The organism is Pseudomonas sp. SDO5271_S396 (assembly GCF_054071795.1).
Genome location: NZ_JBSVWB010000003.1, coordinates 113,247 through 170,136, shown reverse-complemented (window position 1 = coordinate 170,136; position 56,890 = coordinate 113,247). Strand labels below are relative to the sequence as shown.

General features: G+C 61.4%; 49 protein-coding genes (2 of these 49 only partly in view). 28 read left to right on the top strand and 21 right to left on the bottom strand.

Annotated elements, in window-relative coordinates:
• Positions 1-115: the 5' portion of a spermidine synthase gene (locus ACW9IN_RS03900; protein ID WP_076950258.1), read on the bottom strand. The gene continues 572 nt to the left of window position 1, outside the view; the window shows 115 of its 687 coding nt (coding positions 1-115); its start codon is at positions 113-115; its stop codon lies beyond the left edge, outside the window.
• A 78-nt stretch (positions 116-193) separates the two neighbouring features.
• Between ACW9IN_RS03900 and ACW9IN_RS03895 the strand changes: the two genes are divergently transcribed.
• Positions 194-472: a hypothetical protein gene (locus ACW9IN_RS03895; protein WP_457364632.1), complete on the top strand. Its 279-nt coding sequence runs from the start codon at positions 194-196 to the stop codon at positions 470-472.
• Here ACW9IN_RS03895 and ACW9IN_RS03890 read toward each other — a convergent pair.
• Together ACW9IN_RS03890 and ACW9IN_RS03885 are read right to left on the bottom strand one after the other, a co-directional pair.
• Positions 469-942 (bottom strand): cyclic nucleotide-binding domain-containing protein, encoded by a 474-nt coding sequence (locus tag ACW9IN_RS03890; RefSeq protein WP_457364631.1) that lies wholly within the window; start codon positions 940-942, stop codon positions 469-471. The two genes, ACW9IN_RS03895 and ACW9IN_RS03890, sit on opposite strands and share 4 nt — an antisense overlap.
• A gap of 69 nt (positions 943-1,011) precedes the next feature.
• Positions 1,012-3,054 carry a S9 family peptidase gene (locus ACW9IN_RS03885; protein WP_457364630.1) on the bottom strand — a complete coding sequence of 681 codons (2,043 nt, stop codon included), beginning with the start codon at positions 3,052-3,054 and terminating at the stop codon, positions 1,012-1,014.
• 24 nt (positions 3,055-3,078) lie between these two features.
• Between ACW9IN_RS03885 and ACW9IN_RS03880 the strand changes: the two genes are divergently transcribed.
• Genes ACW9IN_RS03880 through ACW9IN_RS03870 form a run of 3 tightly spaced genes read left to right on the top strand, consistent with a single transcriptional unit; the run spans position 3,079 to position 4,976 of the window.
• Complete coding sequence (locus ACW9IN_RS03880) at positions 3,079-3,615, top strand: MFS transporter (RefSeq protein WP_457364629.1); 537 nt, start codon at positions 3,079-3,081, stop codon at positions 3,613-3,615.
• A 30-nt stretch (positions 3,616-3,645) separates the two neighbouring features.
• Positions 3,646-4,422 (top strand): class II glutamine amidotransferase, encoded by a 777-nt coding sequence (locus ACW9IN_RS03875; protein ID WP_457364628.1) that lies wholly within the window; start codon positions 3,646-3,648, stop codon positions 4,420-4,422.
• Between the two features lie 11 nt (positions 4,423-4,433).
• Positions 4,434-4,976 carry a DUF2937 family protein gene (locus ACW9IN_RS03870; RefSeq protein ID WP_457364627.1) on the top strand — a complete coding sequence of 181 codons (543 nt, stop codon included), beginning with the start codon at positions 4,434-4,436 and terminating at the stop codon, positions 4,974-4,976.
• Between the two features lie 48 nt (positions 4,977-5,024).
• Here ACW9IN_RS03870 and ACW9IN_RS03865 read toward each other — a convergent pair whose 3' ends face one another.
• Positions 5,025-5,945, bottom strand: coding sequence for a LysR family transcriptional regulator (locus tag ACW9IN_RS03865; protein ID WP_457364626.1), 921 nt, complete (start codon positions 5,943-5,945; stop codon positions 5,025-5,027).
• 175 nt (positions 5,946-6,120) lie between these two features.
• On the opposite strand from ACW9IN_RS03865, the gene ACW9IN_RS03860 reads away from it, so the two are divergent.
• From ACW9IN_RS03860 to ACW9IN_RS03850, 3 genes are read left to right on the top strand one after another with little or no spacing between them, the layout of a single operon-like run.
• Positions 6,121-6,861 (top strand): 5-oxoprolinase subunit PxpA, encoded by a 741-nt coding sequence (locus ACW9IN_RS03860; RefSeq protein WP_457364625.1) that lies wholly within the window; start codon positions 6,121-6,123, stop codon positions 6,859-6,861.
• Positions 6,858-7,562: a 5-oxoprolinase subunit PxpB gene (gene pxpB, locus ACW9IN_RS03855; RefSeq protein ID WP_457364624.1), complete on the top strand. Its 705-nt coding sequence runs from the start codon at positions 6,858-6,860 to the stop codon at positions 7,560-7,562. Before ACW9IN_RS03860 ends, pxpB begins: the two co-directional genes overlap by 4 nt.
• Complete coding sequence (locus ACW9IN_RS03850; protein ID WP_457364623.1) at positions 7,559-8,473, top strand: 5-oxoprolinase subunit C family protein; 915 nt, start codon at positions 7,559-7,561, stop codon at positions 8,471-8,473. Before pxpB ends, ACW9IN_RS03850 begins: the two co-directional genes overlap by 4 nt.
• 121 nt (positions 8,474-8,594) lie before the next feature.
• On the opposite strand, the gene ACW9IN_RS03845 is transcribed toward ACW9IN_RS03850, so the two are convergent.
• The 3 genes from ACW9IN_RS03845 to ACW9IN_RS03835 form a co-directional block, all read right to left on the bottom strand.
• Positions 8,595-9,773, bottom strand: coding sequence for a vWA domain-containing protein (locus tag ACW9IN_RS03845; RefSeq protein WP_457364622.1), 1,179 nt, complete (start codon positions 9,771-9,773; stop codon positions 8,595-8,597).
• Complete coding sequence (locus ACW9IN_RS03840; RefSeq protein ID WP_058411046.1) at positions 9,773-10,618, bottom strand: AAA family ATPase; 846 nt, start codon at positions 10,616-10,618, stop codon at positions 9,773-9,775. The genes ACW9IN_RS03845 and ACW9IN_RS03840 overlap by 1 nt, the downstream gene beginning before the upstream one ends.
• A gap of 237 nt (positions 10,619-10,855) precedes the next feature.
• Positions 10,856-11,932 (bottom strand): DUF748 domain-containing protein, encoded by a 1,077-nt coding sequence (locus tag ACW9IN_RS03835; protein WP_457364621.1) that lies wholly within the window; start codon positions 11,930-11,932, stop codon positions 10,856-10,858.
• A 127-nt stretch (positions 11,933-12,059) separates the two neighbouring features.
• Between ACW9IN_RS03835 and cysK the strand changes: the two genes are divergently transcribed.
• Entirely contained in the window at positions 12,060-13,034 is a 975-nt protein-coding gene (gene cysK / locus ACW9IN_RS03830) for a cysteine synthase A (RefSeq protein WP_457364620.1), read from the top strand.
• A 124-nt stretch (positions 13,035-13,158) separates the two neighbouring features.
• Positions 13,159-14,097 (top strand): aspartyl/asparaginyl beta-hydroxylase domain-containing protein, encoded by a 939-nt coding sequence (locus ACW9IN_RS03825; RefSeq protein ID WP_457364619.1) that lies wholly within the window; start codon positions 13,159-13,161, stop codon positions 14,095-14,097.
• A 121-nt stretch (positions 14,098-14,218) separates the two neighbouring features.
• On the opposite strand, the gene acnA is transcribed toward ACW9IN_RS03825, so the two are convergent.
• Positions 14,219-16,960, bottom strand: a complete 2,742-nt coding sequence (gene acnA / locus ACW9IN_RS03820; RefSeq protein WP_457364618.1) for an aconitate hydratase AcnA — start codon at positions 16,958-16,960, stop codon at positions 14,219-14,221.
• Positions 16,961-17,156: 196 nt separating this feature from the next.
• On the opposite strand from acnA, the gene rlmM reads away from it, so the two are divergent.
• Complete coding sequence (gene rlmM / locus ACW9IN_RS03815; RefSeq protein WP_457364617.1) at positions 17,157-18,233, top strand: 23S rRNA (cytidine(2498)-2'-O)-methyltransferase RlmM; 1,077 nt, start codon at positions 17,157-17,159, stop codon at positions 18,231-18,233.
• Positions 18,234-18,377: 144 nt separating this feature from the next.
• Entirely contained in the window at positions 18,378-18,629 is a 252-nt protein-coding gene (tusA, locus tag ACW9IN_RS03810; RefSeq protein WP_457364616.1) for a sulfurtransferase TusA, read from the top strand.
• On the opposite strand, the gene ACW9IN_RS03805 is transcribed toward tusA, so the two are convergent.
• Positions 18,626-20,020, bottom strand: a complete 1,395-nt coding sequence (locus ACW9IN_RS03805) for an MATE family efflux transporter (RefSeq protein WP_457364615.1) — start codon at positions 20,018-20,020, stop codon at positions 18,626-18,628. The genes tusA and ACW9IN_RS03805 overlap by 4 nt on opposite strands.
• A gap of 142 nt (positions 20,021-20,162) precedes the next feature.
• Between ACW9IN_RS03805 and pdxB the strand changes: the two genes are divergently transcribed.
• Positions 20,163-21,308, top strand: coding sequence for a 4-phosphoerythronate dehydrogenase PdxB (gene pdxB / locus ACW9IN_RS03800; RefSeq protein ID WP_457364614.1), 1,146 nt, complete (start codon positions 20,163-20,165; stop codon positions 21,306-21,308).
• 211 nt (positions 21,309-21,519) lie between these two features.
• On the opposite strand, the gene ACW9IN_RS03795 is transcribed toward pdxB, so the two are convergent.
• Positions 21,520-21,693: a PA1571 family protein gene (locus ACW9IN_RS03795; RefSeq protein ID WP_457364613.1), complete on the bottom strand. Its 174-nt coding sequence runs from the start codon at positions 21,691-21,693 to the stop codon at positions 21,520-21,522.
• Between the two features lie 246 nt (positions 21,694-21,939).
• Between ACW9IN_RS03795 and ACW9IN_RS03790 the strand changes: the two genes are divergently transcribed.
• Positions 21,940-23,718, top strand: coding sequence for an ABC transporter transmembrane domain-containing protein (locus ACW9IN_RS03790; RefSeq protein WP_457364612.1), 1,779 nt, complete (start codon positions 21,940-21,942; stop codon positions 23,716-23,718).
• An 8-nt stretch (positions 23,719-23,726) separates the two neighbouring features.
• Here ACW9IN_RS03790 and ACW9IN_RS03785 read toward each other — a convergent pair whose 3' ends face one another.
• Complete coding sequence (locus ACW9IN_RS03785; RefSeq protein ID WP_457364611.1) at positions 23,727-25,655, bottom strand: transglycosylase SLT domain-containing protein; 1,929 nt, start codon at positions 25,653-25,655, stop codon at positions 23,727-23,729.
• Between the two features lie 213 nt (positions 25,656-25,868).
• On the opposite strand from ACW9IN_RS03785, the gene ACW9IN_RS03780 reads away from it, so the two are divergent.
• Positions 25,869-27,788: an ATP-binding cassette domain-containing protein gene (locus ACW9IN_RS03780; RefSeq protein WP_457364610.1), complete on the top strand. Its 1,920-nt coding sequence runs from the start codon at positions 25,869-25,871 to the stop codon at positions 27,786-27,788.
• Between the two features lie 185 nt (positions 27,789-27,973).
• On the opposite strand, the gene ACW9IN_RS03775 is transcribed toward ACW9IN_RS03780, so the two are convergent.
• Positions 27,974-28,414, bottom strand: a complete 441-nt coding sequence (locus tag ACW9IN_RS03775; protein ID WP_457364609.1) for a universal stress protein — start codon at positions 28,412-28,414, stop codon at positions 27,974-27,976.
• A 105-nt stretch (positions 28,415-28,519) separates the two neighbouring features.
• On the opposite strand from ACW9IN_RS03775, the gene ACW9IN_RS03770 reads away from it, so the two are divergent.
• The 7 genes from ACW9IN_RS03770 (at position 28,520) to ACW9IN_RS03740 (ending at position 36,882) form a co-directional block, all read left to right on the top strand.
• Complete coding sequence (locus ACW9IN_RS03770) at positions 28,520-28,957, top strand: hypothetical protein (RefSeq protein WP_457364608.1); 438 nt, start codon at positions 28,520-28,522, stop codon at positions 28,955-28,957.
• 488 nt (positions 28,958-29,445) lie between these two features.
• On the top strand, positions 29,446-31,593 hold the full coding sequence (gene fadB / locus ACW9IN_RS03765) for a fatty acid oxidation complex subunit alpha FadB (protein WP_457364607.1): 2,148 nt from the start codon (positions 29,446-29,448) through the stop codon (positions 31,591-31,593).
• A gap of 29 nt (positions 31,594-31,622) precedes the next feature.
• A complete protein-coding gene (gene fadA / locus ACW9IN_RS03760; protein WP_457364606.1) occupies positions 31,623-32,798 on the top strand; it encodes an acetyl-CoA C-acyltransferase FadA in 1,176 nt (391 codons plus the stop codon).
• A 97-nt stretch (positions 32,799-32,895) separates the two neighbouring features.
• On the top strand, positions 32,896-33,132 hold the full coding sequence (locus ACW9IN_RS03755; RefSeq protein ID WP_457364605.1) for a DUF1653 domain-containing protein: 237 nt from the start codon (positions 32,896-32,898) through the stop codon (positions 33,130-33,132).
• 114 nt (positions 33,133-33,246) lie between these two features.
• Positions 33,247-35,868: a type I DNA topoisomerase gene (topA, locus tag ACW9IN_RS03750; protein ID WP_457364604.1), complete on the top strand. Its 2,622-nt coding sequence runs from the start codon at positions 33,247-33,249 to the stop codon at positions 35,866-35,868.
• A 126-nt stretch (positions 35,869-35,994) separates the two neighbouring features.
• Complete coding sequence (locus tag ACW9IN_RS03745; RefSeq protein WP_457364603.1) at positions 35,995-36,516, top strand: DUF6586 family protein; 522 nt, start codon at positions 35,995-35,997, stop codon at positions 36,514-36,516.
• A 132-nt stretch (positions 36,517-36,648) separates the two neighbouring features.
• Positions 36,649-36,882 carry a hypothetical protein gene (locus ACW9IN_RS03740; protein ID WP_017254451.1) on the top strand — a complete coding sequence of 78 codons (234 nt, stop codon included), beginning with the start codon at positions 36,649-36,651 and terminating at the stop codon, positions 36,880-36,882.
• Between the two features lie 53 nt (positions 36,883-36,935).
• Here the strand turns inward: ACW9IN_RS03740 and sulA are convergent, their stop codons facing one another.
• On the bottom strand, positions 36,936-37,409 hold the full coding sequence (gene sulA, locus ACW9IN_RS03735; RefSeq protein WP_457364602.1) for an SOS-induced cell division inhibitor SulA: 474 nt from the start codon (positions 37,407-37,409) through the stop codon (positions 36,936-36,938).
• Between the two features lie 10 nt (positions 37,410-37,419).
• Positions 37,420-38,028 carry a transcriptional repressor LexA gene (gene lexA, locus ACW9IN_RS03730; protein ID WP_003172575.1) on the bottom strand — a complete coding sequence of 203 codons (609 nt, stop codon included), beginning with the start codon at positions 38,026-38,028 and terminating at the stop codon, positions 37,420-37,422.
• Between the two features lie 263 nt (positions 38,029-38,291).
• Here lexA and psrA point away from each other — a divergent pair, with 263 nt between their 5' ends.
• Both psrA and nagZ read left to right on the top strand, forming a co-directional pair.
• Positions 38,292-38,999, top strand: coding sequence for a transcriptional regulator PsrA (gene psrA, locus ACW9IN_RS03725; RefSeq protein WP_457364601.1), 708 nt, complete (start codon positions 38,292-38,294; stop codon positions 38,997-38,999).
• 141 nt (positions 39,000-39,140) lie between these two features.
• Positions 39,141-40,151, top strand: a complete 1,011-nt coding sequence (nagZ, locus tag ACW9IN_RS03720; RefSeq protein WP_457364600.1) for a beta-N-acetylhexosaminidase — start codon at positions 39,141-39,143, stop codon at positions 40,149-40,151.
• A gap of 17 nt (positions 40,152-40,168) precedes the next feature.
• Here nagZ and ACW9IN_RS03715 read toward each other — a convergent pair whose 3' ends face one another.
• Genes ACW9IN_RS03715 through mfd form a run of 3 tightly spaced genes read right to left on the bottom strand, consistent with a single transcriptional unit; the run spans position 40,169 to position 46,915 of the window.
• Positions 40,169-42,874: a DEAD/DEAH box helicase gene (locus tag ACW9IN_RS03715; protein WP_457364599.1), complete on the bottom strand. Its 2,706-nt coding sequence runs from the start codon at positions 42,872-42,874 to the stop codon at positions 40,169-40,171.
• Positions 42,875-42,883: 9 nt separating this feature from the next.
• Complete coding sequence (locus ACW9IN_RS03710) at positions 42,884-43,453, bottom strand: CsiV family protein (protein ID WP_457364598.1); 570 nt, start codon at positions 43,451-43,453, stop codon at positions 42,884-42,886.
• A 12-nt stretch (positions 43,454-43,465) separates the two neighbouring features.
• Positions 43,466-46,915, bottom strand: a complete 3,450-nt coding sequence (mfd, locus tag ACW9IN_RS03705) for a transcription-repair coupling factor (RefSeq protein WP_457364597.1) — start codon at positions 46,913-46,915, stop codon at positions 43,466-43,468.
• A gap of 340 nt (positions 46,916-47,255) precedes the next feature.
• On the opposite strand from mfd, the gene ACW9IN_RS03700 reads away from it, so the two are divergent.
• Positions 47,256-48,719 carry a glyceraldehyde-3-phosphate dehydrogenase gene (locus ACW9IN_RS03700; protein ID WP_457364596.1) on the top strand — a complete coding sequence of 488 codons (1,464 nt, stop codon included), beginning with the start codon at positions 47,256-47,258 and terminating at the stop codon, positions 48,717-48,719.
• 270 nt (positions 48,720-48,989) lie between these two features.
• Positions 48,990-50,384, top strand: coding sequence for a Si-specific NAD(P)(+) transhydrogenase (sthA, locus tag ACW9IN_RS03695; protein WP_457364595.1), 1,395 nt, complete (start codon positions 48,990-48,992; stop codon positions 50,382-50,384).
• A gap of 42 nt (positions 50,385-50,426) precedes the next feature.
• Here sthA and ACW9IN_RS03690 read toward each other — a convergent pair whose 3' ends face one another.
• Both ACW9IN_RS03690 and ACW9IN_RS03685 read right to left on the bottom strand, forming a co-directional pair.
• Positions 50,427-51,149 carry a glycerophosphodiester phosphodiesterase gene (locus ACW9IN_RS03690; protein ID WP_457364594.1) on the bottom strand — a complete coding sequence of 241 codons (723 nt, stop codon included), beginning with the start codon at positions 51,147-51,149 and terminating at the stop codon, positions 50,427-50,429.
• 44 nt (positions 51,150-51,193) lie between these two features.
• Positions 51,194-51,778, bottom strand: coding sequence for a PilZ domain-containing protein (locus tag ACW9IN_RS03685; RefSeq protein WP_457364593.1), 585 nt, complete (start codon positions 51,776-51,778; stop codon positions 51,194-51,196).
• 94 nt (positions 51,779-51,872) lie between these two features.
• Here ACW9IN_RS03685 and ACW9IN_RS03680 point away from each other — a divergent pair, with 94 nt between their 5' ends.
• From ACW9IN_RS03680 to ACW9IN_RS03670, 3 genes are read left to right on the top strand one after another with little or no spacing between them, the layout of a single operon-like run.
• Complete coding sequence (locus tag ACW9IN_RS03680) at positions 51,873-53,123, top strand: lipoprotein-releasing ABC transporter permease subunit (protein ID WP_457364592.1); 1,251 nt, start codon at positions 51,873-51,875, stop codon at positions 53,121-53,123.
• A 7-nt stretch (positions 53,124-53,130) separates the two neighbouring features.
• A complete protein-coding gene (gene lolD, locus ACW9IN_RS03675; RefSeq protein ID WP_457364591.1) occupies positions 53,131-53,814 on the top strand; it encodes a lipoprotein-releasing ABC transporter ATP-binding protein LolD in 684 nt (227 codons plus the stop codon).
• Between the two features lie 58 nt (positions 53,815-53,872).
• Positions 53,873-55,117, top strand: coding sequence for a lipoprotein-releasing ABC transporter permease subunit (locus ACW9IN_RS03670; RefSeq protein WP_457364590.1), 1,245 nt, complete (start codon positions 53,873-53,875; stop codon positions 55,115-55,117).
• A gap of 56 nt (positions 55,118-55,173) precedes the next feature.
• On the opposite strand, the gene ACW9IN_RS03665 is transcribed toward ACW9IN_RS03670, so the two are convergent.
• Positions 55,174-56,523, bottom strand: coding sequence for a heavy metal sensor histidine kinase (locus ACW9IN_RS03665; protein ID WP_457364589.1), 1,350 nt, complete (start codon positions 56,521-56,523; stop codon positions 55,174-55,176).
• Positions 56,520-56,890, bottom strand: the 3' portion of a protein-coding gene (locus tag ACW9IN_RS03660; RefSeq protein ID WP_457364588.1) for a heavy metal response regulator transcription factor. Its footprint extends 310 nt past the window's final position; 371 of the gene's 681 nt are visible here — the last part of the coding sequence; its start codon lies off the right edge, out of view; its stop codon occupies positions 56,520-56,522. Before ACW9IN_RS03660 ends, ACW9IN_RS03665 begins: the two co-directional genes overlap by 4 nt.

Genomic DNA, 56,890 nt, shown 5'->3' with positions numbered 1-56,890 from the left:
GGCCGCCGTCACCGCCCTGGATCTTGATGACAAAGTCTTCGCCGTATTCGAACAGGCACAAGGCACCGCCGTTGTCGGGGATCGGGGTGGTGTCCAGCAGAACGAAACGTTTCATGGAAATCTCATTGGGAAGGGCATTCTTGCGCGGTTGGGAGTAGCCTTGTGACATTCCGGTCAGGCCATGGAGCCATCGATGAAGTGCAGCATTCTAACGGTCATTGTGTTGAGCGCGCTCGCCTTGGGTGCGGCGCATGCTCAGGAGTTGCAAACCGTACCGGTTGCGCCAGCACCGACGCCCGGCGCGCCGGGCACCCCAACACCGACGTTGTACCCACAAGTCACCCCGCCGGCGTTGCCCAAGACCAACGGTTCACCGCCCCTGGCGCCTATCGTGCTGCCGACCCCGCCGAAGGATCAGACGGTGCCCGGCCTGCTGCAAAGTGACAGCAAGCCGAAGGCCCCCGGCGGTTAGAACTGTTGCGAAAGCAATTGCCCATCGGCCATGCGCAGGCGTTTGGACAGGGCAATGGCGATGGCGCGGATGATCTTGGCGGCGACCCGGGGCGCTTCGTTGAGCATTTTTTCCAGGGAGTCTTTGCCCAGGTTCAACAGCACACAGTCACTGGCCGCCACGCAGGTGGCGGAGCGCCGCTCGCCGTCGAGCACGGCCATTTCACCAAAGGCGCGACCGCTGCGCAGGGTGGCGATGGTCACGCGCTGGCCGTCATGGTTGGCTTTCTGCACCGCCACCTGGCCACTGTGGATGATGCACATGAAGGTGCCGCCATCGCCTTCGAGGAAAATCACCTGGTCACGGGCGATGGTGCTGATGTTGAAGTAGCCGGCGGCCACGTGAAAGTCTTCCGGCAACAGCGGGTCGAACAGGCCGCAGTCCATCAGCATGTCGCGGATTTCGCTATTCAATAAGGTCGGTTGTGGCATGGCTGCAATCTGGGTTGGTCAATCGGGCAGGGCGGTCCTGTGTTCAGACAGGCCCGCCGTGCGAAGTTCCTAAATCAGCCCCAGTGCCTTGAAAACAAATCCATATTCGAGCGCTACGTCACGTAATCCCTGGTAACGGCCGCTCATCCCGCCGTGACCGGCACCCAGCTCGGTCTTGAGCAGCAACAGGTTGTCGGAGGTCGCGGTGTCTCGCAATTTGGCCACCCACTTGGCTGCCTCCCAGTACTGCACGCGGCTGTCGTTGTAGCCGGCGATCACCAGCAAGGCCGGGTACGCCTGGGCGCTGACGTTTTCGTAGGGGGCGTAGGCCTTGATGCGTTCATACACCTCGGGCTCTTCGGGATTGCCCCATTCATCGTATTCGGTGATGGTCAGCGGCAGCTCCGGGTCGAGCATGGTGTTGAGCACGTCGACGAACGGTACTTCGGCAATCGCCGCCTGGAACAGCTCGGGGCGCTGGTTGAGCACCGCGCCGATCAACAGGCCGCCGGCGCTGCCGCCGCTGATCACCAGTTGTCGGGAGGTGGTCAGGCCCTCGGCGATCAGGTGTTCGGCGCAGGCAATGAAGTCGCTGAAGGTGTTCTGCTTGTGTTCCTGCTTGCCGTTGCGGTACCAGGCCTCGCCCAGCTCACCGCCGCCGCGCACGTGGGCGATGGCAAAGGCTACGCCACGCTCGAGCAGGCTCAGGCGTGCATGGGAAAACCACGGGTCGAGGCTGGAGCCGTAGGCGCCGTAGCCATACAGGTACAACGGCGTTGGCTTGCCCAACTGATCGCGCTTGATCACCAGGCTGATCGGCACCCGGGTGCCGTCGGCCGAGGTGGCCCACAGGCGTTGGCTCACGTAGTCGTCGGCGTTGAACACGCCGAGCACCGGGGTTTCCTTGAGTACCTGCTGTGCGCCATTGGCCAGTTCCAGCTGGCGCACCTGGGCTGGGCGGTTCAGCGCTTCATAGCGCAGGCGGATGCGGTCGCTGGCAAATTCGAGGCTGTTCTGTACGTAGAGGCTATAAGCGGCGTCCGGCAGTTCCACGCGATAGGCCGGCAAACCCTCGGGGCGCACTTCTATCACCGGCAGGCCGCCGATGCGCAAGCTCAGGGTCATGGCACCGGCGTTGAGGCTGACGCCGTCGAGCATCACCTCATCGCTGTGGGGAATCAGGTTCTGCCACTCGGCCTCGGTGGGCACGTCGCCAATGTCGGTCGCCACGAACAACGCGTAATTGATGCCGTCGCGATTGCTGCGGATGAACCAGGTCCACGCGCCGTTCAGTTGGCCGTGGTCGACATCGTATTCGTGGTCTTCGACCCGTGGCGCCAGGCAGGTGAAGTCCAGGTGGGGCTGGTCGGCGTCCAGAGCCCAGATTTCGCTGGTGGTCTTGCTGCCGAGCGAGAGCAGCAACTGGCGTTCGGAGCTGGAGCGGTAGCAATGCAGGAAGAAGCGCCCGTCCGGTTCGTGGAAGACTTCCTGCGCTGCCGTGCCGTCCAGGCGATAGCGATACAGCTTGTGCGGGCGATGGGTGTCGTCCAGCTCGCCGAAGAACAGCGTGAGGCTGTCATTGGCCCAGGTCATGCTGCCGTCGCAGTCCTGGAACTCCAGTTCACTGACCTTGCCGCTGGCCAATTCCTTCACGTACAGGGTGTAGATCTCGTCACCGCTGGTATCCAGGCTGTAGGCCAGGCGCTGGTGATCGGGGCTGATACTGAATGCGCCCAGGGAGAAAAAGCCGCCATTGGCCAGCACGTTGGGGTCCAGCAGCAGTTCTTCGCTGCTGTCGTCGACCTGGTTGCTGTCATCCGCGGGGCGGCGGCAGCGGTAGTGACGGGCGTATTCGTCACCGGCGGTGGTACGGGTGTAATAGAGGTACGGGCCCCAGGGGGAGGGCAGCGACAGGTCGGTTTCGAGAATGCGGCCCTTGATCTCTTCGAACAGGCTTTCGCGCAGCGCCTGCTGGTCGGCAAGTCGGGCTTCCTGCCAGGCGTTTTCGGCCTTGAGGTAATCGAGCACCTCGGCGCTGTCACGTTCTTGCAGCCAGGCGTACGGATCTGTGCCTTGGGCCTTGCGGGCAATCGGAGCGGTCGATACAGGCATGGATTATTCTCTATCTGGCGGACGGTGGCAGGCATTGCAGCCGCGACACGCAAAAGCCGTTATCATAGCCGCCTGTTTGCCTACCTTGCCATGGACACCATGACCGAGAACGACTATCTGACTGCTTGGGGCCTTTACGCCTTTGCCGCTTTGGGCTGCCTGTTGGTGTGGTGGCGCATGACTCGCTGGATCTGGCGCTGGCTGCGCGAGCCGCTGCAATTGCTGATGGCGGTGTTGCTGTTCAGTCCGACCATCGTCGACCCGGTCAAGACCCAGTTCGCGCCGGCCGTGGCCATCACCGCCCTGGACCTGCTGCTCAAGGTCGGCAACAACGCCTGGCGAGCGATTTCCGATCTGTTCATGTACACGATCATCGCGTTCGGTGTTTACCTCGTCATCGTGCTGATCCGCTGGCCCATCGAGCGTGCCGCCAAGGCCCGCCGTGAGCGCAAGGCCGCCGCCGACGCCGCCCTGGCCGCTGCCGAGCCCGAGGATGAGGACGACGTGCCGTTTCGTCGTCCCGCGCCCGTGAGTGGCATGCGCGTAGAGCCGCGCCTTTAACGTTGTCCGCCCTGCTGCGAGAGCCCCGGCATGTGTGAATTATTGGGCATGAGTGCCAACGTCCCGACCGATATCGTGTTCAGTTTCACCGGCCTGATGCAGCGCGGCGGGCGTACCGGCCCGCACCGCGACGGTTGGGGCATCGCCTTCTACGAAGGCCGTGGCCTGCGCCTGTTCCAGGACCCTGCGGCCAGCAGCGAATCGGAAGTGGCGGCGCTGGTGCAGCGTTATCCCATCAAGAGTGAAGTGGTGATCGGCCATATCCGCCAGGCCAACGTGGGCAAGGTGTGCCTGTCCAATACCCACCCGTTCGTGCGCGAACTGTGGGGGCGCAACTGGTGCTTCGCGCACAACGGCCAGTTGGCCGACTTCCAGCCCCGCGCCACGTTTTACCGCCCGGTGGGCGACACCGACAGCGAAGCGGCCTTCTGCGATTTGCTCAACCGCGTGCGCGAAGCCTTCCCGGAACCGGTGGACATCGAAAAAGTGCTGCCGGACCTGATCGCCGCGTGCAGCGAATATCGCAGCAAAGGCGTATTCAACTGTCTGCTCAGCGACGGTGACTGGCTGTTCTGCTATTGCTCGACCAAGCTGGCACAGATCACCCGGCGCGCACCGTTTGGCCCCGCGCGCTTGAAGGATGTCGACGTGATCGTCGATTTTCAGGCCGAAACCACGCCCAATGACGTGGTGACGGTGATCGCCACCGAACCCTTGACCGACAACGAAAACTGGACCCGCTACGAGCCGGGCCAATGGAGCCTGTGGCGACGCGGTGAATGCGTCAGCCAGGGCATCACCGAGTAAGGATATCGACCATGTTGCTCAGCTATCTGCGGTTGGTGCTGTTTGCCATTGGCCTGTTGGTCGGTGTGCAAGTGCCGGGGTTCATCAATGATTACGCCAAGCGCGTCGAAGCGCATCTGATCGAGGCCCAGACCGGCTTGCGTGGTTTCGAGAGCACGGCGCAGCAGTTCTTCAATGGCGACTTGAAAGCGTTGGTGGCGCATTACCGCGCCAGCGATGACCCGGTGTTCCGCAGCGATGCCAACAGCCTGGGCACCTTGCTTGACCGCCAGGTGGCGCTGGACAAGCAATTCCAGGCGATGCAAGGCCCGTGGTACATCCGCGCGCTGCAAGTGGCGGTGGCCGCCGACCCGGATATTCGCCAGGAAACCTGGAACGGCTACAGCTACCAGATCCTGCTGACCCCCGAGGCCATGGGCTGGGGCCTGGGCGGGGCGATGCTGTTGTCCTTCGGGCTGGAATGCCTGTTCCGGCTGATCGACTGGGTGGTGCTGGGCGGCAAGCGCATGCGCCAGAGCCGGCCGATCGAAGAGCGGGACCTGAAGGGGCTCTGAAGGCCAACCCGGTCTAATGTGGGAGCTGGCAAGCCAGCTCCCACAGGTTTAATCGGGTTTTGTCAGGACCATCCGCTCTTCACCGACCTCTTCGGCATACCGCGCCACGACCTTCTGGCACAGCGCCACAATCTCTTCCACCAACTCCACCCCTACACGCCATGACACCACCACCTGCAAGTTCGGCGGGCGTTGTGTCATCGGCAGCATCGTCAGTTCTCCGCGTGCCAGCTCCTCCATGACCAGCACCGGTGGCAGTGCGCCGATACCGAAGCCGTCGCGCAGCAAACGGGTGATCGCCGACACCGAGTTCACACAGTTCATGCGCGGCGCCGCCACGCCGTTGGCCTGCATCAGGCTGATCACGTCCTGGTGCGGATGGGAGTTTTTCGAGTAGGTGATGATGCGCTCCTGCGCCAGGTCGGCGAGGGTGGCGTAGTCGCGGTGGTAGATCGACTGGCTGGCGACGATCCAGGCCATGGGGTGGCTGGCCAGTTCCAGGCTGCGTACGGTTTCGAGGCGCAGCAGGTCGGTTTGCAGGATCAGGTCCAGAAAGCCTTTTTGCAGCTGATCGCTGAGGTTCAACGCGGTATCGGCGACCAATTCGATTTCCACCAACGGGAAATGATCCATCAGTTCCGCCACCAACGGACTGAGCCAAGTGTGGATCACCGTGTCCATGGCACCGATCCGGATCCGTCCGACCTTGCTGCTGGTGGTCTCCAGGGACTGCTTCAGGCCCTGCAGGGTCAGCATCATCTGCTCGGCGTAGTCGAGCACCTTCACGCCTTCCGGGGTCAGGCTCACGCCCCGCGAGTCGCGCAGTAACAGCTTCACGCCCAATTCGCTTTCCAGCACCGCAATGCGGCTGGAAATCGAGGCCTGGGTGGTGAACAGCTTCTCGGCGGTCAGACGAAAACTCTTGAGCCTGGCCACCCAGACGAAGGTTTCTAGGAACTTCAGATTCATGGGATCAACTTTTCTTATGCATGGATCGGTTTTTATTAGTTGGACGCCGCGCCGGGCAAACGCCAAAAATCGAACCATTCCACGATAAGCGTCGTTGGGGTGTCAGGACAAGTTGCGAGTTCTGCGTAAAAAATCCCACACTGCAGAAAATAAAATGCCTACAGGAGCAATCACCGTGAGCCGTCTGCTTTTGAACTGCGACATTGGCGAGAGCTTTGGCAACTGGACCCTGGGTCTGGATGCCGAGGTCATGCCGTTCATTGATTGCGCCAACGTGGCTTGTGGCTTCCATGCCGGTGACCCGAGCATCATGCGCAAGACCGTCAGCCTGGCGCTCAAGCATGGCGTACAAGTGGGCGCGCATCCGGCGTACCAGGATCTGCAAGGTTTCGGCCGACGCTCCATGGCCTATACGCCGCAGGAAATCCAGGACCTGCTGCATTACCAGATCGGCGCCCTTGACGGCATTTGCCGGGCGCAGGGCGCGCGCGTCAGCTACGTCAAACCCCACGGTGCGATGTACAACGACATGATGGCCAATCCTGCGCAGCTGCGTGCCGTGGTCCAGGCGGTGGCGGCCTACGGCGACCTGCCGCTGATGTTGCTGGCCACCCGTGACAACAGCGCCGCCCAGGCCCTGGGCGACGAATACGGTGTGACCCTGTGGTTCGAAGCCTTCGCCGACCGCGCCTACGACAGCAAGGGCCATCTGGTTTCACGCCAGTTGCCCGGTGCCGTGCACCACGATGCCGAGACTATCGTGCAGCAAGCCCTGACCCTTTCCCAAGGCAATGCCCTGACCGCCAGCGACGGCAGTGCCTTGCTTTTGCAAGCCAACACCCTGTGCGTGCATGGCGACAACGCCAGTTCGATCGCCGCGGTACAGCGTATCCGCGAGGCGTTGAAGCCAGCATGAAACCGCGGATAGAAGTGGTGGCCATCGATTGCCTGATGGTGCGTCTGTTTGATGTGATCGCCGAAGCCAACATGCCCTGGATGCTCGCCGCCACGCGGCGGCTGCGCGAAGGGTTTGGCGCGACGCTGGTGGACCTGGTGCCGTCCTATACCACCTTGATGGTGCATTACAACCTCACTGAACTGAGCCCGGCCCGGGCGCGTGAACTGATCGATCAGGCCCTGACCGATCTGCAACCCGAAGCCCAGGGCAGTGGCCAGTGCCATGTGTTGCCGGTGTGGTATGACCTCAGCGTCGGTCCCGAACTGACGCTGCTCAGCCAGCGCAGCGGCCTGAGTGTGGAAGAGGTGATCCGGCGCCACAGCGCCCATGAATATCAGGTGTTCGCCCTGGGTTTCGCTCCTGGTTTTGCCTTTATGGGCCTGGTGGATGAGCAGCTCGCCACGCCACGCCTGAACACCCCGCGCAAACGCGTGGCGGCCGGCAGTGTCGGCATCGCAGAGCGGCAAACCGCTGCTTATCCGGTGGTGTCGCCGGGTGGCTGGAACCTGATCGGTCGCACTCCCGCCCGGTTGTTCGACCGCGAGCGTGACGGCTACAGCCTGATGCAACCTGGCGACACCGTACGTTTCGAAGCGGTGAGCCACGCCGAATTCATCAACCTGGGTGGCGATGACACGCCGTTGGAGGCGCAGGCATGAGCCGCTTGATCATCGAGGCCAGCACGCCGCTGTGCCTGTTGCAGGACGCTGGTCGTTTTGGCGTGCGCCACCTGGGCGTCACCCAGGGCGGGGCGCTGGATTGGGTGTCGATGTCCTGGGCCAACTGGCTGCTGGGCAATGCGCTGGATGCGCCGGTGGTGGAAATCACCCTGGGCGGGTTCACCGTGCAGGCCGAGGAGTATTGCCTGCTGGCATTGGCCGGTGCCGACTTGGGTGCCTATATCGACGAGCGCGCCATCAGCCCCGGGCGCAGTTTCATCCTGCAAAAGGGCGAGCGGCTGCGTTTTACCCAGCCATTCAGCGGCGCACGGGCTTATCTGGCGGCGCCGGGCGGGTTCGATGCACCGGCGGTGCTCGGCAGTTGCGCCACCGTCATCCGTGAAGAAATGGGCGGTGTGGACGGTTTTGGCAAGGCGTTGGCCGAAGGCGGGCGCCTGGCGTATTCCGGAGTGGGCGGTGCGATGAAGGTGCTCGATGCGCCGGGCTTGTCGGCCAAGGCGCCCCTGGAGGTGATCGTCGGCGCGCAGATCGGCCAGTTCAGTGGGCAAAGCCTGTTCGATGCGTTCAACACAGAATGGGCCCTGGACAGCCGCGCCGACCGCATGGGCATGCGTTTGCTGGGCACGCCCTTGCAGTATCAGGGGGCGTCGCTGATTTCCGAAGGCATCCCGCTGGGAGCGATCCAGGTGCCGCCGGACGGGCAGCCGATCGTGTTGCTCAATGATCGGCAGACCATCGGCGGCTACCCGCGCTTGGGGGCGTTGACACCGTTGTCGCTGGCAAGGCTGGCGCAGTGCCTGCCGGGGGAGAAGGTGCGGTTGGCGCCGGTGGTGCAGGAGACGGCGCACCGGCAGCACCTCGATTTCCTGCAACGATTTTTGAACCGCTAAAAGCATCGCAGGCAAGCCAGCTCCCACAAGGGAGTGCATTTCAGCCTTGAAATACATTCCCTTGTGGGAGCTGGCTTGTCGGGTCGCCGCATCGCTGCGATAGCGTCAGTGAGCACACCGCCTATTTGGAAAGAAAGCGCATGCCTTCTTCCAGCCCGCGTAATGTGAGCGGATACATCTGGTCCTCGATCAGCTCCCGCACGATCCCCGTCGACGCTGTGTAACCCCAGGTATCTTTCGGGTACGGGTTTATCCAGATCAGCTTCTTGTACTTGGCCATGAAGCGCTGCATCCACACATAGCCCGGCTCTTCGTTCCAGTGTTCGACGCTGCCGCCGGCCTGGGTGATTTCATATGGCGCCATGGATGCATCGCCGATAAAGATCACTTTGTAGTCCGCGCCGTACTTGTGCAGCAGGTCCTGGGTCGAGGTGCGTTCCGAAGTGCGGCGCTGGTTGTTCTTCCACACCGACTCGTACACGAAGTTGTGGAAGTAGAAGTACTCCAGGTGCTTGAACTCGGTCTTGCACGCCGAGAACAGCTCTTCGCAGATCTTCACATGGGCGTCCATCGAACCGCCGATATCGAACAGCAGCAACAGCTTGATGGTATTGCGCCGCTCGGGGCGCATCTGGATATTCAGCAGGCCGGCATCGCGGGCGGTGTGGTCGATGGTACCGTCGATGTCCAGCTCGTCGGCCGCGCCCTGGCGCGCGAACTTGCGCAGGCGGCGCAGGGCGATCTTGATATTGCGCGTGCCCAGTTCGACTTGATCGTCGAGGTTCTTGTACTCGCGCTGGTCCCACACCTTCACGGCCTTGCCCTGACGCTTGCCGGCGTCACCCACGCGAATGCCTTCGGGGTTGTAGCCGCCGGACCCGAACGGACTGGTGCCGCCAGTGCCGATCCACTTGTTGCCGCCGGCGTGGCGTTCCTTCTGTTCTTCCAGGCGTTTCTTGAATTCCTCGATCAGCTTGTCGAGGCCGCCGAGAGATTGTATTTGCGCGCGTTCTTCGTCGGTCAACGAACGTTCGAACTCCTTGCGCAGCCAGTCTTCGGGGATCAGCGCCTGCAAGTGGTCGTCGAGCTTTTCCAGGCCATTGAAGTAGGCGCCGAATGCGCGGTCGAACTTGTCGAAATGCCGCTCGTCCTTGACCAGGATCGCGCGGGACAAGTAGTAAAACTCGTCCATGTCGGCGAAGGTCACCCGCTGTTTCAGGGCGTTGATCAGGTCGAGCAGCTCGCGCACCGACACCGGCACCTTGGCGGCGCGCATCTCGTTGAACAGGTTGAGCAGCATCAGCGATTACCGCGACGGCTCATGAACGCCAGACGCTCGAGCAACTGCACGTCCTGCTCGTTCTTTACCAGGGCGCCGGCCAGCGGCGGGATCGCCTTGGTCGGGTCGCGTTCGCGCAGCACGGCTTCGCCGATGTTGTCAGCCATCAGCAGCTTGAGCCAGTCGACCAATTCTGAAGTGGACGGTTTTTTCTTCAGGCCCGGCACCTTGCGTACGTCGAAGAACACGTCCAGCGCTTCGCTGACCAGGTCCTTCTTGATGTCGGGGTAGTGCACATCCACGATCTTTTGCAGGGTGCTGCGGTCGGGGAAGGCAATGTAGTGGAAGAAACAGCGGCGCAGGAACGCGTCCGGCAGCTCTTTTTCGTTGTTGGAGGTAATGATGATGATCGGGCGTTTCTTGGCCTTGATGGTCTCGTCGATTTCGTAGACGTAGAACTCCATCTTGTCGAGTTCTTGCAGCAGATCGTTGGGGAATTCGATGTCAGCCTTGTCGATTTCGTCGATCAGCAGGATCACCCGCTCTTCGGACTCGAACGCCTCCCAGAGCTTGCCCTTCTTCAGGTAATTGCGTACGTCGTGCACCTTGTCCACACCCAGTTGCGAGTCGCGCAGGCGGCTGACCGCGTCGTACTCGTACAGGCCCTGGTGGGCCTTGGTGGTGGATTTGATGTGCCAGGTGATCAGCTTGGCGCCGAAGGATTCGGCCAGTTGCTCGGCGAGCATGGTCTTGCCGGTGCCGGGCTCGCCCTTGACCAGCAGTGGCCGCTCCAGGGTGATGGCAGCATTGACGGCCAGTTTCAGGTCATCGGTAGCCACATAGGCCTGGGTGCCTTCGAACTTCATCGGTGTTTCCTCGCATTCGTCAATGCCCGGACTATACCGCGCGGCCCCGGCGACTGTGAACGCAGACGGGTTATTCAGTCTCTGAATGGCCGGTCACGCCACATCCCGGCGGTGCACTGTTTTATGAAACCTGACACACATCCAACTGTGGGAGCTGGCTTGCCTGCGAAGGCGGCGTGTCAGTCGATGCAAGGGCTGGCTGATCCACCGCTTTCGCAGGCCAGCCAGCTCCTACATTTAGTCTGTGCTCGGCTTGGGCTGTTCATAGCGGGCATTGAACGCCTGGATGAATCCGTTGCGCAAAATCGCCAAAAACGCAGAGAACGCGCTGACATCTTGCTGATGCACGCTGCCGCTCAGTTCCACGCGGGTGGCGAACTGGTTCTTGCGCTGGTTCTTCAGCACGTTCTCGCTGGCGCCAACCACAGCCTCCCAGATCGAGCGGAAGATGTTCTTGTCTTTGTTTTCCACGTCCTGCTGCCAGTCGAACACTTCCACGTCGCGCAGCAAAGGCTTGATATAACCAGTCAACTGGCCCTTTTCCGCCTGGGCTTCGATCACCACATCGCCGGTGCCGGCCTTGAAGTCGAATTTGCCGTAGGCCGAGGCGAAGTCGTTCATGCGCTGCAACTGCAAGTCCTTGGCGCGGAAGCGGAATTCGAAGTTTTCGAAATTGCTCAACGGATCGAAGGTGGCGGTGGCTTCCAGGGGCGCCTGGCCTTGCAGCAGGGCCTTGCCCTCGAAGCGCGCGTCACGCTTGCCTTTGACATCGACCACGTTGGTCAGGTTGTAGAAGCTCGCGTTGACCTTTGTGGTGTTGATGTTCACCTGCGGTTTGGAGCTGAAATTGTGGAAGGCGATCTTGCCGTCTTCGATGCGCACCTCGTCGAGGGTGATCGGCAGCAGTTTGCCCAGCTGGGCGCGCCAGTCGGTGCCCTTACCGGTCTGGGACGCCTGTTTGTTGGCCCCGCCGTCGACGAAGTTCACTTCAGGGTTGATGAAACGCACCTGGGCCACCACCGCATGGTCATTGATCAATGACTGCCAGCTCACCGCCAGGTCGATCAACGGCGCCTTGACGAAAGGGACCGGCACCTTGCCGTCGACCTTGACGATCTGCAGCCCGTTGATCTTGTACGCTCCGCGCCACAGGGCCAGGTCCACGTCGCTGATCTGGCCACGGTAGTCGCCCATGTCGGCCAGTTTGTCATTCAAGTAGTTACGCACCAGGTAGGGCAGGGCGAGGTCCAGGACGACCAGCACCACCACCAGCCCGGCGACCGTTAGAAGCGGCCAGCTGTAGCGACGTTTCATGACAAAGCTCTCCATACCGTTAGGCGATGGACCGCTGCGAGTCGCGCAACGTTCCTCTGACTGGACGCGTTGCAGCCTGAGGCATAACCTTGGGGCCTTCCTGAATACCGCCACCCTAGGACCCGTCATGAGCCGCATCTATGCAGACAACGCGCACTCCATCGGCAACACGCCGCTGGTGCAGATCAACCGCATCGCACCCCGTGGCGTGACCATCCTGGCCAAGATCGAAGGGCGCAACCCGGGCTATTCGGTGAAGTGCCGCATTGGCGCGAACATGGTCTGGGACGCCGAAAGCAGCGGCAAGCTCAAGCCGGGCATGACGATTGTCGAACCCACCTCCGGCAATACCGGTATCGGCCTGGCGTTCGTCGCCGCTGCCCGTGGCTACAAGTTGCTGCTGACCATGCCGGCGTCCATGAGCATCGAGCGGCGCAAGGTGCTCAAGGCCCTCGGCGCCGAGCTGGTACTGACCGAGCCGGCCAAAGGCATGAAAGGTGCCATCGAAAAGGCCGGCGAAATCGTCGCCAGCGACCCGGCCCGGTACTTCATGCCGGGCCAGTTCGAGAACCCGGCCAACCCGGCGATCCACGAGAAAACCACCGGTCCGGAAATCTGGAATGACACCGATGGCGCGGTGGATGTGCTGGTGGCCGGGGTGGGCACTGGGGGCACGATCACGGGGGTGTCGCGGTATATCAAGCATATTGCCGGCAAGCCGATCCTGTCGGTGGCCGTCGAGCCGGTTGCCTCGCCGGTGATCACCCAGGCCCTGGCCGGGGACGAGATCAAGCCCAGCCCGCACAAGATCCAGGGTATCGGCGCCGGTTTCGTGCCAAAGAACCTCGACCTGTCGGTGGTCGACCGCGTTGAGCTGGTGACCGACGACGAATCCAAGGCCATGGCCCTGCGCCTGATGCAGGAGGAAGGGATTCTGTGCGGTATTTCCTGCGGCGCCGCGATGGCCGTGGCGGTGCGCCTGGCGCAGAAGCCGGAAATGCAGGGCAAGACCATTGTGGTCGTGCTGCCGGACTCCGGTGAGCGCTACTTGTCGAGCATGCTGTTCAGCGATTTGTTTACCGAGCAGGAAAACCAGGCCTGATGCTCGAGAGGGTTGATGCAGGTCAGCCGGACAGCCTGGGCCTTCTGCATACTGGCCCAAGTGTTTATCATGGCCGGCTGCTACGTCTGCTGTTGGCCAGGCGCTTATTTTCAGGAGTTGCTGCATGACCTTTTCTTTGGCCGCCAAACTGTCAGTGCTGGCGTTGTTTATCGGCAGCACGCTGTATGTGCACCTGCGCGGAAAGGCGCGTTTGCCGGTGTTGCGCCAGTTCGTCAACCATTCGGCGCTGTTCGCCCCGTATAACGCCTTGATGTACCTGTTCTCGGCGGTGCCGTCCAAACCCTACCTGGACCGCAGCAAGTTCCCCGAGCTGGACGTGCTCAAGGACAACTGGGAAGTGATCCGCGAAGAGGCCATGCACCTGTTCGACGAGGGTTACATCCGCGCTGCCGAGAAGAACAACGACGCCGGTTTCGGTTCGTTCTTCAAGAAGGGCTGGAAGCGTTTCTACCTCAAGTGGTACGACAAACCGCTGCCGTCGGCCGAGGCCTTGTGCCCGAAAACCGTGGCGTTGGTGAGCAGCATCCCCAACGTCAAGGGCGCGATGTTCGCGCTGTTGCCCGGCGGCAGCCACCTGAATCCGCACCGCGATCCATTTGCCGGTTCGCTGCGCTACCACTTGGGCCTGTCCACGCCGAACTCCGACGATTGCCGGATTTTCGTCGACGGTCAGGTCTATGCCTGGCGTGACGGTGAAGACGTGATGTTCGACGAAACCTACGTGCACTGGGTGAAGAACGAAACCGAACAGACCCGCGTGATTCTGTTCTGTGACATTGAACGGCCGTTGAGCAACGGCCTGATGACCCGCGTCAATCGCTGGGTCAGCAAGCAGTTGGGCCGCGCCACGGCGCCGCAGAACCTGGACGATGAACGGGTGGGCGGCATCAACCAGGCCTATGCCTGGAGCAAGACCTTCAGCGACAAGTTCAGTGGCGTGGTCAAGCAGTGGAAGCGCAAGCATCCCAAGGCGTACCGCGTCGCGCGGCCGGTGTTGGCGGTGCTGGTGCTGGTGCTGCTGTGGAAGTGGTTGTTCGGCTAAAACACAATTCAGAATGTGGGAGCTGGCTTGCCTGCGATAGCGGTATGCCAGCCAACATTTTCTCGGCTGACCCACCGCCATCGCGGGCAAGCCCGCTCCCACATTTGCTTTGCTGCGTTGCTTAAGACGCGATCAGTTGGCGCAGCACATAGTGCAAAATGCCGCCCGATTTGAAGTATTCCACCTCATTGAGCGTGTCGATCCGGCACAGCACCTCGACTTTCTCCGTGCTGCCATCCTCCCGGGTAATCACCAGCGTCAGGTTCATGCGCGGCACGATCTCAACGTCTGTCAGCCCAACAATATCGATCTTCTCCTTGCCGCTGAGTTTGAGCGTCTTGCGGTTCTGATCCAGCTTGAACTGCAACGGCAACACGCCCATGCCCACCAGGTTGGAGCGGTGGATACGCTCGAAGCTTTCGGCGATCACCGCCTTGACGCCCAGCAGGTTGGTGCCCTTGGCCGCCCAGTCACGGCTGGAGCCGGTGCCATATTCCTGGCCGGCAACCACCACCAGCGGCACGCCCGAGGCTTGGTATTTCATCGACGCATCGTAGATCGCCATCTTTTCACCGGTGGGGATGTACAGCGTATTGCCGCCTTCCTCGCCGCCCAGCATTTCGTTGCGGATACGGATATTGGCAAAGGTGCCGCGCATCATCACTTCATGGTTGCCCCGGCGTGAGCCGTAGGAGTTGAAATCGCGCGGTTCCACGCCCTGTTCACGCAGGTAGCGGCCGGCGGGGCTGTCGGCCTTGATGTTGCCGGCGGGGGAAATATGGTCGGTGGTCACCGAATCACCCAGCAGTGCCAGCACATTGGCACCTTTCACGTCCTTGATCACCGGCAAAGGGCCGGCAATGTCGTCGAAGAACGGCGGGTGCTGGATATAGGTGGAGTCGTTCTGCCACACGTAAGTCGCGGCCTGCGGCACTTCAATGGCTTGCCACTGCTCGTCGCCGGCAAACACCTCGGCGTATTCCTTGTGGAACATGCCCGTGCTGACCTGCGCCACCGCATCGGCGATCTCTTTGCTGCTCGGCCAGATGTCCTTGAGGTACACCGGCTTGCCGTCCTGGTCTTCACCCAGCGGCTCGCTGCTGATGTCGATGCGCACGGTCCCGGCCAGTGCGTAGGCCACCACCAGCGGTGGCGAGGCCAGCCAGTTGGTTTTTACCAGCGGGTGCACACGGCCTTCGAAGTTGCGGTTGCCGGAGAGCACCGAAGCGACGGTGAGGTCGGCTTTCTGGATGGCTTTTTCGATCGGCTCGGGCAAGGGGCCGGAGTTGCCGATACAGGTGGTGCACCCGTAACCGACGAGGTCGAAACCGAGCTTGTCCAGGTATTGAGTGAGGCCCGCGGCCTTGTAGTAGTCGGTGACCACTTTGGAGCCGGGCGCCAGGGAGCTTTTGACCCAGGGTTTGCGCGTGAGGCCTTTTTCCACGGCTTTTTTCGCCACCAGGCCGGCGGCCATCATCACGCTGGGGTTGGAGGTGTTGGTGCAAGAGGTGATTGCAGCGATTACCACGGCGCCGTTCTTCAGGCGATAGGTGTGGCCATCATCCTCGTAGTCGACCTCACCGACTAGATCGGCATTGCCCACCGCGACACCGCCACCGCCTTCGCTTTCCAGGCGGCCTTCTTCCTTGCTGGCGGGTTTGAATTGCAGGTCGAGAAAGTCGCTGAACGCTTGGCCCACGTTTGGCAGTGCCACGCGGTCCTGCGGGCGTTTCGGCCCGGCGAGGCTGGCTTCGACGCTGCCCATGTCCAGTGCCAGGCTGTCGGTGAACACCGGTTCCTGGCCAGCCTTGCGCCACAAACCCTGGGCCTTGGTGTAGGCCTCCACCAGCTTGACGGTTTCGGCAGGGCGGCCGGACAGGCGCAGGTAGTCCAGCGTTACCTCATCCACCGGGAAAAAGCCGCATGTAGCGCCATACTCCGGGGCCATATTGGCAATGGTCGCGCGGTCTGCCAGGGGCAGGTCGGCCAGGCCGTCGCCGTAGAATTCGACGAATTTGCCCACCACGCCTTTCTTGCGCAGCATCTGGGTGACGGTCAGCACCAGGTCGGTGGCGGTAATGCCTTCTTTCAATTTGCCGGTGAGTTTGAAGCCGATCACTTCCGGAATCAGCATCGACACCGGTTGGCCGAGCATCGCCGCTTCCGCTTCGATCCCGCCCACGCCCCAACCGAGCACGCCGAGGCCGTTGATCATGGTGGTGTGGGAATCGGTGCCCACCAGGGTGTCGGGAAAGGCGTAGGTGCGGCCGTCTTCGTCCTTGGTCCATACGGTGCGGCCCAGGTATTCGAGGTTGACCTGGTGGCAGATGCCGGTGCCCGGCGGTACCACGCTGAAGTTATCGAAGGCGCTCTGGCCCCAGCGCAGGAAGGCGTAGCGTTCGCCGTTGCGCTGCATCTCGATATCGACGTTCTGCTCGAAGGCGCTGGTGGTGCCGAACTTGTCGACCATCACTGAGTGGTCGATCACCAGGTCCACCGGTGACAGCGGGTTGATACGCTGCGGGTCGCCACCGGCCTTGGCCACGGCGGCGCGCATGGCGGCCAGGTCGACCACGGCGGGGACGCCGGTAAAATCCTGCATCAATACGCGGGCGGGGCGGTACTGGATCTCGCGGTCGGACCTGCGCTCCTTGAGCCAGGCAGCGATGGCCTTGAGGTCGGCGCCGGTGACAGTCTTGTCGTCTTCCCAGCGCAACAGGTTTTCCAGCAGCACTTTGAGCGACATCGGGAGTTTATCCAGGTCACCCAGGCTCCTGGCGGCCTCGGGCAGGCTGAAGTAGTGGTAGGTCTTGTTGTCTATTTCCAGTGTTTTAAGGGTTCTCAGGCTATCAAGCGATGACATGACACGACTCCTTATGGTCCGCACGGCTACGGACCCGACGGGACGAACAGAGCTTTAAAACTAGCCCTGTTTTCATTAGCAGGCTAATAACTGGACTCTATCGCTGAGTCCAAGGTTCCGAACTCGGCTATCATGCGCGCGTTTTCATGACAGACATTGCGATAGCGCAAGGCCGGTCGAGTCACCAGGAGATTGAATGAACACCCTCTTTATGCACTGCCGCCCCGGGTTTGAAGGCGAAGTCTGTTCCGAGATCGCGGAGCATGCCGCGCGCCTGAACGTGTCCGGCTACGCCAAGGCCAAGGCCGGCAGCGCCTGTGCCGAATTCGTCTGCACCGAGGAAGGCGGCGCCGAGCGCCTGATGCGCGGCCAGCGGTTCGCCGAGCTGATCTTCCCCCGGCAGTGGGCGCGCGGGGTGTTCATCGACCTGCCGGAAACCGACCGTATCAGCGTGATCCTCGCCCACCTGCAAGGCTTTCCGGTGTGCGGCAGCCTGTGGCTGGAGATGGTCGACACCAACGACGGCAAGGAACTCTCCAACTTCTGCAAGAAATTCGAAGTGCACCTGCGCAAAGCCCTGCTCAACGCCGGCAAGCTGGTGGACGATCCCGGCAAGCCGCGGCTGTTGCTGACGTTCAAGAGCGGACGTGAGGTGTTCATGGGCCTGGCCGAATCGGACAATTCGGCGATGTGGCCCATGGGCATTCCGCGGCTCAAGTTCCCCCGCGAAGCGCCGAGCCGTTCGACCCTGAAGCTGGAAGAGGCCTGGCACCACTTTATCCCGCGCGACCAGTGGGACGAGCGCCTGCACAGCGACATGACCGGCGTCGACCTGGGCGCCGCTCCCGGTGGCTGGACCTGGCAGTTGGTCAACCGTGGCATGCTGGTCACAGCCATCGACAATGGCCCCATGGCTGAAAGCCTGATGGATACCGGCCTGGTGCAACACTTGATGGCCGACGGCTTCACCTTCGTGCCCAAGCAGCCGGTGGACTGGATGGTCTGCGATATCGTCGAGAAGCCCGCGCGCAATGCCGCACTGCTGGAAACCTGGATCGGCGAGGGGCATTGTCGCGAGGCCGTGGTAAACCTCAAACTGCCGATGAAGCAACGTTACGCCGAGGTGAAGCGCCTGTTGGAGCGCATCGAAGAAGGTTTCAAGGCGCGGGGGATTCGTGTGGACATCGGCTGCAAGCAGCTGTACCACGACCGAGAGGAAGTGACCTGCCATTTGCGCCGTCTGGAAACTGCAAAGAAACCCAAGAATCGCTGATCCGAGGCCGAGCACAGCTCAAAATGTGGGAGCTGGCTTGCCTGCGATAGCGTTATAACTGTCGATATCTATGTTGAATGTGCCCCGGTCATCGCGGGCAAGCCCGCTCCCACAGGAGAGCCAGGCCAGTTTCAGGAGTGAGAAATGAGTCAGACTCAGGATTTACCCGTTGATGGCATCTTGGATGCCACCGGCCTCAACTGCCCGGAACCGGTGATGATGTTGCACCAGCACATCCGCGACCTGCCGCCCGGCGGCTTGCTCAAGGTGATCGCGACCGACCCGTCCACGCGCCGCGATATCCCCAAGTTCTGCGTGTTCCTTGACCACGAGCTGGTGGATCAGCAGGAGCAGGCCGGTACGTACCTGTACTGGATCCGCAAGAAGTCCGCTTAACCCTGTGCCTTGGCGGCACGAATGCGCCGGCGTGCGCTGCGCGCCAGGCGCACCAGCAACATGCCCGCCGCACAGCTCAGGCCGACGATCAGCCCTTGCCACAAGCCGCTGGGGCCGCTCGGCTCGCCCAACCAGTGGGTGAGACCCAACGCATAGCCCACCGGCAGCCCCACGCCCCAGTAGGCGAACAACGTCAGCACCATGGTCACACGGGTGTCCTGATAGCCACGCAATGCGCCCGCTGCCGTGACCTGGATCGAATCGCTGAACTGAAACAGCGCCGAAAACACGATCAGTGTCGAGGCCAAATGAATCACCACCGGGTCCGGGGTGTAAATGCTCGCGATCGGCTCGCGAAACAGCAGCATCAGACTGCAGGACAGGCAGGCATAAGTCAGCGCTGTGCCCATGCCGACTCCCGCCGCGAAGCGTGCTTCACGCGGCTCGCCACGCCCCAGGGCCTGGCCGACGCGCACGGTGACGGCCATGCTCAGGGAGTAGGGGATCATGAACACCAGCGAGCTGACGTTCAGCGCGATCTGATGGCCCGAAACAACAGTGGCGCCCAGGCTGCCGATCAGCAGGGCGATCACCGCGAAGATGCTCGACTCGGCAAAGATCGCGACTCCGATTGGCAGGCCGATGCTCAGCACCCGTTTGATCACTGCCCATTGCGGCCAGTCGAACCGATTGAACAGCTCACTGCTCTGGTACGCCGACCCGAAACGCGTCCAGCCGGCGAGGCCGAGCATCATCGCCCACATCGCAATGGCCGTGGCCCAGCCGCAGCCCACGCCGCCCATGGCCGGCACGCCCAGATGACCGTAGATGAAGATGTAGTTCAGCGGAATGTTCAATGCCAAGCCGAACAGGCCCATCACCATGCTGGGGCGTGTGCGACCCAGCCCGTCGCTGAAACAGCGCAGCACGTAGTACAGCGCAATCGCCGGCATACCGGCAGCGATGCCGTGCAGGTAGCCCATGGACGGTTCGATCAGGTCGGCCTCGACCTTCATCGCCTGCAGGATTGGCTCGGCACAGAGCAGTAACAGCGCGCCGGTCATACCGACCACCACCGCCAGCCACAGCGACTGACGCACCAGCGGCCCGATCTCGCTGAACTGGCCGGCGCCATAACGTTGGGCGACCTTCGGCGTGGTGGCCAGCAGGGTGCCGGTCATCAGCAGGTACACCGGGATCCAGATCGAGTTGCCCAGGCCCACTGCCGCCAGGTCCTGGGGGCTGACCCGTCCGGCCATCACCGCGTCGACGAAGCTCATGGCGGTGGTTGCCAGTTGGCCGATCATGATGGGCAGCGCAAGCGCCAGCAGGCCGCGCACTTCCCGGCGGACGCGGGCGGGGCGGGTGAGGGGGGCGGTGGCAGTGTTCACGTACGGTGTCCAGTCAAAAAGGGAAATGCAAGGACGGCGGATTCTACGCCTTGACGTATCGGTCAGGAAAAAACCAGTGTTAGGGATTTGTAAGCGGCGGCCTTGATCGCTGTACACTGCGGGTCCGCCAAAGGAGCCTGCCATGTTGATTGTTGCCGACGAAAATATTCCGCTGCTCGATGCCTTCTTCGAAGGGTTCGGCGACATTCGCCGCGTGCCGGGACGCTCCATCGACCGCGCGACGGTCGAACAGGCCGACGTGCTGCTGGTGCGCTCGGTGACTAATGTTAACCGCGCCCTGCTGGAGGGCACGAAGGTGCGTTTCGTTGGTACCTGTACCATTGGCACCGATCATCTGGACCTGGATTATTTCGCGCAGGCCGGTATCCAGTGGTCCAGCGCGCCGGGTTGCAATGCGCGAGGGGTGGTGGATTACGTGCTGGGCAGCCTGCTGACCCTGGCTGAAATCGAAGGCGCCGACCTCAATCAGCGCACCTATGGCGTGGTGGGTGCCGGTGAAGTCGGTGGGCGACTGGTCAAGGTGCTGAAAGGTCTGGGCTGGAAGGTGCTGGTGTGTGATCCGCCCCGCCAGATCGCGGAAGACGGTGATTACGTCAGCCTGGAGCAGATCATTGAGCAATGCGATGTGATCAGCCTGCACACGCCGCTGACTCAGTCCGGTAATGGCGCCACCTGGCACTTGCTCGACCGCCGGCGCCTGGAGCAACTCAAGCCCGGCACCTGGCTGATCAATGCCAGCCGTGGCCCGGTGGTGGATAACGCCGCCCTGCGCGAGGTCCTGCTGGTGCGCGAAGACCTGCAAGCGGTATTGGATGTGTGGGAGGGCGAACCGCAGGTGGACGTCGACCTGGCCGACCTGTGCGTATTGGCCACGCCCCATATCGCCGGCTACAGCCTGGACGGCAAGCAGCGCGGCACAGCGCAGATCTATCAGGCGTTCTGCGCGCACCTGGGCCTTGAACCGAGCATTGAGTTGAGCGACCTGTTGCCGTCGCCATGGCTGGCCGAGGTGCACTTGAATGCCTCCACCGACCCGGCCTGGGCATTGGCGACCCTGTGCCGCAGCGTGTACGACCCGCGCCGGGACGATGCGGATTTCCGCCGTAGTCTGGTAGGAACGGTGGAAGAACAACGCAAGGCATTTGACCTGCTGCGCAAGCGCTACCCTGAGCGTCGTGAAGTTGATGGCTTGAAGGTGCGCATTATTAATGGCGAGTCCACGGTGCTCTCGGCGATTGTCTCCGCCCTCGGCGCCCAGTTGTGCTGATCCAGGCGTAGCACGATCTCTGTGGTGAGCGGGCTTGTCCCGCGCCGGGCTGAACACCGCGTCTTTGCAGACAGAAACACACTGGCTGGTTTCAGGGCCGCTTCGCGCCCCGGCGCAGGACAAGCCTGCTCACCACAAAAAAGCCCGCTCACCACAGGAATGGGGTCGCCCTTTCAGCTGTTCGGGCCGGGCTTGCAGGAATGTGCGCGCTTCAGCCTTGCGTGGCCGGTTTGACCAGTCGCTGTTCCAGTTCGCGGCAGGCTTGCTGGATCATCTCTTCGGTAATCTGCACTTCGCGGCCTTGGGCGTCGATCACGGAACACGGCAATTGCTGCGGCTGGCGGATCACTTCAATTTTGGCATCGCTGCTGTTTTGCAAGGTCATGGCCTGTCTCCTCATCAGGTTGTGTAGCGACTGTAGAACCCCCGCGTGACCGGGCTGTGACAGCGCCTTGCCGGGGCAATGGGTCGAACGTCCAGTCCATCAGAAACCCCCGTGGATTTCCAGCCGGGCGTTAGACCGATCGCCTCTAGGGGTCAGTATCGGCGGGCATAATTAACCTGACTCATTGTTATTTGCCAAAGTTCACCCAATGTTGGAGTGCAGGTTCCTGTCCTTCTTCATCAGGTGATGCCCTCCATGTTCTCGACCCGTCAACGCCGCGCCATTCGTTTGGCCAGCCGCTTCATTGCTCCCTATCGCTGGCAGGCACTGGGGGCCTTGCTGGCGCTGGTGATCACGGCCGGTATCACTTTATCCATGGGGCAGGGCATCCGCCTGCTGGTGGACCAGGGGTTCATGACCCAGTCGCCGCACCTGCTCAACCAGTCCATCGGTCTGTTCATGGTCCTGGTGCTGGGCCTGGCAGTGGGTACTTTCGCGCGTTTCTATCTGGTGTCGTGGATCGGTGAACGTGTGGTGGCCGATATCCGTCGGCAGGTCTTCAATCACCTGATCTACCTGCATCCCGGTTTCTACGAGAACAACCGCAGCTCGGAGATCCAGTCGCGGCTGACCACCGATACCACGTTGCTGCAATCGGTGATCGGCTCGTCGCTGTCGCTGTTCCTGCGTAATGCACTGATGGTGCTCGGCGGTATCGTGCTGCTGTTTGTCACCAACCCCAAGCTCACCAGCATCGTGGTGGTGGCGCTGCCACTGGTGCTGGCGCCGATCCTGATTTTCGGTCGGCGGGTGCGCAGCCTGTCGCGCCTGAGTCAGGACCGCATTGCCGATGTGGGCAGTTACGTTTCTGAGACCCTTGGCCAGATCAAGACGGTGCAGGCCTACAACCACCAGGTGCAGGACGAACAGCGTTTCGCCGTGACCGTGGAAGAGGCTTTTACCACCGCACGCAAGCGCATCGCCCAGCGTGCCTGGTTGATCACCCTGGTGATCATGCTGGTGCTCGGCGCCGTTGGCGTGATGTTGTGGGTGGGCGGCATGGACGTTATCAGTGGGCGCATTTCCGGCGGCGAACTGGCGGCCTTCGTGTTCTACAGCCTGATCGTCGGCAGCGCGGTCGGTACCCTGAGCGAAGTGCTCGGCGAACTGCAGCGCGCCGCCGGGGCTGCCGAACGCATCGGCGAATTGTTGCAGTCGAGCAATGAAATCCAGGCGCCAGCCAGCGGTACCGTACGGCTGCCGGAACGGGTCAGTGGCCGCATGGACCTGCATGACCTGCGCTTTTCCTACCCTTCACGGCCAGACAGCTACGCCATCGATGGCTTGAACCTGACGATCAACCCCGGTGAAACCTTGGCGCTCGTCGGCCCTTCCGGTGCAGGCAAGTCGACGATTTTTGACCTGTTGTTGCGTTTCTACGATCCCCAGCAAGGCCGCATCCTGCTCGAAGGCCAGCCGCTCACCGAGCTCGACCCTTTGGACCTGCGTCGCCACTTCGCCCTGGTGTCCCAGAACCCGGCGCTGTTTTTCGGCAGCGTTGAAGAAAACATCCGCTACGGCAACCCGTCCGCCACCCCGGAGCAGGTCGAAGCCGCCGCGCGTATTGCCCACGCCCACGATTTCATCCTGCAAATGCCCGACGGCTACCAGACCCACCTCGGTGACGGTGGCATGGGCCTCTCCGGTGGTCAGCGCCAGCGCCTGGCCATCGCCCGTGCGTTGTTGGTGGATGCGCCGATCTTGTTGCTCGACGAAGCCACCAGCGCCCTCGATGCCCAGAGCGAGCACCTGATCCAGCAAGCCCTGCCGCAGTTGATGCAAGGCCGTACCACGCTGGTGATCGCGCACCGGCTGGCGACGGTCAAGCATGCCGACCGGATTGCAGTGATGGATCAGGGCAAACTGGTGGCGGTGGGCACGCATCAACAGTTGATCGCGAGCAACCCGCTGTATGCGCGGTTGGCGGCGTTGCAGTTCAGTGATAGCTCACCGCTCACTACATGAAGTCAGTGTTATTGATCGTCGAAGTAGCGCTCATGCCAGTCCACCAGGGGTTGTGGCGAGTTGAGCTTCTGGCCGTAGATCACCGAATAAGACAGCACGTTCTGTACGTACTGGCGGGTTTCGTCGAACGGAATGCTTTCCACCCAGACATCGAAGCTCAGGTGGTCGGCACCCCGCAGCCACTGGCGTACACGACCCGGACCGGCGTTGTAGGCGGCAGAGGCAAGCACGCGGTTGCCGTTGAACTGGCTGTGCACCTGGCTCAGGTAGGCGGCGCCGAGCTGGATGTTTTTGTCGGGGTCCAGCACCTGGGCCGGCGAGGCCAGGGGGATGCTGAATTTGCGTGCGGTTTCCTTGGCGGTGCCGGGCATCAGTTGCATCAAGCCGCTGGCGCCGACGCCGGAACGGGCGTCGTCCATGAAGGCGCTTTCCTGGCGGGTAATGGCGAACACCCAGCTTGAATGCAGTCCGCGCACCTTGGCTTCACGCACCAGGGTGTCGCGGTGAGCCATCGGGAAGCGGATGTCCAGGTCGTCCCAGTACTGGGCCTGGCTGATGGTGCGGATGGCCGGGAAGTACCACTTCATGTCATAGGCCAGCCTGGCCTGGGCGACCATTTCATCGCGGTTGAAGTGACGGCTCACGTGGTACCACTCGCGACGGCCATCCACCACCTGGCCACGGGCGTAGAACTCCAGGGCGCGGCGCACACCTGGGGTGTTGCGCACCTTGTTCATCAACGCCTGGCTCATGAGCAGCGGCTTGTTGGTCAACTGGTACGGCGATTTGGAGCGGTCGGCGGCGAGGAAACCATAGAAGTCACGCTCCTTGGCTACGTTCTTGTACAACACCAGCGCCTGGGGGTTTTTCGGCTCGGCAAGTTCCAGGCTGCGGGCCTGCCAGTAGCGCCAGCGGTTAGTGGTGGCCAGATCTTGTGGAAGCTTGCGGGTCAACTGGTAGGCATCCTCCCAGCGCGCCAGGCGCAACAGCAGACGCAGACGCCATTCGGACACGGTGTTGTCGCGCAACTCTGGGTCATATTGGGTCATCACGTCCAGGGCGCGGGGGTCATAGCGACGGGCCAGGGTCAGGCCGATCTCCCGGGCGATCGACACTTTTTCGTCACGGGAGAAGTGCATGCTGCTGGCGTAACCATCGAGCAGCGCCATGGCCTTGTCCGGATCCTGGCGCGCCAGGCGGCGCAGGCCCAGGCCAACGGCGTCGGACATCGCCTCGGTGGCCGGCAGGAAGCGTGACGGGTCGCTGAGCATCTCGGGTTTTTGTGCCACATCCACCATCAAGCGGCCCTGAGCGCCCAGGGTGGGCAAGGTCTTGATCAGGCTGTTGGCCAATGCATAGTTGCGCGCTTCGGCGGCAAGCTTGGCACGGTCCCATATCTTCTGTTCGGTGAGCTGGCCGTCGGCGGCCCACAGGCCAAAGGTGGCATCACAGGCGGTCGGTTGGGATTTGCCGGTCATCCACAGCTTTTCGGTGGTCTTGTAGCCTTCGGCCTTCAAGTTGTGAGTGAGCTGGTACTGACCATGCAGGCAGTCCAGTTCGACGAAATTGAGCTTGGCGTCGTAGTACTTTTCAAAGGTCTGCCAGTCTCCCCGGTCGGCCAGCGAGCGCAGCCAGCGCAGTTTCATCCAGTTGGCCTGGGGTAGGTCGCCGTTCTGGGCAAGGAAGCGTTCGATTTCGTCGTTGCTCGCGGTCTTGAGGCGGGCAGTCAGTTCGTCATAGGCCAGGTACGGCGTCAGCGGGTAGTCGGCCAGGGCCTGGCTGTATTGCATGTACGGGCCGGCATCACCTCGGGCGAGGGCGCGTTTGGCTTCATCGTAATATTGGCGTTGTGTGGTGAGGTCCACGGCCTGGGCGGATTGAACGGCGGTGGCGGAAAGAAGCAGGCAAGATAAAAAGTTGAAAAGGCGACTGCGCATGAGACGTCCGTGCAGAGAAATCACGACTAGCGCCGGCACCGCCGACACTGATTGCCCTTAGCTTAGCCTTTTGCTCGGCGCCTGCGAAAGCTTTGCCGGCCGGTTCGTTCAGGTTGCTAGGAAATGTCCTACAGAACATGTCGGTAGCGAAAATGCCGACCGCATCCTGTGCGCAACTCAGGTAGAATGCGCGCCCGGTTTTTGGAGAAGCTCATGACCCTGCTCAAATTCAGCGATGTGTCCCTTGCATTCGGCGCTATGCCGTTGTTGGACAAGGTGTCCTGGCAGATCGCCCGTGGTGAGCGGGTGTGCATCATCGGTCGCAACGGGACCGGCAAGTCCAGCATGATGAAGCTGGTGAAGGGCGATCAGAAGCCCGATGACGGCTCCGTGTGGCGCACTCCGGGTCTCAAGATCGGCGAACTGCCCCAGGAATTGCCGGTGGCCGACGGACGGACAGTGTTCGATGTGGTCGCCGAAGGCCTCGACGGGGTCGGTGCGTTGCTGGCCGAGTACCATCACCTGAGCCAGAACATCGTCACCGATGCCGACCTGGACAAACTGATGCACGTTCAGCACGACCTCGAAGCCCGTGACGGTTGGCGCTTGCAGCAATTGGTGGACAGCACCCTGAGCCGCCTGCAATTGCCGGCTGACAAGACCCTCGCCGAGTTGTCCGGCGGCTGGCGTCGTCGTGTGCTGCTGGCCCAGGCGCTGGTGTCGGAGCCGGACCTGCTGCTGCTCGACGAACCGACCAACCACCTGGATATCGGCGCCATCGCCTGGCTTGAAGAAGCCCTCAAGGATTTCCAGGGCGCCGTGCTGTTCATCACGCACGACCGTTCCTTTTTGCAAAACCTGGCAACCCGCATTCTTGAGCTGGACCGTGGCGGCCTGATCGACTGGAACGGCGACTACGCCAGCTTCCTGGTGCACAAAGAAGCTGCACTGGCCGCCGAAGAAACCGCCAACGCGCTGTTCGACAAGAAACTGGCCCAGGAAGAAGTCTGGATCCGCCAGGGCATCAAGGCGCGCCGTACCCGTAACGAAGGCCGTGTGCGGGCATTGAAAGCCCTGCGCGTCGAGCGCAGCGAGCGTCGCGAGCGCACCGGCAAGGCGAATATCCAGCTGGAAACGGCGGAGAAGTCCGGCAAGCAGGTGATGGTGCTGGAAAACGTCAGCTTCCATCACCCGGACGGCCCGTTCCTGATCAAGGACTTTTCCATGGTCTTGCAGCGCGGCGACCGTATCGGTCTGTTGGGTGCCAATGGCACGGGCAAGACTACGCTGCTCAAGCTGATGCTCAGTGGTCTGCAACCCACCAGCGGCAAGGTCGAGGAGGGCACCAAGATCGACGTGGCGTACTTCGACCAGTTGCGCCACCAGTTGGACCTGGAAAAGACCGTGATCGACAACGTGGCCGAAGGCCGCGATTTTATCGACATCGACGGCCAGAGCCGCCATGTGCTCAGCTACCTGGGCGACTTCCTGTTCAGCCCGCAGCGTGCCCGTACGCCGGTGAAAGCCTTGTCCGGTGGTGAGCGCGCGCGCCTGCTGCTGGCCAAGCTGTTCAGCAAGCCGGCCAACCTGCTGGTCCTCGACGAACCGACCAACGACCTCGATGTGGAAACCCTGGAACTGCTGGAGGAGGTGTTGCTGACCTTCAATGGCACCGTGCTGATGGTCAGCCACGACCGGGCATTTCTCGACAACGTGGTCACCAGCACCCTGGTCTTCGAAGGCGAAGGCAAGGTGCGAGAGTACGTGGGTGGCTATCAGGACTGGATTCGCCAGGGCGGCTCGCCGCGCCTGCTGGGTGTGACCGAGAGCAAGTCCGGCAAGGCCGACCTGAACTCGGCAGTGGTTGCCCCGGTGAAGGCGGCGGCACCCGTACAGGAAGCGGCGCCGGTGGCGAAGAAGAAACTCAGCTACAAACTGCAGCGTGAGCTGGAAGCCCTGCCGGGTGATATCGACGCCAAGGAACAGCAGATTGCCGCGGTAGAAGCGGAAATGGCCGACGCGGGTTTCTACCAGCGTCCTGCGGCGGAAACGGCCAAGGTGATTGCCTCCCTTGAACAGTTGAATGCTGAGCTGGATGCCTTGGTGGAGCGCTGGGCCGAGCTGGATGCCTGAGTGATCCGTCATCAATAAAAAAGCCCGGCGTTCATTCGTTTGAACGTCGGGCTTTTTTACATGAAATGCGATTCAAACTGTGGGAGCTGGCTTGCCTGCGATAGCGGTGTACCAGCCACCCGATCTGTCGACTGACAGACTGCTATCGCAGGCAAGCCGGCTCCCACAGTTGATGCTCTGTATTCTTACGAGGCTTTTACCAGCTTCACGGCCAATACATCGCATGGCGCGCCGTGTAGCACGTCGTTGGCGGTGGAGCCCAGCAGCAATGCCAGGCCATGGCGACCGTGGCTGCCGACCACGATCAGGTCGCAGTTCTGCTCCTTGGCCAGATGATGAATCTCCTGACGCGGCTGGCCGTAAGTGAGGTGGGAGTTTTCCTTGGTCACTTCCGGGTATTTGACGATGAGGCGTTCCAGGCGCTCCTTGGCCTGATCGAACTGTTGTTGCTGCAACTGGGACAGGTCCATGGGCACGTCGCCGCCGAAGGCCATGGCCATGGGCTCGACAATGTGCACCAGTGACAGTTTGGCGCCGCTGGCGATGGCGAACGCGCGGGCGCGCTTGATCACTGGATCGCACTCTTCGGTCAGGTCGACAGCGACCAGAATATGTTCGTAGGACATGGGGCGTTCCTCCAGGGGACTGCAATAAGTTCAGTATGGCTGCTTTCAAGCGGATGGGGTTGCGTCAGGTCAAATCCGCTCAACTGTAAATTCGGGAGTACACATATGACGGTCTGGATAGTGGTGTCAATCCTTGCAGTGGTTCTGAGCCCTCTGGCGTGGCTGCGTCCCTCGCGCCACCAGAGCGGGCGCATGGCCCTGCGCATGGAAGCGCGCCGTATCGGGCTGACCATGCAACTGGCGCCCCAGCAGTGGCCGCACTGGTTCCAGCAGGAGCCGCCGAGCCCTTGCGCACAGTATCTGCGGCCACGACGCGGCAGTGCGCCCGCCCTCTGGAGCTACTGGCAGCCGGAGCCGGGCGTCTGGGTCAATCAGTGGCGCGAGGTGTGCGTGGACGAGAAGTTGTTGCCATATTTTTCGACGCTGCCGGCCAATGTCTACAAGATCGAGGCGGACGCGCAAATGATCGCTGTGTACTGGGGCGAAAAAGGCGAGGCGAGCGTGCTCAAAGACATCGATACCTTGTTGAAGGCCCTGGCCTGACCCGTATTTCGTGCGGGCAATAAAAAGCCCGACATCATCATCGGGCTGGAGTTGGCCAGGCAGGCCGGTAAGTCGGTGTACCGCGCCGGGTATTCTGACTGGCGCATTCGGATAGCCGCTAGCCTAGCGGGATATCCAGATCTGTACAGCCTTTTCCCACACCTTTTCCATTATTGATTTCGTGAATATTTGAATATTGACGAGTCTCGGGCCTATGGTGGGGGTTCTGAAATGACTGGAAAGTCGCGTTTTTCCTGCCCTTTCGGGCGATTGACAATTGGCCGGAATTGGATGAAGGTGGCGTACCCAAATCAAACGGGCGTATGAATTGAGCGTTTGTCTGTCGGACGACTCATACAGAAACCCGACTATCGCGTTGGCGGGTGTGCCTGGCGGATTGGCGTGAACATTGAACAAATCATCAATGTCCAACCAGAGGCCAGCGTCCAATGTGTACTGTTCAGCTTCCATATCGTGGAGATCAGTTGATGATTTACGAAGGTAAAGCCATCACGGTTAAGGCTCTTGAAAGTGGCATCGTCGAACTGAAGTTCGATCTCAAGGGTGAGTCCGTCAACAAGTTCAACCGTCTAACCCTGAACGAACTGCGTCAGGCCGTAGACACCATCAAAGCAGATACTTCGGTCAAGGGCGTGATCGTCTCCAGCGGCAAGGACGTGTTTATCGTCGGCGCTGACATCACCGAATTCGTCGATAACTTCAAGCTGCCCGATGCCGAGCTGGTGGCTGGCAACCTCGAAGCCAACAAGATTTTCAGCGATTTCGAAGACCTCAACGTGCCGACCGTTGCCGTCATCAACGGCATCGCCCTGGGCGGCGGCCTGGAAATGTGCCTGGCCGCCGACTTCCGCGTGATGTCCGCGACCGCCAAGATCGGCCTGCCGGAAGTGAAGCTGGGCATCTACCCGGGCTTTGGCGGCACCGTGCGTCTGCCGCGCCTGATCGGCGCCGACAACGCTATCGAGTGGATTGCCTCCGGCAAGGAAAACAAGGCTGAAGATGCGCTGAAAGTCGGCGCTGTAGACGCCGTGGTCGCGCCGGAAAAACTCGCCGATGCGGCACTGAACCTGATCAAGGGCGCCATCAGCGGCGAATTTGACTACAAGGCCAAGCGCCAACCGAAGCTTGAGAAACTCAAGCTCAACGCCATCGAGCAAATGATGTCGTTCGAAACCGCCAAAGGGTTCGTGGCAGGCCAGGCCGGCCCGAACTATCCGGCGCCGGTTGAAGCCATCAAGACCATCCAGAAGGCCGCGAACTTCGGTCGCGACAAAGCCCTGGAAGTGGAAGCGGCAGGCTTCGTGAAGCTGGCCAAGACGTCGGTCGCCGAAAGCCTGATCGGCCTGTTCCTGAACGATCAGGAATTGAAGAAAAAGGCCAAGGCCTACGACGAAATCGCCAAGGACGTGAAACAGGCTGCCGTGCTCGGCGCCGGCATCATGGGCGGCGGTATCGCCTACCAGTCGGCTTCCAAAGGCACGCCGATCCTGATGAAGGACATCAACGAACACGGCATCGAGCAGGGTCTGGCGGAAGCCGCCAAACTGCTGGTGGGCCGCGTTGATAAAGGTCGCATGACCGCCGCGAAGATGGCTGAAGTGCTTAATGGTATTCGTCCTACGCTGTCCTACGGCGATTTCGGTCATGTCGATCTGGTGGTCGAAGCCGTTGTCGAGAACCCGAAGGTCAAGCAGGCGGTACTGGCTGAAGTCGAAGGCCAGGTTAAGGAAGGCACGATCCTGGCCTCCAACACCTCGACCATTTCCATCAGTTTGCTGGCCAAGGCCCTCAAGCACCCGGAAAACTTCGTGGGCATGCACTTCTTCAACCCGGTGCACATGATGCCGCTGGTGGAAGTGATTCGTGGCGAGAAGTCCAGCGAAGAAGCGGTGGCCACCACCGTTGCCTACGCCAAGAAGATGGGCAAGAACCCGATCGTGGTCAACGACTGCCCGGGCTTCCTGGTCAACCGCGTGCTGTTCCCGTACTTCGGCGGTTTCGCCAAGCTGGTCAGTGCCGGCGTGGACTTTGTGCGTATCGATAAAGTCATGGAGAAATTCGGCTGGCCCATGGGCCCGGCCTACCTGATGGACGTGGTCGGTATCGACACCGGTCACCACGGTCGTGACGTGATGGCTGAAGGCTTCCCGGACCGCATGAAAGACGACCGCCGCTCGGCGATCGACGCGCTGTACGAGGCCAAGCGCCTGGGTCAGAAGAACGGCAAGGGCTTCTATGCCTACGAGGCCGACAAGAAGGGCAAGCAGAAGAAGGTGGCCGATCCGTCGGTGCACGAAGTGCTCGCGCCGGTCATCTATGAGCAGCGTGAGGTGTCCGACGAGGACATCATCAACTGGATGATGATCGCCCTGTGCCTGGAAACCGTGCGTTGCCTGGAAGACGGCATCGTCGAAACCGCTGCCGAGGCCGATATGGGTCTGGTCTACGGCATTGGTTTCCCTCCGTTCCGTGGCGGTGCGCTGCGTTACATCGATTCCATCGGTGTCGCCGAATTCGTTGCCCTGGCTGATCAATACGCTGATCTGGGCCCGCTGTACCACCCGACTGCGAAGCTGCGCGAAATGGCCAAGAACGGCCAGCGCTTCTTTGGTTAAGTGCCCAGTCGACTAGAGCGAGAATAGTTATGAGCTTGAATCCAAGAGACGTCGTGATTGTCGACTTCGGTCGTACTCCGATGGGCCGCTCCAAGGGCGGCATGCACCGCAACACCCGCGCCGAGGACATGTCGGCGCACCTGATCAGCAAGTTGCTGGAGCGCAACACCAAGGTCGACCCGAACGAAGTCGAAGACGTGATCTGGGGTTGCGTCAACCAGACCCTGGAGCAGGGCTGGAACATCGCGCGCATGGCGTCGTTGATGACCCAGATCCCGCACACCTCGGCCGGTCAGACCGTGAGCCGCCTGTGCGGTTCGTCGATGAGTGCGCTGCACACGGCTGCCCAGGCAATCATGACCGGTAACGGTGACGTGTTTGTGGTCGGCGGCGTGGAGCATATGGGCCACGTCAGCATGATGCACGGCGTCGACCCTAACCCACACATGTCGCTGTACGCGGCAAAAGCCTCGGGCATGATGGGTCTGACCGCGGAAATGCTTGGCAAGATGCACGGCATCACCCGCGAAGCCCAGGACGCGTTCGGCCTGCGCTCTCACCAGCTCGCCCACAAGGCGACCGTCGAAGGCAAGTTCAAGGATGAAATCATCCCGATGAACGGCTATGACGAAAACGGTTTCCTCAAGCTGTTCGACTACGACGAAACCATTCGTCCGGACACCACCCTGGAAAGCCTGGCGGCCCTGAAGCCTGCCTTCAATCCAAAGGGCGGCACCGTGACTGCCGGTACGTCGTCGCAGATCACCGACGGTGCCTCGTGCATGATCGTGATGTCGGCGCAGCGTGCCCAGGACCTGGGTATCCAGCCGCTGGCCGTGATCCGTTCGATGGCGGTGGCGGGTGTGGACCCCGCAATCATGGGCTATGGTCCAGTACCGGCTACACAAAAAGCCTTGAAGCGCGCGGGCTTGACCATCAACGACATCGACTTCTTCGAGCTCAACGAAGCTTTCGCCGCACAGGCCCTGCCGGTGCTGAAAGATTTGAAAGTACTCGACAAGATGAACGAGAAGGTTAACCTGCACGGCGGTGCGATTGCCCTGGGACATCCATTCGGTTGCTCCGGTGCTCGTATCTCCGGCACTTTGCTTAACGTGATGAAGCAAAATGGCGGCAACCTTGGGGTTGCCACCATGTGCATTGGCCTCGGCCAAGGCATTTCCACCGTCTTCGAACGCGTTTAAGCGTTGGGCTGACGGAAGCCGGGGCCCAGTGCCCCGGTTTTTGTTTTTTGGCGATTTTGTATTTTTTTTTTAACAAATTTTGTAAGAGGGCCAGAGCATGAAAGTCGAACCCGGGCTCTATCAGCATTACAAGGGGCCGCAGTACCGCGTTTTCAATGTGGCGCGGCACTCCGAGACCGAAGAAGAAGTGGTGTTTTATCAAGCGCTGTATGGCGATTACGGCTTTTGGGTACGTCCGTTGAAGATGTTCCTGGAGACCGTCGAAGTTGACGGCAAGCGGGTCCCGCGCTTTGCTTTGGTGCAGGTTGAACCCAGTCTTTTTTCAGGGCAATAACGGCAGGCCGCGCAGAATGCTGCGCTTGACCTCACCCGGTTGCCACTATATATAGCGTTGCCGCGACAGGCGCCAACTGCCTTTCACTTCTCGAATTCAGGAATTTTCCGATCCATGGGCAAATCGCTGGTCATTGTGGAATCCCCGGCCAAGGCCAAGACCATCAACAAGTACTTGGGTAACGAGTACGTGGTGAAGTCGAGTATCGGCCATATCCGCGACTTGCCCACCAGTGGTTCGGCCAGTGCCGCCAAAGAGCCCGCTGCCAAGCGCGGCAAGGCGGCTGCAGGCGAAGCCCCGGCCCTTTCACCCAAAGAGAAAGCGCGCAAGCAGCTGGTCTCGCGCATGGGGGTGGACCCGGACCATGGCTGGAAGGCCAAGTACGAGATCCTTCCCGGCAAGGAAAAGGTCATCGAAGAGCTGCGCCGGCTCGCCAAGGATGCCGACACCATCTATCTCGCAACGGACTTGGACCGCGAAGGGGAAGCCATTGCCTGGCACCTGCGGGAAGCCATCGGCGGTGATGACAGCCGCTACAAGCGCGTGGTGTTCAACGAAATCACCAAGAAAGCCATTCAGGAAGCCTTCTCTACGCCCGGCGAGCTGGATATCGACCGCGTCAACGCCCAGCAGGCCCGGCGTTTCCTCGACCGTGTCGTGGGCTACATGGTCTCGCCGCTGTTGTGGGCGAAGATCGCCCGTGGCCTGTCCGCTGGTCGTGTGCAATCGGTAGCGGTCAAGCTGGTGGTGGAGCGTGAGCGCGAGATCCGCGCGTTCAACCCGGAAGAATACTGGGAAGTGCACGCCGACCTCGGCACCGCCAAGGGCGCGAATGTGCGTTTCGAAGTGGCCCGCGAGAAAGGCGAGGCGTTCAAGCCGCTGAATGAAGCCCAGGCCATGGCTGCGCTGGAAAAACTCAAGGCGTCCAGCTACAGCATCATCAAGCGTGAAGACAAACCGACCAGCAGCAAGCCGTCGGCGCCGTTCATCACCTCCACCCTGCAGCAGGCGGCGAGCAACCGCCTGGGCTTCGGTGTGAAGAAAACCATGATGATGGCCCAGCGTCTGTATGAAGCCGGCTACATCACCTACATGCGTACCGACTCCACCAACCTGTCGTTGGACGCGGTGGCGATGGCGCGTACTTATATTGAAAGCGAGTTCGGCAAGAAATACCTGCCGGAAAAGCCAAACGTCTACAGCAGTAAAGAGGGCGCCCAGGAGGCTCACGAAGCGATTCGTCCTTCCGACGCCAACACCACGCCGGCCAAGCTCAGTGGCATGGAGCGCGATGCGGAGCGCCTCTACGAGCTGATCTGGCGCCAGTTCCTGGCGTGCCAGATGCTGCCGGCGCAGTACCTGTCCACTACCGTCAGCGTGGGTGCAGGCGACTTCGAGCTGCGTGCCAAGGGCCGTATCCTCAAGTTCGACGGTTACACCCGTGTGCTGCCGCAAATCACCAAGCCTGGCGATGACGACGTGCTGCCCGACATGGCTCAGGGCGACAACCTGAAACTGATCAAGCTCGACCCGTCCCAGCATTTCACCAAGCCGCCGGCCCGTTATTCGGAAGCCAGCCTGGTGAAAGAGATGGAGAAGCGCGGTATCGGTCGTCCTTCGACCTACGCGGCGATCATTTCCACCATCCAGGACCGTGGTTACGTCGCGTTGCACAACCGTCGTTTCTATTCCGAAAAAATGGGCGACATCGTGACCGAGCGCCTGTCCGAGAGTTTCTCCAACCTGATGGACTACGGTTTCACCGCCGGCATGGAAGAGAACCTCGATGACGTGGCCCAGGGCGAACGCGACTGGAAGAACGTGCTCGATGAGTTCTACGGCGACTTCAAGAAGAAACTTGAAGTGGCTGAAAGCCCTGACAGCGGCATGCGCGCCAACCAGCCGGTGATGACCGACATCCCGTGCCAGACCTGCGGTCGCCCCATGCAGATCCGTACGGCGTCCACTGGCGTGTTCCTCGGTTGTTCGGGTTATAGCCTGCCGCCGAAAGAGCGCTGCAAGGCCACCGTCAACCTGGTGCCTGGCGATGAAATCGCTGCCGATGACGAGGGTGAGTCCGAGTCGTTGGTGTTGCGTGGCAAGCACCGGTGCCCGATCTGCAGCACGGCGATGGACGCCTATCTGCTGGACGAAAAGCACAAGCTGCATATCTGTGGTAACAATCCGGATTGCAACGGCTACGAGATCGAAGAGGGCACCTACCGCATCAAGGGCTACGAAGGTCCGAGCCTGGAGTGCGATAAGTGTGGCAGCGAGATGCAGCTCAAGACCGGTCGTTTCGGCAAGTTCTTCGGCTGTACCAACCCGACCTGCAAGAACACCCGCAAGCTGCTGAAAAGCGGTGATGCGGCGCCGCCGAAGATGGATCCGGTGAAGATGCCGGAACTCAAGTGCGAAAAGGTCGACGACACCTACATCCTGCGTGACGGCGCTTCGGGCCTGTTCTTGGCGGCCAGCCAGTTCCCGAAAAACCGCGAGACGCGCGCGCCGTTGGTGCTGGAAATTGTGCCGCACAAAGATGAGATCGATCCGAAATACCACTTCCTGTGCGAAGCGCCGAAGAAAGACCCTGATGGTCGTCCGGCCGTGATCCGCTACAGCCGCAAGACCAAGGAGCAGTACGTGCAATCCGAAGTCGATGGCAAGCCTACCGGCTGGAAAGCGTTCTACGAGGGTGGCAAGTGGAAGGTGGAGGACAAGCGCCAGGGCGCTTGATCGACTAATCTGCCAAATAGGAAGGCCGCCTGAATAGGCGGCCTTTTTTTGCGCTTGCGGTGTGCTCGGCTGATCCGTGACACTGTTGAGCCAGTATCTCGCTTTTTCGTTGTGGAGACTGCCGTCATGGCCAACGAACTCTATACCCGTACCAATCAGAAAATTTACTTTGCGGGTTTGTCCCTGGAAGCTCTTGGCCGTGCTGAAGAAGGGAAGGAGATGAATGCCATCGCGTTGGTTCAGGCGGGGCGTGAGGCGGCGTTATTCCACCTATACGGCGCCTTGCTGGGCCTTTGCCATGAAATCGCCGGGTTCTACCGCTTGCCTCAGGCGGGGTCGCCCCGGGCGGAAATGATCATGACCCGTGAAGTGCTGGAGACCATGGCCATTCCTGAGCTGGCCGAGCTGGTGGAAATGGCCCAGAGCCCGGATAGCTGGGTTGCGCGCCTGCTCAAGGCGCACGCGGACATGTTCCAGCCGCCACGCATTCCTCATGTGCCCAAGGGCGATGTGACGCAACCGTTGATCGTGGCCGTGGCTCTGGAAGAAGATGAACCGAAACCCTTGAGCCGCGAAGAGCTCGAGAGCTGGCGCCAGGAGCTGAAAAAGATGGCGCTGCGTTTCCGTGAAGGTCTGAACGAGTGCTGAGGGCGTAGGCGTCGGTTTGCCGACGAATAAACAGGCACCGTTCATCAAGCCGTAAAGAAACCTCTTCAGATCCTCTGCGGGGCCGGGTGTATGACTGATATAATCCCGGCCTTTCGTGGAGAACAGACTTTTATGCCGACGTCCTTTCTTGAAATTGTTGAGTTGCCTGACGGCCGAATCGAGCTGCGTCGGGCTGAGGACGAAGGTTCTCTGGTCATTCTGGATTTTTCCGAGGACGCCAAGGCATTCCTGCAAGGCCAGCACGTGGAAGTGGCAAAAGCCATGTTGAGCGTGGGCGTTCAGATGGCTGGTCGCCTGGCGGAAGGTGAGCCGGAGAAGGAAGACGGCCCGCGGGTGCTTCACTGAGTTCAGTGAAGTAGTCCAAGAAAGCCCGGACACCACGGGTAATTTCTGTGTTTTCAGCCCAGTCGAATATTCAAACTCTGCGCATCACCTGTGCGAGCGGCGCTGATCAACTGCTGTTTGGCGCTGGCATTCAGCGGGTTCAGCCAGCTCACCACCGTATGGCTGCGGCCCAGACGCAGGGCTTCGCAGGTCAGTTGCTGGGCGCTTTGGGTGCCGCGGGGATGTAGCAGAAGGATGCGTTCTCGGTTGAGGCCGGCGTCCCGCAACCAGGCCTGGGTGAGGCTGGCGGGCGGGGCGATCAGCGTCAGCCAGCGAGCATCCTGTTCCTCACTCAGCTCTCGAAGCACTGGCGCCAGCAGGCTCAGGCAGCTCACGGCCGTACCGCGCAACGACAATTCACTGAATGCCTCAGGTTCGGCACTCCAGGGCGCCTCGACCGTTTCCTTGAGGATAGGCACAAGTGGTTGGGCCAAAAAGGCCTCGAACAGCGACAGTTGTGTGTGTTGCGGGGTGTGCACGAGCTGCATGATGCCTCCGTTAGCGGCGAATGACGCCGACGCTCAAGCCTTCGATCACCAGGTCCTGATCTTTCAGGTTCACTTCGATCGGGGCGAACTCAGGGTTCTCGGCCAGCAGCCAGACCTTGCTGCCTTCGCGCTTGAAGCGCTTGACGGTGACTTCATCACCGATCCGGGCGACGACGATCTGGCCATTACGGGCTTCGCGGGTGGTATGGACGGCCAGCAGGTCGCCATCGAAGATGCCTACGTCCTTCATGCTCATGCCGTGTACCCGCAGCAGGTAGTCGGCGCGAGGGTGGAAGAAGGTCGGGTTGATGTTGCAGGACTCCTCGACGTGCTGCTGCGCCAGGATCGGCGCACCGGCGGCTACGCGGCCGATGATCGGCAGGGTCGATTCATCCGCCTTGGCTTCAAAGCCTGGGATGCGAATGCCGCGTGAAGCACCGGGGGTCATCTCGATCGCACCTTTGCGCGCGAGGGCCTTGAGGTGTTCTTCAGCGGCATTTGGGGATTTGAACCCCAGTTCCAGCGCAATTTCAGCTCGTGTGGGCGGATAGCCGTTGTCATCGAGGCAGCGCTTGATAAAAGCCAGAATCTCAGCTTGGCGTGGCGTCAGTTTTAGCATGTTGATCGCTCTGTCTTTTTATACAGTGACTGGGATTATATACAGTGAACTGCACTTGGCAATCCTCCTTTTCAGGCACTCCGCTGGACGGTCATCCATCAGCCTTCCGACAAGCCATGGATAGCGCTGCCTACAGACCCTGCGGGATGTGATTAAATACGCATGAAATAGATGACTGCTTGGCCGGAAAACGGCCTCGCAGGCTTGACAAGACACACCCTGAAACGTATGTTTCAAACAAGTGTTTGTCAGGCGGAGTAGCCATGGCCCAGTCGGAAACCGTTGAACGCATTCTCGATGCTGCCGAGCAATTGTTCGCGGAAAAAGGATTTGCTGAAACTTCATTGCGCCTGATCACCAGCAAGGCCGGGGTGAACCTGGCGGCGGTGAACTATCATTTCGGTTCGAAAAAAGCCCTGATCCAGGCAGTGTTCTCGCGCTTCCTGGGGCCATTCTGCGCGAGTCTCGACCGTGAGCTCGAGCGCCGTCAGACCAAGCCTGAGCACAAGCCGAGCCTGGAAGAACTGCTGGAAATCCTGGTCGAGCAGGCGCTGGTGGTTCAACCGCGCAGTGGCAACGACCTGTCGATCTTCATGCGCCTGCTGGGCCTGGCCTTCAGCCAGAGCCAGGGCCACCTGCGGCGTTATCTGGAAGACATGTACGGCAAGGTATTCCGCCGCTATATGTTGCTGGTCAACGACGCTGCGCCACGCATCCCGCCCATCGAACTGTTCTGGCGCGTGCACTTCATGCTCGGCGCCGCGGCGTTCAGCATGTCCGGTATCAAGGCGTTGCGTGCCATCGCCGAGACTGACTTCGGCGTCAACACCTCGATTGAGCAGGTCATGCGCCTGATGGTGCCCTTCCTGGCTGCCGGTATGCGTGCCGACACGGGGGTTACCGACCCTGTCATGATCGCGGCCCAATTGCGTCCGCGCAGCAAGTCCTCGGTGTCTCCCTCCAAGGTTTGACCGCTTGGGTGGGCGCAGCCTTTTGCTTGCGCTAAGCTAGCCGCCATGCCGATTTCAGCCATTGATTCATGACCCAGTGTGCTCACCGCGTGTACCGCGTCGTGAGCACACTGGGTTGTGTGCGTTATTTAAGGAAGGTTTATGAGTGCTGCCCTGCAAGGTTCTTTGATGGTCGACGTTGCCGGCACCTGGCTGACGGCTGAAGATCGCCACCTGTTGCGCCAACCTGAAGTGGGCGGCCTGATCATTTTTGCGCGCAATATCGAGCATCCACGCCAGGTTCGTGAGTTGAGCGCGGCCATCCGTGCGGTGCGTCCGGATCTGCTGCTGGCGGTCGACCAGGAAGGCGGTCGCGTACAGCGTCTGCGCCAGGGGTTCGTGCGCTTGCCGGCCATGCGTGCGCTGGCGGACAACCCCAATGCCGAGTACCTGGCCGAGCAATGCGGCTGGATCATGGCCACCGAGGTTCTGGCGGTTGGCCTCGACCTGAGTTTTGCCCCGGTACTGGACCTGGACTATCAACGCAGCGCCGTGGTCGGCACCCGTTCCTTCGAAGGCGACCCCGAGCGCGCAGCGCTGCTGGCCGGCGCCTTTATCCGCGGGATGAATAGCGCGGGCATGGCCGCCACGGGTAAACACTTCCCCGGCCACGGTTGGGCCGAGGCCGATTCCCATGTGGCGATCCCCAACGACGAGCGCAGCCTGGAGCAGATTCGCGCCCATGACCTGGTGCCGTTCGCCCGTCTGAGCCGGCAGTTGGCGGCCGTGATGCCGGCCCATGTCATCTACCCGCAGGTCGATGCCCAGCCGGCCGGCTTCTCGCGCCGCTGGTTGCAGGACATTCTGCGCGGTGAGTTGCAGTTCGATGGCGTGATTTTCAGCGATGACCTCTCCATGGCCGGAGCGCATGTGGTGGGTGATGCCGCCAGCCGCATCGAAGCGGCACTGACGGCAGGTTGCGACATGGGGCTGGTGTGCAATGATCGTGCGGCGGCTGAACTGGCGCTGAGTGCGGCCCAGCGGCTGGGGGTCAAGCCTTCGGCACGTATTGCGCGCATGCGCGGCCAGGCGATTGCGTCGACGGACTACAAGCAGGATCCGCGCTGGCTGGCGGCGCTGACTGCGTTGCGGGATGCTCAGTTGATTGACTGAAGACTGCGGTGTAACGGTCAGCGCTTCTCTTGTTTGTTGGGCAGCGGCGCAAACAGCGCTTCGATATCCTCGTTGCCCAACTGCCAATCTCCCGTTGTGCGCCCATCCAGCACACCCGCCGCCAGATCGGATTTTTCCTTCTGTAGGTGCTGGATTTTCTCTTCCACCGTGCCCCGGGCAATCATCTTGTAGACGAACACCGGCTTCTCTTGACCGATGCGGTAGGCGCGGTCGGTAGCCTGGTTTTCCGTGGCCGGGTTCCACCATGGATCGTAGTGGATCACGGTGTCGGCTTCGGTGAGGTTCAATCCGACGCCGCCGGCTTTCAGGCTGATCAGAAAAATCTGCAGCTTGCCGCTCTGGAAGTCTTTCACGGGTGTACGCCGGTCGCGGGTCTGGCCGGTGAGCAGCGCGTAGGCCACATTGCGTTTTTTCAGCTCGATCTCGATCAGGCCGAGCATCGAGGTGAACTGGGAAAACAGCAGAATGCGTCGGCCTTCGGCGAACAGTTCTTCGAGCATCTCCATCAGGCTGTCGAGCTTGCCCGAACTGCTGCCACGGGCGGGCAGGGTGGCTTCGTTGACCAGGCGCAAGTCGCAGCACACCTGACGCAACTTGAGCAGTGCCTCGAGGATGATGATCTGGCTGCGCGCCACGCCTTTGCGGGTGATCTCGTCGCGCACTTTTTTATCCATGGCCAGGCGCATGGTTTCGTACACGTCACGCTGGGCCTCATTGAGGTCGACCCAGTGGATGATCTCGGTCTTGGGCGGCAGCTCGGTCGCCACTTGTTCTTTGGTGCGGCGCAGCAGGAAGGGTTTGATCCGACCGTTCAGGTGCTGCAATCGTACATCACTGGCGCGCTTTTCTATGGGCACCCGGTAGTCGCGATTGAAGCTTTTCACGTCGCCGAGCCAGCCCGGCAAAAGGAAGTGGAACAGCGACCACAGCTCGCCCAGGTGATTCTCCAGTGGTGTGCCGCTCAGGCACAGGCGCTGTCGCGCATTCAGCTCGCGGGCCGCCTGGGCCGCCTTGCTGGTAGGGTTCTTGATGTACTGGGCTTCGTCGAGGATCAGCACATGCAAGGGCAGTTTGGCCAGGTGTTCGATGTCCTTGGGCAGCAGAGCGTAGGTGGTCAGCAGCAGGTCGTAGTCCGAAAGACCCAAGCCTTTGGAGGACGTGAAGTGCTTCTTGCGCCCCGCGCCGTACAGGGCCAGGACCTTGAGTTGCGGGGTGAAGTGCGCAGCTTCGTCCAGCCAGTTGGGGATCAGGCTGGTGGGCATCACCACCATGCACGGTCGGTCCAGACGTCCGGCAATTTTTTCGCTGAGAATGTGCGCCAGGGTCTGCAAGGTTTTACCCAGGCCCATGTCATCCGCGAGAATCCCGCCCACCTCGAGTTGGCGCAGCGACTGCATCCAGCTCAAACCTTCCAGCTGGTACGGGCGCAAGGTGGCGTTCAAGCCTTCGGGCGCGACGCAGGTGAAGTCGCGGATATCGCGCAAGCGCTGGGCAAAGTTGCGGATTTTTTCGCCACCTTCCCATTGCAGTGGCATGTCTTCCAGCGGGTTCAGCCGAATCGCGTCGGCCTTGGCCAGGCGCAGTGCGGTGGTGCCGGTGTCCTGCAGGTAAAACTCGCCGAGGGTCGCCAGCACCGGTTTCAAGCGGCCGTAGGGCAACGCGACTTGTATCGGGCCGTGGCCATTGGGCAGGCCGGGGATATTCACCAGGATCAACTCGTCATCGCGGCGCCGCGCGAGTTTCTCCGGGTTGAGGATTTCGGTGTGCGAGCGCATCAGGTTCAGCAGGATCGGCAGCAGGCTCAGCCGCTGACCATTGACGATGATCCCCAGCTCCAGGTCGAACCAGTCTCGCTCGGGGCCTTCGTCGACCGTGGCGTACCAGTCGTCGACGGCGCTCAGGTCGAAGCCGAAATCATCATCGATCAACAGTTCCCAGCCCTCGGCCCGCAAGGTCGGTGTGGCATTGAGGGTGAAGGTCAGCCAGGCACTGTCGTTGACCATCTCGAACAGCTCGCCGGCGCTCTCCGGCAGGGCTTTGCTCTGGCGCGTGGCGACCTTGAACCCCAGCAGGCGCAATTGTTCGCGGTAGCGCTGTTCCTGTTCGGGGTGGCGCTTGATGCGCAGGGTCTGGGTTTCCTGGCGCACGATGATGTCCGCGTTTTTCTGCCCGCTGACGTAATGGTCCAGGTAGTTGAATGCCAGCGCCGCGCGGTGCTGGATATAGCGTTGCATCTTGCCGTTGCGCGGCTCGAACGCACTGAACTCGACGCTGGCCATCCACAGGCGCGGCACGGGCTGCACGTCTTCCATTACCACCTGCGGCAACACCACGCGGTTATCCAGCACCGCCTGGAGTTTTTCCAGTAGCTCGGCATCCTGGGCGGCGGCGGGGTAGGCCAGGGTTTCCTGGACCTTGAGCAAGACCGCCGCGATATGTTTGCAATTGGTGTGCACCGGGCAGGTACAACGGCTGTCCACCAGGATCAGCGTGCCCTTGGCCGATTCGCGCAGGGCAATGGTCTGTCGGTAGACGTTGCCGCCCGAGCCTTCGCAACTGGCGACGATGGTACTGTCGCCGGACTCCACGATCCGTACGCGGTTCTCCAGGGCATAACGCCGCCCACGCTCCAGGCTTTGCTCCTTGAAACGGTTGGCCCACGATGGGGCCAGGGGTTTGGTCAACGACGGCGTCACGGACATGGCGCGGGATCAGTCCTGAATATCGGGCGGTGGTGCGCTGGGGGGCTTGGCGGTCAGCGAGGTGATTTTGATCAGCAGCGCCAGGTGGCCGCCATCCAGGTAGTTGAGTTGGTTGTTCTTGGTGCGCACATCTTTCTGCGCCAAGTGTTCACTGGCGACCACGCTGCCGTTGCCGTCGAACTGGTTGATCCAGAAGTCCGCGTCGATATCGGTGAAGCGACCCAGTTGCAGACTGAGCACGCCTTCGATGGGGAACTGGCCGAACTGCTCCTGGCCGTCGGTGATCGCGATCTTGACCGGTTGTTCGCCGAGGTTCTGCTCCCAGGCTTTGTGCGTGAGCACGGTGTAGCTGTTGTCGGCCTTGAGCTTGTCGACGATGTTGTTCAGGCGTGGCGTGCTCAGTGTGTCGCTGCCCAGGCGCGTGGCGCCAGCATCCCAGTTTTCCGGCGCGGCGCGGCTGTTGATCACTGGCTCCGCGTTCTGGCGCACCAGGATCATTTCCACCTGGTAAGGGCTGTCGGCGAACGCCGCAGGTGCCACTACCACCATCAACAGGCTCAGCATGCGGAACAGGCGCATTGGGGGCGTCCTTCAAGCAGATTTCGGGATGAGGCGCTCGAACAGCGCCTCCAATGTATTAAAGCGTTCTTCGGCGCGTTCCATCGGCACCATGAACTTGAACAGCGTAGCCCCTTCGAACTTGTAGCGATTGGGCTGGCCCTGAATCAGTTTGATCAGCACCAACGGGTCCACCGGCGTCTGCGCTTCGAACTCGATACGCCCACCTTGCGGGCCGGCGTCGACTTTCTTGATGCCCAGTTGTTCGGCCTGCAATTTGAGCAGGGTCAGGCGCACCAGGTTCTTGGTCGGCTCGGGCAGCAGGCCGAAACGGTCGATCATCTCGACTTGCAGGTCCTTGAGGCCTTCCTCGTCGGTGGCTGACGCGATGCGCTTGTAGAGGATCAGCCGTGCATGGACGTCCGGCAGATAGTCCTCGGGGATCAGCGCCGGCAGGCGCAAGTTGATTTCCGGACCGCCCCCCAGGGGCTGGTCAAGGTTGGGTTGCTCGCCCTTGCGAATGGCTTTTACCGCGCGTTCGAGCATCTCCATGTACAGGGTGAAACCCACGGCCTGGATCTGCCCGCTCTGGCCATCGCCCAGCAGTTCGCCGGCGCCACGGATTTCCAGGTCGTTGGTGGCCAGCACAAAACCGGCGCCCAGGTCCTGGGTGTTGGCGATGGCCTCCAGGCGCTTCTCGGCATCGCCGGTGACTTGCTGGCGCGGCGGCGTCAGCAGGTAGGCATAGGCCTGGTGGTGGCTGCGCCCGACGCGCCCCCGCAACTGGTGCAGTTGGGCCAGGCCGAACTTGTCGGCGCGCTCGATGATGATGGTGTTGGCGCTCGGCACGTCGATGCCGGTTTCGATGATGGTCGAGGCGATCAGCACGTTGAAGCGCTTGTGGTAGAAGTCACTCATGACCTGTTCGAGTTCGCGCTCGCGCATCTGCCCGTGGCCGATGCCGATGCGCGCTTCGGGCACCAGTTCGGCGAGGTCGGCGGCGCATTTCTCGATGGTCTTCACGTCGTTGTGCAGGTAATACACCTGGCCACCGCGCAGCAATTCACGCAGCAGTGCTTCCTTGACCGTGCTTTTGTTCTGCTCCATGACGAAGGTGCGCACCGACAACCGGCGCGCCGGCGGCGTGGCGATGATCGACAGGTCGCGCATGCCCGATACCGCCATGTTCAGCGTGCGCGGAATCGGCGTGGCGGTGAGTGTGAGAATGTCGACTTCACTGCGCAGGGCCTTGAGCTGTTCCTTCTGGCGCACGCCAAAACGGTGCTCTTCGTCGATGATCACCAGGCCCAGGTTCTTGATCTTCACATCGTCCGACAGCAGCTTGTGGGTGCCGATCACAATGTCGATCTTGCCTTCGGCGAGGTCGGCCACGGCCGCGTTCACTTCCTTGGCCGATTTGAAGCGGCTCATCACTTCCACGGTCACCGGCCAGTCGGCAAAACGATCGCGGAAGCTGTTGTAGTGCTGCTGGGCGAGCAGGGTGGTCGGCACCAGGATCGCCACTTGGCGGCCACCGTGCACGGCAATGAAGGCCGCGCGCATGGCCACCTCGGTTTTGCCGAAGCCCACGTCGCCGCACACCAGGCGGTCCATCGGCTTGGGCGCGAGCATGTCGGCGCGCACTGCATCGATGGCGGTTTGCTGGTCCGGGGTTTCCTCGAATGCGAAGCCTGCGCTGAACGTGGCGTAGTCGGCTTTCGGGTCGGTGAACGCGTAACCCTCGCGGGCGGCGCGGCGGGCGTAGATGTCGAGCAATTCGGCGGCCACGTCGCGCACCTGCTCGGCGGCCTTGCGCTTGGCTTTTTGCCAGGTCTCGGAACCCAGGCGATGCAAAGGCGCCAGCGCGTCGTCACTGCCGGTATAGCGGGCGATCAGGTGCAGGTTGGCTACCGGCACGTAGAGCTTGGCGCCTTCGGCATATTCCAGGGTGAGGAATTCGGCGGCCTGGTTTTCGATTTCCAGCGTCTGCAGGCCCAGGTAGCGCCCCACGCCATGGTCGATGTGCACCACCGGTGCGCCTTCGCGCAGTTCGGTGAGGTTTTTGATGACCGCGTCGTTGTTGGCATCGGCGCGTTTTTCGCGGCGCCGGCGTTGCATCACGCGTTGGCCGAACAGCGGGCTCTCCGCGATCAGGGCCAGTGCCGGGTCGTCCAGTTGCAGGCCTTCGTCGAGCGGTGCGATGGTGATCGCCAGACGGTCCTTGCTCGCGACGAAATCAGGCCAGCTGTCCACGGTTTTCGGGCGCAGCTTGAGACGTTCCAGCAATTCCAGCAGCACTTCGCGACGCCCGGCGGACTCGGCGGTGAACAGCACGCGGCCGGGGAAATCCGCGAGGAAGTTCGACAGCGCCTCCAGCGGCTGGCTGGCCTTGGCTTCAATCGCCAGGTTCGGCAGCGCCTGTGCCGGGAAGCGCGAGCGGCCGGCGCCGGTGTCCACGTCCTGTTGGCTGGCGACGATACGTGGCCAGTCTTTCAGGCGGGCAAAGCAGTCTTCCACCGGCAGGAACAGCTCCGCCGGCGGCAACAAAGGCCGGGACGGGTCGATGCGGCGTTCTTCGTAACGGTTGCGCACATCGTTCCAGAAGTTTTCCGCGGCCTGTTCGATACCCGGCAGCGAAAACACCTGGGTGTCCTGGGGCAGGTAATCGAACAGCGTCGAGGTTTCGTCGAAGAACAGGGGCAGGTAGTACTCGATACCGGCGGGGGTGATTCCGCTGCTCAAGTCCTGAAAGATTGGGCAGCGACGGAAGTCCACGTCGAAACGCTCGCGAAAACGCGCCTTGAAGCGGGTGACGGCGTCTTTTTGCAGCGGGAATTCCTTGGCCGGCAGCAGCTTGACCGACTCGACTTTGTCGATGGAGCGCTGGTTTTCCGGGTCGAAGGTACGCAGGGTTTCGATTTCGTCATCGAACAGGTCGATGCGATACGGCAGTTTGCTGCCCATCGGGAACAGGTCGAGCAGGGCGCCGCGGACGGCGAATTCGCCATGCTCGTACACCGTATCGACGCAGCGATAGCCGCTCGCTTCCAGGCGCGTGCGCATCTGGTCCACGTCCAGCTTCTGGCCGACATCCAGCACCAGACTGCTGCCCAGCAGGAACTTGGTCGGGGCCAGGCGGTGCAGCGCCGTGGTGATCGGCACCACCAGCACGCCGTGGTCCAGTTCCGGCAGGCGGTACAGGCTGGCGATGCGCTGGGAAACGATGTCCTGGTGCGGCGAGAACAGGTCGTAGGGCAGGGTTTCCCAGTCAGGGAAATGCAGCACCGGCAAATCGGGGGCGAAGAAGCTCAGCTCCTGCTCCAGCCGCTCGGCGCTTTGGCTGTCGGCGGTGAGCAGCAGGGTAAAGCGCTTGGCTGCGCTGGCAGCCTCGGCAATGGCCAGGCTCAGGGCGGCACCGGGCAGATTGCCCCAGTGCTGTTTACCTGCCGCGGCAGGGAGTAGCGGTAGACGCAGAACGGGCACGGAAGGTTGAGCTCCAAGCGTTGCGACAAAGTCGGTAATTGTAACGGCCTGAGGTGCCGCCTGTCAGTTTCTCACTGAGCCTATTACGGATCCGGGGAAATGTAGTGGCTATGACAAAAAATGCTGTCTTTCGACTCATTATGTAGTGCGAAAGTTGACGTATATTTCGGAGGGTTACGGACAAGTCGGCCCGTTCGTTATTTTGAGGTTGGCCTGAAACCCGCGTATTTACAGGGCTCTAGCGGGGTGATCGGTTTTTTGCAAGGGCTTTAGTTGCGGCTCGCGCATTGCTCAGGGCTTGTGTGGGCGGCATAATGTAGCCCCTTTTTTAAGCCCCTACATGTGGAAGGTTCCCGTGACTCAGAAGCCCGACCAGTGTCTTGGTGAATGGATTGATCGTGAAGCCCTCGCGGAAGCGATGATTCCGCTGATCGGTCAGCTGTACCGCAATAACAATGTGGTGAGCTCGATCCATGGCCGCAGCCTGATCAACCAATCGGTCATCGCGATTCTCAAGGCGCACCGTTTTGCGCGTCACCGTTCCCTTGACGAAAGCGAACTCTCCGTCCACGAAACATTCCCACTGCTCAAGGCCATGAGCGAGCTCAAGCTCGGCGCGGCCTCGGTGGACCTGGGCAAGCTGGCGAACAAATTCAAGGCCGAAGGCAATGGCCGCACCGCCGATCAGTTCGTACGCGAAGAACTGGCCGACGTGGTCGGTCAGCAAAACGCTGCGGCCCGCAAAGGCACAGACGTGGTCCTGTACGGTTTCGGTCGTATCGGCCGCCTGCTGGCGCGCATCCTGATCGAAAAAACCGGCGGCGGCGACGGCCTGCGCCTGCGTGCGATCGTCGTGCGCAAAGGCGCCGAGAACGACCTGACCAAGCGCGCAAGCCTGCTGCGTCGCGACTCGGTACACGGTCCGTTCAACGGCACCATCGTCATCGACGAAGAAAACAACACCATCACCGCCAACGGTAACCTGATCCAGGTGATCTACGCGAAGAGCCCGACCGAGGTGGATTACACCCAGTACGGCATCCAGAACGCGCTGCTGGTGGACAACACCGGTGTATGGCGTGACGCCGACGGCCTGGGCCAGCACCTGGCCTGCCCGGGTGTCGACCGCGTTGTGTTGACCGCGCCTGGCAAGGGCAAGCTGAAGAACATCGTTCACGGCATCAACCACGCTGAAATCACCGCTGACGACAAGATCGTCTCCGCCGCTTCGTGCACCACCAACGCCATCGTGCCGGTGCTCAAGGCTGTGAATGACAAGTTCGGCATCGTCAACGGCCACGTCGAAACCGTTCACTCGTACACCAACGACCAGAACCTGATCGACAACTTCCACAAGGGCGATCGCCGTGGTCGCAGCGCCGCGCTGAACATGGTGATCACCGAGACCGGTGCCGCCACCGCTGCCGCAAAGGCCTTGCCTGAGCTGGCCGGCAAGCTGACCGGCAACGCAATCCGCGTTCCGACGCCAAACGTGTCGATGGCCATTCTCAACCTGAACCTCGAGAAAGCCGCTACCCGTGAAGAGATGAACGAGTACCTGCGCTACATGGCGCTGCACTCCGAGCTGCACAAGCAGATCGACTTCGTCAATTCGCAGGAAGTGGTGTCCACCGACTTCGTGGGCTCGCGCCACGCCGGTGTGGTAGACGCCGAAGCGACTATCACCCAGGACAACCGTGTCGTGCTGTACGTGTGGTACGACAACGAGTTCGGCTACAGCTGCCAGGTGGTTCGCGTGATGGAAGACATGGCCGGGGTCAACCCGCCAGCGTTCCCGCGCTAAGCCTGTGCCATAAATGAAAACGCCCTGACTTGTCGGGGCGTTTTTGTATCCGCCCGGGGTGACTCTGGCGGTTATTTGCAGCAGGATGTTCTGTAGTGCAGGCAATACTGGCCTACGACGCGACCAAGGGTTAATGTGCGCGGCGTTGAGCCTTATATAGACTGTGCCCCGGTTCACACACTTGAGCCAAATTGTCCTTCATGACCGCTGGCCGCGGCATGATTTAGCCCGGCGTCCAACCGTACGCCTGGCCTGTTCTGAGGAGTACGCATGGCTGTCTACAACTACGACGTGGTGGTACTGGGTTCCGGCCCGGCTGGAGAAGGTGCGGCGATGAATGCCGCCAAAGCTGGGCGCAAGGTGGCGATGGTCGATAGCCGTCGCCAGGTCGGCGGTAACTGCACCCACCTGGGTACCATCCCGTCCAAGGCTTTGCGTCACTCGGTGCGTCAGATCATGCAGTTCAACACCAACCCGATGTTCCGGGCCATTGGTGAGCCGCGCTGGTTTTCGTTCCCGGACGTGCTCAAGAGCGCCGAGAAAGTCATCTCCAAACAAGTCGCCTCGCGCACCGGTTACTACGCGCGCAACCGTGTCGACCTGTTCTTCGGCACCGGCAGCTTCGCCGATGAGCAAACCGTCGAAGTGGTCTGCCCCAACGGTGTCGTCGAAAAGCTGGTGGCCAAGCACATCATCATCGCCACCGGTTCGCGCCCGTATCGCCCGGCCGATATCGATTTCCACCACCCGCGTATCTACGATAGCGACACCATCCTGAGCCTGGGTCACACCCCGCGCAAACTGATCATCTACGGTGCTGGTGTGATCGGCTGTGAATATGCCTCGATCTTCAGCGGCCTGGGTGTGCTGGTGGAGTTGGTGGACAACCGTGACCAGTTGCTGAGCTTCCTCGACTCGGAAATCTCCCAGGCGTTGAGCTACCACTTCAGCAACAACAACATCACTGTGCGCCACAACGAAGAGTACGAGCGGGTCGAAGGCCTGGACAACGGGGTGATCCTGCACCTCAAGTCCGGCAAGAAGATCAAGGCCGACGCCTTGCTGTGGTGCAACGGCCGTACCGGCAACACCGACAAGCTGGGCATGGAAAACATCGGGGTCAAGGTCAACAGCCGTGGCCAGATCGAGGTGGACGAGAACTACCGCACCTGTGTGCCGAACATCTATGGCGCCGGTGACGTGATCGGCTGGCCAAGCCTGGCCAGTGCCGCCCACGACCAGGGCCGTTCGGCCGCCGGCAGCATCGTCGACAATGGCAGCTGGCGTTATGTGAACGACGTGCCGACGGGGATCTACACCATTCCCGAGATCAGCTCGATCGGCAAGAACGAGAGTGAGCTGACCAAGGCCAAGGTGCCTTACGAAGTGGGCAAGGCGTTCTTCAAGAGCATGGCGCGAGCGCAGATCGCCGGCGAGCCGCAAGGCATGCTGAAAATCCTGTTCCACCGTGAAACCCTGGAAGTCCTGGGCGTGCACTGCTTCGGCTATCAGGCCTCGGAGATCGTGCACATCGGCCAGGCGATCATGAACCAGCCGGGTGAACTGAATACGCTCAAGTATTTCGTCAACACCACGTTCAACTACCCGACCATGGCCGAAGCCTATCGGGTAGCGGCCTACGACGGCCTCAACCGGCTTTTTTGAGCGGCTCCGGCCGGTGGCCTGAGCCGGCCGGGGAGACCGATTTCAGTAATTCCCGAGGGTGGCAGTGGCCAAACCGGGAAAGTCTGTAATCAGGCTATCTACGCCGAAGTCGGCGAGCCTGCGCATCAGCGCGGGTTCGTTGACTGTCCATACGGACACGTGCAAACCCTGGCGCTGGGCTTTTTCCAGGCGTTCAGGGGTGCACAACGTCCAGTTCAACGCCAGAATCTCGCAGCCGTAGTTCTGCGCCACCTTCAGCGGATCGAGCCAGGCGTATTCGGCCACCAGGCCGCGTGACAGGTCGGGGGTGAGTTCAACTGCGGCTTTCAACACTTCCCGCGAGCTCGAGGTCACAGTGACCTTGTCCATGATGCCGAAGCGTACGGCCATTTCACGGATCGCCAGCACGGTGGTCGCCGCGCGAGTGCGCGAAGCGCTTTTGACTTCCAGTTGCCAGTGATCGAAGTCGCATTGCTCGAACAGTTCTTCCAGGCGCGGGATCGGACACGGCTTGACCCAACCCGGGCCGCCTTTGCGCGCGTCCATCTTCACCAGGTCCGCCGCCGAATACTCGACGACCTTGCCGCGCCGGTCGGCGGTGCGCTTGAGGGTCGGATCGTGGATGACCATCAGTTCGCCGTCCATGGACAGGTGCAAGTCCAGCTCGCAGCGGCGTACGCCGTGCTTGAGGCATTCCTGAAAGCTGGTCAGGGTGTTTTCCGGTGCTTCGCCTTTGGCGCCGCGATGGCCGTAAATCAGGGTCACAGTTGCTCCTTTACGCCAGGTGTACCGGCGGGATGAATACGTATTCAGGTGTCTTGGGCGTCGCTCTGTTCCCGCGCCAGGCGTCGTTCCTGGGCTTGTTTCTGCAGGATATAGCGCGCCAGCAGTTGGCGTTGGGCATCGGTCATGGACTCGAATTCCGTGCCTACGTCAAAGCCTGTGCCCTTGGGGTCGCAATGGGTGACGCGGGCGCGCAGCAGCAGGCCCAGTGCCTGGGGCATCAGCACCAGCTTGACCGCCAGGTGCGCGCCGGTCGGCAGGGGAGTGGGGTGTTGGAAGTCGAGGCCGCCTTCGGAAATGATCACCGGTTGGGGGGCGCCGACCTCATCCAGCAGGCCGCGCGCCATGATCTGGCTGAGCAGGTCCAGGCGTTTGTTCTGCACGCGCAGGAAGGCGGCGAGGGTGCGATCCTTTTCGCTGAGCTGGCGTAACAAGTGTTGGGATTCGAATTCGCTCAGGTGCAATTCGCTGAGCAGATTGAACAGTGGTGAATCATCCAGCAACACTTCCTTGCTCGCTGCTTCGGGGGCCGACAGGCTTTTGATTTGAAGTGCGATCATGTCGTCGATACGGTAGTATTCGCGGCGTTCTTCTTCATCTAATGTCGACATGGCGAACCCCAGGTAACGGTAATGGTCAGAGTGTAAAGCTGCTTACCAGACCCCGCCACCGGGACGTCTTCTTTTCCTCCGAACAAGCCCCGACATGTTCAGACCTCTCTTCGTATTTATCGGCACGCGTTATACCCGTGCAAAGCGTCGCAATCATTTTGTGTCGTTCATTTCCTTGACCTCGATGATCGGGCTCGCTTTGGGCGTGATCGTGATGATCGTGGTGCTCTCGGTGATGAACGGCTTCGATCATGAGATGCGCACCCGCGTGCTGGGCATGGTGCCCCACGCGACCATCGAGGGCGATGCGCCCATCGGTGACTGGCAAAGCCTGGCTGACAAGGTCAAGCAGAACCCCAAGGTGTTGGCCGTTGCGCCGTTCACCCAGATGCAGGGGCTGTTGACCAATGACGGCAAGGTGCAGAAGATCCTGCTCAACGGTATCGACCCGGCCCAGGAGCGCAACGTCTCGATTATCGACAAGTTCATGTTGTCGGGCAAACTCGATGACCTGGCGCCCGGCGAGTTCGGTATCGTGATCGGCGACAAGGCGGCGGCCAAGCTTGGCGTGGGCCTGGGCGACAAGCTGACCTTCGTCGCGCCGGAAGTCACCGTGACCCCGGCGGGCATGTTTCCGCGCATGAAGCGCTTCACCGTGGTCGGTACCTTCCATGTGGGCGCCGGCGAAATCGACGGCTACATCGGCCTGACCAACCTCACCGACCTGGCACGCCTGCACCGCTGGCAGCCAGACCAGGTGCAGGGCCTGCGCCTGAAGTTCAACGACCTGTTCGACGCGCCGCGTACCTCGTGGGAGATCGCCCAGCACCTGGGTGACAGCCAGTATTACGCCCGCGACTGGACCCGTACCCACGGCAACCTCTACCAGGCCATCCGCATGGAGAAAGCCATGATCGGCCTGCTGTTGCTGCTGATCGTCGCCGTGGCAGCCTTCAACATCATTTCCACGCTGGTGATGGTGGTGAACGACAAGAAGGGCGATATCGCGATTCTGCGCACCCTGGGCGCCACGCCGGGGCAGATCATGGCGATCTTCATGGTGCAGGGCACCGTGATCGGCGTGGTCGGCACCTTGATCGGTACCGCCGTCGGCATTCTGGCCGCGCTGAATGTGAGTGCCGCCATTGCAGGCCTCGAAACCCTGATCGGCCACAAGTTTCTCAACGCCGACGTCTACTTCATCGACTACTTGCCGTCCCAGGTGCAGGCCCCGGACGTGTTGATGGTGGGCGGCGCTGCGTTGGTCCTGAGTTTCCTTGCCACCCTGTATCCAGCCTGGCGCGCGGCTCGTACCCAGCCCGCACAGGCCTTACGTTATGAGTGAATCGGGCATGAGTGAAAAAGCAATCCTGAGCTGCCGCAACCTGGGCAAATCCTACGAGGAAGGCCCGGAGTCGGTGGTCGTGCTGTCGAACCTGCAACTTGAACTGCACCCTGGCGAGCGCGTGGCGATCGTCGGCAGTTCCGGCTCCGGCAAAAGTACCTTGCTGAACCTGTTGGGCGGCCTCGATACGCCGTCCCAGGGCAGCGTATGGCTGGCCGGTGAAGAGCTATCGGCATTGGGTGAAAAGGCCCGTGGCCAACTGCGTAACCGTTCGCTTGGGTTCGTGTATCAGTTCCACCACCTGCTGCCGGAATTCACTGCCCTGGAAAACGTGTGCATGCCGCTGTTGATCGGCAAGACCGCGATCCCTGAAGCGCGCCAGCGTGCCAAGGCGCTGCTGGAGCGCGTCGGCCTGGGCCATCGGCTGGAACACAAGCCGGCGGAACTGTCCGGTGGCGAGCGTCAGCGTGTGGCGATTGCCCGTGCGCTGGTGAACAACCCGGGCCTGGTGATGCTCGACGAGCCTACCGGCAACCTCGACTCCCACACTGCCCAAGGCATCAAGGACTTGATGCTGGAACTGAGTACCCAGATGCGCACGGCGTTCCTGGTGGTGACCCATGACATGGGCATGGCCCATCAGATGGACCGGGTGCTGCACCTGCAGGAAGGTCATCTGGTCGCCATCTGACCTGTTTCAAGCCCGGTGCATGACACCGGGTTTTCTATTTTTCCAACGGTGCCCGCGAATGTTCAGACCGTTATCGATTTTCATCGGCACGCGCTATACCCGCGCCAAGCGCCGCAACCGTTTTGTTTCGTTCATCTCCATGACCTCGATGATCGGCCTCGCCCTGGGCGTGCTGGCGATGATCGTGGTGCTTTCGGTGATGAACGGCTTCCAGCGCGAAATGAGCTCGCGCATCCTCGGCATGGTGCCCCACGCGACCATCGTCGGCGTGAACCCGATCGACAACTGGCAGCCGGTGGCGGAGGCTGCGCTGAAGAATCCGGAGGTGACCGCCGCGGTGCCTTTCACGCAAATGGACGGCATGTTTTCCTATAAAGGCGCCATGCAGCCGATCGAGATCAGCGGCGTCGACCCGGCCCAGGAAGGCAAGGTTTCCATCGTGGCGCAGCATATCGTGCGGGGCAAACTGGAAGACCTGAAACCCGGTGAGTTCGGCGTGGTAGTCGGCGATATCACCGCGCGGCGTTTTCGCTTGAACGTCGGGGACAAACTGACCCTGATCGTGCCGGAAGTCAGCAGTGCCCCCGGCGGCATCACTCCGCGCATGCAGCGCCTGAACGTGGTGGGTATCTTCAAGGTCGGTGCCGAGTTGGATGGCTCCATGGCCCTGATCCACATGGCCGATGCCGCAGAAATCCAGCATTGGCAGCCCAACCAGGTACAAAGCGTGCGTCTGGCGGTGAAAGACTTGTACGCAGCGCCCAAGGTATCGTCGGACATCGCCGGTGGCCTGGGCGCATCCTACAAACCCGATGACTGGACCCACACCCAGGGCAGTCTGTTCAGCGCGATGAAGATGGAAAAGACCATGATCGGCCTGCTGTTGCTGATGATCGTCGCCGTGGCCGCATTCAACATCATCGCTACGCTGATCATGGTGGTGAACGACAAGGGGGCGGACATTGCGATCTTGCGCACCATCGGCGCCACGCCGCGGCAGATCATGGCGATCTTCATGGTGCAGGGCACGGTGATCGGTATCGTCGGCACCTTGATTGGCGGCGTGTTGGGCGTGATTGCGGCGTTGAACGTGAGCGAGCTGGTGGGCTGGGTGGAGCGTGTGACCGGGCAGCATATCTTCAGTTCGGACGTGTATTTCGTCAGCAACCTGCCTTCTGAACTGCAGGGTGGTGACGTGTTGCTGATTTGCACGGCGGGGTTCGTGTTGAGCTTTTTGGCGACGCTGTATCCGGCGTATCGGGCGGCGAAGATCGAGCCGGCGCACGCCCTCAGGTATTCGTAAGCCTTCAGGCCGCCATCGCAGGCAAGCCAGCTCCCACATTTGAATGTATTCACAGCTCAAAATGTGGGAGCTGGCAACTCAATCACAAACCTGGTCCAACCCTTGCCCGCTTCACAGTAAATCCTCCCCCCATGCGCTCGCACAATCGATTGGGTAATCGCCAACCCCAGCCCCGCATGCTCGCTGCTGCCCTCGTGGCGCGCCGGGTCCGCGCGGTAGAACCGATCGAACAATCTCGGCAGCAGCTCTGCTGGAACACCTTCCCCGGTGTTTTCCACCGATAGCCTCACCCCGGTTTCCATGTGCACACGCACTTCGCCACCGGGCGGGGTAAACCGTAGCGCGTTATCCAGCAGATTCGACAACGCCCGGCGCAACATGCCGCGATCCCCCGTCGTGTGCGCAGTGCCCTCGCGCACCAGGCTGACCTGCGCGTCCTCCGCCAGCAGTGCGAAGAACTCCAGCAAGGCGTCCACTTCATCGGCCAAGGCCAGAGGTTCGCGCCTGGGCACCAGCAAACCGTGATCTGCCTTGGCCAGGTACAACATGTCGTTGACCAGTTGCGCCATCCATTGCAGTTCTTCCAGATTGCTATGCAGCGCCTCGCGATAATCCTCCAGTGGGCGCGGTTGGGTGAGGATGACCTGGGTCTGGGTCAGCAGGTTCGACAACGGCGTGCGCAGTTCATGGGCGATATCGGCGGAGAACGCCGAAAGGCGCTGAAAGGCGTCATCCAGGCGCCCCAGCATGGCGTTGAACGTTTGGGCGAGTTCTGCCAGTTCCGCTGGCATGTGCTGGTGGGGCAGGCGTTGGGTGAGGGAGTGGGCCGAGACGTTGGCAGCCACTTCCCCCATGCGCCGCAGCGGACGCAGGCCGCTGCGCGCTGCCCAGGCACCAAGCAGCGCGGTGGCCAGGGCCGAGAGGCCGACGGTGAACCAGATCAAGCGTTGCATGCGTTGCAGAAAGTGTTGGTGATGGGTGATATCGAGCATCAGCGTCAGTTGGGGGGTGTTCGGCTGGTTCGGCAGCAAAGGGGCGTTATACACCCGGTAATCCGTGCCGGCGTTTTGCAGGCGGTGCAGGCCGCTCGCCTCGGGCAAGGTGACACCAGGGGCGGCGTCATACCAGCGCTGGCCATCAGCGCTGATGCGCAACGCAAGGTCGGGCTGGCGATTGAGTTCGGCCTGCAGTTGCGCTTCCCGCTGGGCGAACGACTGGAGCGTGTCGACGTCCTGCAGCGTGATGCGCAGCGCCGCGAGCTTGCTATCGAGCAACTGTTGGTCCAGCTCGACGAAGTGCGCCTCGCTGGCCCGGTTGAACAGCACCCCCGCCAGTAAGGACACCACGGCAGTGCAGGCGGCAAACAGCAGCGCCAGGCGGCTGGCCAGGGACAGGCGCTTGATCAATCGCACCGCTCCTCCAGGACATACCCCATGCCGCGTACGGTGTGGATCAGTTTGTCGGGGAATCCATCGTCGACTTTGATACGCAGACGGCGGACCGCCACTTCGATGATGTTGGTGTCGCTGTCGAAGTTCATGTCCCAGACCTGGGAGGCGATCAGCGACTTAGGCAGCACCTCGCCCTGACGGCGCAACAGCAGCTCCAGCAAAGAGAACTCCTTGGCGGTGAGGTCGATGCGCTGGCCGCTTCGTTCGACGCGGCGGCGAATCAGGTCCAGGCGCAGGTCGGCCAGTTGCAGGGCGGTTTCCTGGGGGGCGCTACTGCCACGGCGCAACAGGCTGCGCACGCGTGCCAGCAATTCGGAAAACG

Excerpts from the sequence above, each read along its gene's own strand:
- fadB (WP_457364607.1), top strand. The coding sequence starts at position 29,446 with ATGATTTACGAAGGTAAAGCCATCACGGTTAAGGCTCTTGAAAGTGGC.
- ACW9IN_RS03745 (WP_457364603.1), top strand. The coding sequence starts at position 35,995 with ATGGCCAACGAACTCTATACCCGTACCAATCAGAAAATTTACTTTGCG.
- tusA (WP_457364616.1), top strand. The coding sequence starts at position 18,378 with ATGAGTCAGACTCAGGATTTACCCGTTGATGGCATCTTGGATGCCACC.
- ACW9IN_RS03740 (WP_017254451.1), top strand. The coding sequence starts at position 36,649 with ATGCCGACGTCCTTTCTTGAAATTGTTGAGTTGCCTGACGGCCGAATC.
- cysK (WP_457364620.1), top strand. The coding sequence starts at position 12,060 with ATGAGCCGCATCTATGCAGACAACGCGCACTCCATCGGCAACACGCCG.
- ACW9IN_RS03845 (WP_457364622.1), bottom strand. The coding sequence starts at position 9,773 with ATGCTGCTCAACCTGTTCAACGAGATGCGCGCCGCCAAGGTGCCGGTG.
- ACW9IN_RS03710 (WP_457364598.1), bottom strand. The coding sequence starts at position 43,453 with ATGCGCCTGTTCCGCATGCTGAGCCTGTTGATGGTGGTAGTGGCACCT.
- ACW9IN_RS03770 (WP_457364608.1), top strand. The coding sequence starts at position 28,520 with ATGACGGTCTGGATAGTGGTGTCAATCCTTGCAGTGGTTCTGAGCCCT.
- ACW9IN_RS03700 (WP_457364596.1), top strand. The coding sequence starts at position 47,256 with ATGTGGAAGGTTCCCGTGACTCAGAAGCCCGACCAGTGTCTTGGTGAA.
- ACW9IN_RS03885 (WP_457364630.1), bottom strand. The coding sequence starts at position 3,054 with ATGCCTGTATCGACCGCTCCGATTGCCCGCAAGGCCCAAGGCACAGAT.
- ACW9IN_RS03895 (WP_457364632.1), top strand. The coding sequence starts at position 194 with ATGAAGTGCAGCATTCTAACGGTCATTGTGTTGAGCGCGCTCGCCTTG.
- ACW9IN_RS03785 (WP_457364611.1), bottom strand. The coding sequence starts at position 25,655 with ATGCGCAGTCGCCTTTTCAACTTTTTATCTTGCCTGCTTCTTTCCGCC.
- ACW9IN_RS03795 (WP_457364613.1), bottom strand. The coding sequence starts at position 21,693 with ATGACCTTGCAAAACAGCAGCGATGCCAAAATTGAAGTGATCCGCCAG.
- ACW9IN_RS03685 (WP_457364593.1), bottom strand. The coding sequence starts at position 51,778 with ATGTCGACATTAGATGAAGAAGAACGCCGCGAATACTACCGTATCGAC.
- fadA (WP_457364606.1), top strand. The coding sequence starts at position 31,623 with ATGAGCTTGAATCCAAGAGACGTCGTGATTGTCGACTTCGGTCGTACT.
- ACW9IN_RS03680 (WP_457364592.1), top strand. The coding sequence starts at position 51,873 with ATGTTCAGACCTCTCTTCGTATTTATCGGCACGCGTTATACCCGTGCA.
- ACW9IN_RS03850 (WP_457364623.1), top strand. The coding sequence starts at position 7,559 with ATGAGCCGCTTGATCATCGAGGCCAGCACGCCGCTGTGCCTGTTGCAG.
- ACW9IN_RS03825 (WP_457364619.1), top strand. The coding sequence starts at position 13,159 with ATGACCTTTTCTTTGGCCGCCAAACTGTCAGTGCTGGCGTTGTTTATC.
- ACW9IN_RS03670 (WP_457364590.1), top strand. The coding sequence starts at position 53,873 with ATGTTCAGACCGTTATCGATTTTCATCGGCACGCGCTATACCCGCGCC.
- ACW9IN_RS03790 (WP_457364612.1), top strand. The coding sequence starts at position 21,940 with ATGCCCTCCATGTTCTCGACCCGTCAACGCCGCGCCATTCGTTTGGCC.
- ACW9IN_RS03840 (WP_058411046.1), bottom strand. The coding sequence starts at position 10,618 with ATGAAGTTCGAAGGCACCCAGGCCTATGTGGCTACCGATGACCTGAAA.
- sthA (WP_457364595.1), top strand. The coding sequence starts at position 48,990 with ATGGCTGTCTACAACTACGACGTGGTGGTACTGGGTTCCGGCCCGGCT.
- rlmM (WP_457364617.1), top strand. The coding sequence starts at position 17,157 with ATGAACACCCTCTTTATGCACTGCCGCCCCGGGTTTGAAGGCGAAGTC.
- acnA (WP_457364618.1), bottom strand. The coding sequence starts at position 16,960 with ATGTCATCGCTTGATAGCCTGAGAACCCTTAAAACACTGGAAATAGAC.
- ACW9IN_RS03780 (WP_457364610.1), top strand. The coding sequence starts at position 25,869 with ATGACCCTGCTCAAATTCAGCGATGTGTCCCTTGCATTCGGCGCTATG.
- ACW9IN_RS03865 (WP_457364626.1), bottom strand. The coding sequence starts at position 5,945 with ATGAATCTGAAGTTCCTAGAAACCTTCGTCTGGGTGGCCAGGCTCAAG.
- ACW9IN_RS03875 (WP_457364628.1), top strand. The coding sequence starts at position 3,646 with ATGTGTGAATTATTGGGCATGAGTGCCAACGTCCCGACCGATATCGTG.
- ACW9IN_RS03715 (WP_457364599.1), bottom strand. The coding sequence starts at position 42,874 with ATGTCCGTGACGCCGTCGTTGACCAAACCCCTGGCCCCATCGTGGGCC.
- topA (WP_457364604.1), top strand. The coding sequence starts at position 33,247 with ATGGGCAAATCGCTGGTCATTGTGGAATCCCCGGCCAAGGCCAAGACC.
- sulA (WP_457364602.1), bottom strand. The coding sequence starts at position 37,409 with ATGCAGCTCGTGCACACCCCGCAACACACACAACTGTCGCTGTTCGAG.
- ACW9IN_RS03775 (WP_457364609.1), bottom strand. The coding sequence starts at position 28,414 with ATGTCCTACGAACATATTCTGGTCGCTGTCGACCTGACCGAAGAGTGC.
- pdxB (WP_457364614.1), top strand. The coding sequence starts at position 20,163 with ATGTTGATTGTTGCCGACGAAAATATTCCGCTGCTCGATGCCTTCTTC.
- ACW9IN_RS03835 (WP_457364621.1), bottom strand. The coding sequence starts at position 11,932 with ATGAAACGTCGCTACAGCTGGCCGCTTCTAACGGTCGCCGGGCTGGTG.
- psrA (WP_457364601.1), top strand. The coding sequence starts at position 38,292 with ATGGCCCAGTCGGAAACCGTTGAACGCATTCTCGATGCTGCCGAGCAA.
- ACW9IN_RS03870 (WP_457364627.1), top strand. The coding sequence starts at position 4,434 with ATGTTGCTCAGCTATCTGCGGTTGGTGCTGTTTGCCATTGGCCTGTTG.
- nagZ (WP_457364600.1), top strand. The coding sequence starts at position 39,141 with ATGAGTGCTGCCCTGCAAGGTTCTTTGATGGTCGACGTTGCCGGCACC.
- ACW9IN_RS03890 (WP_457364631.1), bottom strand. The coding sequence starts at position 942 with ATGCCACAACCGACCTTATTGAATAGCGAAATCCGCGACATGCTGATG.
- pxpB (WP_457364624.1), top strand. The coding sequence starts at position 6,858 with ATGAAACCGCGGATAGAAGTGGTGGCCATCGATTGCCTGATGGTGCGT.
- lexA (WP_003172575.1), bottom strand. The coding sequence starts at position 38,028 with ATGCTAAAACTGACGCCACGCCAAGCTGAGATTCTGGCTTTTATCAAG.
- ACW9IN_RS03755 (WP_457364605.1), top strand. The coding sequence starts at position 32,896 with ATGAAAGTCGAACCCGGGCTCTATCAGCATTACAAGGGGCCGCAGTAC.
- lolD (WP_457364591.1), top strand. The coding sequence starts at position 53,131 with ATGAGTGAAAAAGCAATCCTGAGCTGCCGCAACCTGGGCAAATCCTAC.